The organism is Marinomonas pontica (assembly GCF_036322735.1).
GTDB classification, from domain to species: Bacteria; Pseudomonadota; Gammaproteobacteria; order Pseudomonadales; family Marinomonadaceae; genus Marinomonas; species Marinomonas pontica.
In genome coordinates, this window is sequence record NZ_AP027271.1 from 3,455,343 (window position 1) to 3,513,013 (window position 57,671).

The window sequence follows — 57,671 nt, forward strand, 5'->3', positions numbered from 1 at the left end:
ACCGCCACATTCGCACCAAGACACGTCGCTAACCACAGCTTCACTTCCCACATAGACACAGGTGTTTGATCGGTCACAATCACATGAGCTGGCAGTGTTTTTTTACTCAGCGCGCAATGTGCCAATAGCACCAGAGCAGAAACCACATCATCACGATGGATACGATTCGTCCAGCTGTTCGCTTCCCATGCCTTTCCGCTTAATACCGTTTCGAGCAGCCGAAAGCGACCCGCTCCATAAATGCCAGAGCAGCGAACGGCCACACTGGCAAAAGCCGACGCCAACAGTCGCTCTGTGTCGAGCAATACCTCAGCGGTTACCGATGATGGCTGAGCTGGCGTTGATTCGTCGATCCACTCCCCTTGGCTTTGACCATAGACACTGGTGCTGGAGACAAAAAACACAGTGGGTGGCTGATCGGTATTTTTGTATCGACGGACTAATACTTGCGCCGTGTCAAAGTACGCGGCACGGTAAGCCACTTCATTGCGCCCATTTGGCGTCATGATTAAGAACACCACATCCGCCTCAGGAAGCATGCTGTCATCCATCTCAAGCAAATCCCCTGTGATGCCTTCCACACCATGGGGAAACACAGACTGCGTGCGACGTATGCCCGTTACATGATGACCTTGTGACACCAACTCACTGGCCAAGTCCGACCCTAAATCACCACACCCTGCGATAAGAATGTTTGCCATGCGCGTTCTCCCGACAACCTAGTACAGAAATATTCGTAACGAGTATACTTTATCAAAATATGTATTATCATAGTTATTAACAATGAATCGACCACGTCAGAGGGTGTGCTATGACATTAACGGAATTGAAATACATTGTAATGCTAGCAGAAGAAAAGCATTTCGGTCGCGCTGCCGATCGCTGTTATGTGTCACAACCAACGCTTAGCGTTGCCGTTAAAAAGCTTGAAGAAGAGCTTGGTGCAGCGATTTTTGAACGCAGCAAAAGCTCCGTTTACATCACCCCACTAGGCGAGCAAATCATCACCCAAGCCAAGCGAGTGTTGGATCAGGCCAACATGATCAAAGAACTGGCCAGCTCTGGAAAAAACCAACTAAAAGGCCCGCTTCGTGTCGGAGCCATTTATACCATTGCGCCGTATTTGTTCCCGTTTATGATTCCTGCGCTGCACAATGCCACATCAGAGATGCCCTTAGTCATCGAAGAAGACCTCACTGAAAACTTGCGTCCTAAGCTGCGTAACGGCGAGTTAGACGCCATTATCGTCGCCTTGCCATTTCGTGAGCCTGACGTCGTCACACAGCCGATTTATGAAGAAGAATTTGTGGTTTTGATGCCCAAAAAACACCCTTGGACAGCATTAAAAAGCATAGAGACCGATCAACTTTCTACCGACAATCTGTTGCTACTTGGCAAAGGTCACTGCTTTAGTGAACAAGTATTAGAAGCGTGCCCGATTGTCAGCGACAGCGAGTTCAATGAAGGACGCACCATTGTTAACGGCAGTTCATTGGAAACCATTCGCTACATGGTGGCGTCAGGGTTGGGAGTGACGGTGTTACCAAAATCCGCCGTGACCAATATCAATCATGATCTTTTGGAAGTTCGCCCATTCACTGCACCTGCTCCTAAACGCACCGTGGCATTGGCGTGGCGCGCCAGCTTCCCTCGACCAAAAGCAATCGAAGTGGTCAGCCAATCCATTCGTGAAGCTTGCAAGCATCTGGATTTATAAGCCAACAGCATGATGGATGGATTAGATACTCAGGATGTGCGCGAGCTAAAAGGCGTCGGCGATGCCATGGCAGAGAAGCTCGCCAAGCTGCATCTCCACACCGTACAAGACTTGCTGTTTCATTTGCCGATCCGGTACCAAGACAGAACGCGCGTGGTGCCGATCGGCTTGCTGCGGTTTGGTGACGAGGCTGTTATTGAAGGCCAGATTACAGGCAGCGAAATAAAAATGGGCAAACGCCGCAGTTTGCTGTGTCGGATTAAGGATCATACCGGCACCCTGTGCTTACGCTTCTTTCATTTTTCCGCCGCGCAAAAGAAACAGCTGGAAGCCGGCAAACGCGTGCGCTGCTTTGGTGAGATTCGCCGCGGCAGCACAGGGTTCGAAATCTATCACCCAGAATACAAAGTCATTGGCGAGGACGAAACACAGGAGGAGACAGCACAACTCACGCCCATCTATCCCCTGACCGAAGGTTTAACGCAAACCAAGATTCGCCAACTGTGTGAACAAGCGCTAGCGCGTTTAACGCCTTACAATTTACAAGAATGGCTACCCGATGAAATCCGCACGCAATTCAGCCTGCCGCCACTGAGTGATGCCATCCATTTTCTGCATCACCCGTCGAGAGAAGCCAACCTCGAATTGCTGCGATCAGGCAGCCATCCTGCGCAATACCGGTTGTCTTTCGAAGAACTGATGGCGCATCAGCTTTCCTTAATAGGCAAACGCATGAAAGCCAAACAAGATGCCGCAATTAAGGTTCAAACCGCAGGTGAATTAAGCCAACGACTGTTGCAACAATTGCCCTTCTCGCCCACCAATGCGCAAAGCCGAGTGTTTCAAGAGATTCTCACAGACCTAGGCGCAGGTCATCCGATGTTGCGCTTAGTACAAGGAGATGTTGGCTCAGGGAAAACCTTGGTTGCCGCTTTAGCTGCTGCGTCCGTCGTACAGGCAGGCTATCAAGTGGCTATCATGGCTCCCACCGAAATACTGGCAGAGCAGCATTACAATAACTTTCGTCAGTGGTTCAAACCCTTGGGGCTTAACGTCGCGTGGATGATTGGAAAACTCAAAGGCAAAGTGCGAGAAAAAGAGCTCGCCGACATCGCTTCAGGTGCCGCGCACATTGTGGTCGGCACTCACGCACTGTTTCAGGATACGGTTGAATTTGACCGTTTGGCGCTGGCGATTATTGATGAACAACATCGCTTTGGCGTACACCAACGCATGGCCTTACGAGAAAAAGGCATGAAACATGGCTTTCAGCCTCATCAGCTCATCATGACCGCCACTCCCATTCCTCGTACCCTAGCCATGTCAGCGTATGCGGATTTAGATTGTTCCATCATTGATGAGCTTCCACCTGGACGAACGCCAGTCAACACCATCGTGGTATCGGATCAGCGTCGCCAAGAGGTCATTGATCGAGTAAAGAGCGCCTGTGAAGAAGGCAAACAAGCCTATTGGGTTTGTACCTTGATTGAAGAATCCGAAGCCCTGCAATGCCAAGCCGCTGAAGACACGGCGATTTTGCTACAAGAACAATTGGGCAATTTGTCCATTGGCTTGGTACACGGTCGACTCAAAGCACAAGAAAAAGCCGACATCATGGCCAAATTCAAAGCAGGCGAGATTCAATTGCTGGTCGCGACCACTGTGATTGAAGTGGGTGTCGACGTGCCTAATTCCAGCTTAATGGTCATCGAAAACCCAGAACGACTCGGGCTGGCGCAACTCCATCAGCTGCGTGGACGCGTTGGGCGAGGTCAAGCCGCCAGCCATTGTGTGTTGCTTTATAAAGCGCCACTGGGACAACAAGGTAAAGAGCGACTGTCTACCATGAGAGAAACCAGTGACGGCTTTAAAATCGCAGAAAAAGACCTCGAATTACGCGGGCCAGGGGAATTACTCGGTACACGACAAACCGGCCTATGGGAATTCAAAGTAGCGGATTTACAACGTGATAAGAACTTGCTGGATGATGTTCAAAAGGCCGCTAGCCTGCTACACAGCCGATACCCTGACAGAGTATCGCCGTTATTGTCGAGGTGGCTTCCCAACCACGACCAATACCTTAATGTGTAACCGCTCGCTAAAAAAATGGGGGAACTAGGGAATATTGACCACGGTGGTGCTTTTCACTTCTTCCATTGCGACATAAGTACGAGATTCACGAACGTGCGGCAATGTTAACAACGTCTCACCAAGCAAAAGACGATACGAATCCATATTCGATACGCGCGCTTTTAACAGATATTCAAAGTCCCCAGCAATGAGATGGCACTCTAGTATTTCTGGAATTTCAGTCACAGCGGCTTTGAATTCATTGAAGCCTTCAGGGGATGTTGTTTTAAGGCGAATCTCAACAAACACAAGCAATCCAGCGTCTACTTTTTTGGGATTAACGAGCGCGCAATAACCGGTAATGTAACCGTTACGCTCCAAACGACGCACACGCTCTAAACAAGGCGTGGCACTCAGTCCAACGCGACTCGCCAACTCCACATTTGATAAGCGACCATTGATTTGCAGCTCACGAAGAATTTTTTTGTCTAAGCGATCAAGGGGTTTTGCTGAGTTATCCATCTGGTATGGATCTCCTTACATGCCTTCAAGTAATGTCCAAGTCTACCATGCAGATTGCAAATTATGGAAAGTGCTTTATTCAATATATTGCGTAAGGTTATTCAAATAAAGCACAACAAAATTCATCGGCGCACCAAAAGAATGCATAAATTTAACTTTTAGCAATAAATACTTACAAAAAAGTTAAAAGCGCCCTGTTTGCGTGCATCGATAGAATTTCAGATGCTTTGAAACCCTCATGAACTCTGACATTCAGAAGAAATGCATTCCGTTTTTTTTAATGAGCTCATTGTGCTTTTTCAACAAAAAAAGTGTAATAAATGCGCATTTCCTATCATAGAGATGAGATTTTATCCTTGACTACACTTCAAAAGAGTAATTCTATAGGGGGATGTGGCGATCTTTTAGAGGAATCGTCTGCATATACCCTACAACAAGAATAATTACATGTTGGCATCAAATTTGCTTAGACAATAAATACTGAGATTACAATTCTGAACTGTAAAATTCAGCAAGATAACAACATATATAAAACGCCTGGGAGGCTCAATACAATGAAATCGAATGTTACTAAATTACTTTCGACTGCCGCGATCGCTGCAACTATCAGTGCTGGCGCAGCTGCTGCAACGTTAGATGACGTGAAAGCTAAAGGTTTTGTTCAATGTGGTGTTAGTACTGGTGTTCCAGGCTTCTCAAATGCAGACGATAAAGGTAACTGGTCAGGCATCGACGTTGACGCATGTCGTGCTACTGCTGCCGCTATCTTTGGCGACGGCCAAAAAGTAAAATTCACCCCTCTTTCAGCGAAAGAACGTTTCACAGCACTACAGTCTGGTGAAATCGATGTTCTTGCTCGTAACACAACGTGGACTTACACGCGTGATGCGTCTCTAGGTCTAGACTTCACCGCGGTTAACTTCTACGACGGTCAAGGCTTCATGGTTCGTAAAGATTTGGGTGTTAACTCAGCATTAGAACTTGCTGGTGCAACAGTGTGTACTGAGCAGGGTACTACGACTGAATTGAACATGGCGGACTTCTTCCGTAAGAACAAAATGTCTTACGTTCCTGTTGTCGTACAAAAAGCTGACGAAGCGTTAGCGGCTTATGACTCTGGTCGTTGTGATGTATACACTACAGATAAATCTGGTCTAGCGGCTCACCGTACAAAACTAGCCGATCCATCTGCACACGTGATCTTGCCAGAAACTATTTCTAAAGAACCATTAGGTCCTGTCGTTCGTCACGGCGACAACCAGTGGAAAGACATCGTAACTTGGGCCATGTTCGTTCAAGTTAACGCGGAAGAAATGAACATCACGTCTAAAAACGTGGCTAAGATCAAGAGCGAAACAACAGACCCAGGCATCAAACGTCTACTAGGTGTTGAAGGCGATATGGGTGCTCAGCTAGGTCTACCAGCAGATTGGGCTTATAACGTTATCGCTCAAGTAGGTAACTACGGTGAAGTGTTCGAACGTAACGTTGGTCCATCTACTCCTGTAGATCTTCCACGTGGTCTGAATGCACTATGGACTGAAGCGGGCGGCATCATGTATGCGCCACCAGTTCGTTAATACCTAAAGCGACCTACCTGCTTGGGTATTTGCTCAGCGGCTACATAACAGCCGCTGAGTTTCTCCCCCCTTTCTTACACATCTGACGAGCATTTAATTGCCTGAACCAAGATGAGCGAAAATACTAATCCTAGTAATAACAGCCTTTTGAATGATGCTGGCACTCGTGCCATGATCTTTCAAATTGTGCTGCTGGCTATGGTGGTTTTTGCGGGTTACTACCTATTTAGCAACCTACAAGCCAACTTAGACAACCGAGGAATTTCTACAGGTTTTGCCTTTTTCAATGAACCTGCTGGCTTTCCAATCCTTATTCACCTTATTGAATACACTGAAGCCAATACTTACGGACGCGCGTTTGTTGTTGCCCTCATCAATACGTTTGTTATTTCCTTATTGGGGATAATTTTGTCCACCGTGATTGGCATCGTCATGGGCTTGGCACGATTATCAAAAAACTGGTTAGTGGCACGTTTGGCTACGGTTTATATTGAAACCTTGCGTAACATTCCATTGCTGCTGCAAATGTTCTTTTGGTATTTTGCGGTTCTTGCGGCACTGCCAGCGCCACGTGACAGTTACGAATTTGCTGACTTTTTACTGAACAAACGTGGTATTTACTCTCCGAATCCAATCACTCAAGATGGATTTGGTTTGGTTATTTTTGGCTTTTTCCTTTCAATCGCCGCCGCGGTTGGCCTTATTATTTGGGCTAAAAAGCGTCAAACTAGAACCGGTTTGTGGTTCCCAGCGTATTGGTCTTCTCTTGGCTTGATTGTAGGGATCACATTCCTATTCTTGGCCATCGCAGGATTTCCAATTGAGTTTGATCTACCACAGAAAAGTCGTTTTAACGTAACCGGCGGAATGGTGTTACCACCAGAATTTGTCGCCGTATTGGTGGCGCTATCTACCTATACTGGTGCGTTTATCGCTGAAATCGTTCGTGCAGGCATATTGTCTGTAAACTGGGGACAAACCGAAGCGGCTCGCTCTTTGGGATTGCGTGACAATCTTACTCAGCGACTCATCGTTTTACCTCAAGCTTTACGTGTCATTATTCCACCTCTGACCAGTCAGTACTTGAACTTAGCGAAGAACTCCTCTTTGGGCGCCGCCATTGCTTACCCAGAGTTAGTTGCGGTGGTAATGGGCACAACGCTTAACCAGACAGGTCAGGCGATTGAAACCATTGGTCTTTGTATGTTGGTGTATGGTTCATTAAGTCTATCGATTTCGGTATTCATGAACTGGTACAACAACAAAATGTCATTAGTAGAGCGCTAGGAGGTAAATCATGACTATTATATTTAAACCGTCCCCTAGCCTTCCACCACCAGTGACGTCTGTTGGGGCTGTCGCGTGGGTTCGTCAAAATCTATTTTCGTCCCCGCTGAATATCTTTCTCACGTTCTTTAGCGCTTATGTTATCTATTTGTTGCTGCCTCCAGTTATACAATGGGCATTCATAGATGCAACGTGGGAAGGGACTTCTAAGGCATCTTGTACGGCTGGTGGCGCATGTTGGGCCTTTATAGCCGTCTATTTCGATCAGTTTATGTATGGTTTATACCCAGAAGCTGAAACGTGGCGCATCAATTTAGCGGTCATTATGCTGGTATTGATGGTCGGTGCGTTTGCTATCAAGGCAGTCAATAAACTGTACCTTTCTATCGCGATTATCGTGGTGTATCCGATCGTGGCTTACTTTTTGTTTGCTGGCGGTGTGTTCGGCCTAGAAAAAGTAGAAACCTCTTTGTGGGGTGGTCTTTTCCTTACCGTACTGCTCGGTGTGATCGGTATTGTGGCGTCGTTCCCATTAGGGATTGTGCTCGCGCTTGGTCGACGTTCTGAGATGCCCATTGCAAAGTCTGTGTGTGTGGTCTTTATCGAAACCATTCGTGCGGTACCGTTAATCACCATCTTGTTCATGGCGTCCGTAATGATTCCATTGTTCTTGCCGGAAGGCCTGAATTTCAACAAGTTGTTGCGTGTACTGATTGGTATCACGCTATTCTCTGCCGCTTACATGGCCGAAGTAGTACGTGGTGGTTTACAAGCCATTCCAAAAGGACAATATGAAGCCGCTGATGCCATGGGATTAACCTATTGGCAGTCGATGATTCTTGTGATTTTGCCACAAGCTCTAAAGCTGGTTATTCCGGGTATCGTGAACTCCTTCATTGCTTTGTTCAAAGACACAACCCTAGTATACATCGTTGGTATGTTTGACTTCTTAGGTCGAATCCAAGCCGCTAACCATGACTCAAACTGGCTAGGGACAACGGTTGAAGGTTATGCTTTTGCAGGCTTTATCTATTGGGCTATCTGCTTTGGTATGTCACGTTATAGTATGGCTCTCGAGCGTAAGTTAGAAACTGGGCACAAGCGAAATTAGTTAAGAATTTGAGGTCTTTATTATGACAGATACAAATATGGCTCGTGCCCAACTAGCGCAGGGCGAAGAAGCAATCATCGAATTTAACGATGTAAACAAATGGTACGGCGATTTTCATGTACTAAAGAACATAAATTTCAGCATCAAAAAAGGCGAGCGCATTGTTGTGTGTGGTCCTTCTGGTTCTGGTAAATCCACCATGACGCGTTGTATCAACCGTCTTGAAGAGCACCAAAAAGGCACGATCTTGGTCGATGGTGTTGAGATGAACAACAACTTGAAAAACATCGAAGCGATCCGTAAAGACGTGGGCATGGTGTTTCAACACTTTAACTTGTTCCCTCACCTAACCATTTTAGAAAACCTGACATTGGCGCCAATTTGGGTTCGTAAAACGCCTAAAAAGCAAGCGGAAGAAATGGCGATGCATTACTTGGAACGCGTAAAAATCGCTAACCAAGCATTGAAATATCCAGGCCAGTTATCTGGTGGTCAACAGCAACGTGTGGCGATCGCTCGTGGTTTGTGCATGCAGCCTCGCATCATGCTGTTTGATGAGCCAACTTCTGCACTTGACCCTGAAATGATCAAAGAAGTATTGGACGTCATGGTTCAGCTAGCGGAAGAAGGCATGACCATGGTGTGTGTAACACACGAAATGGGCTTTGCTAAAACCGTCGCTGACCGCGTTGTGTTCATGGATGCCGGTGAGATTGTCGAGGCTAACGAGCCTCACGAGTTCTTCGAAAATCCTCAACACGACCGTACTCAGATGTTCTTAAGCCAAATTTTGAATCACTAATCACTTAGTATTCAGAACTGAAACTTAAAATCTGTTATATTCTCAAAGCCCCTTATTGGGGCTTTTTTTATCGTCGTCATTCATTACAGGAAATATCATGGAAGCCTCCATTAACCTTCAGCCAGCTCAAAAACTTCGTGTGGTGCATTTAGCCGACCACACAGGTCGTTTGCAGGTTATTTTTCCTGAAAGCAATATGCTAGATATCTCAGCGGTGTCTCGTATCACCAAACGTCGCTTTGAGCCTGTAAACCACTACCATGTTTCTGGCGACCCATTAATCAAGCCGAACAGCGTGAACACTCTGCTCGAAGCCAGCATGTTGAAAGAATCTGTCTTTTCAATTCGCACCAAGGTCGGTGGACAATATCGCAACATCACCTCCGCCGAATTGGAAAATATGTTCTCCGGTCCTTTGAACCGATTCGAAAACATCTCGATTAACGCTCAACTCATTAAGCCTTCCGTAGAAAATCACGAAGACGACGAAGAACAAATTTTAGAAGCACTCGGGCGTTTTCAATCCATTCGATTGAAACAGCGCATCGAAGAAACCCTAGAAATCCCGCCATTGCCCGCGTCTTCACACCGCATTATTCGCCTGTCGACCGATAAATCCGCTGGCACGGACGAGCTGTGCGAAGTGATTGCATTAGATCCAAGCTTAGCCGCGCAAGTCATTAGCTGGGCATCGTCGCCCTATTACGGCGCTCCGGGTTCTATTGAATCGGTCGAAGACGCTATTATTCGTGTTCTCGGTTTTGACATGGTGATGAACCTCGCGCTAGGCCTGTCTATGGGCAACGCGTTCCAAGCACCAGAAGATGGCCCTCGACATTACGAAGATTTTTGGCTGGATTCTGTCTCCAATGCTGTGTTGATGGAGGCGTTGGTTAAATCTATGCCCGTTCAGGATCGACCAAAGCTAGGCCACGCTTACCTTGCAGGCTTGCTTCATAACTTTGGTTATTTGGCCATTAGCACCATTTTACCGCCGCATTTTTCGATTTTGTCTCGCTATCAAGAAGCCAATGCTCACTTGCCTTCCGACGTCATTGAGATGCAGATTCTGCATTTCACCAAAGAACAACTTGGGTCTTGGCTGCTGCGTTACTGGAGCTTACCAGACAATATTTGGATGGCCATTCGCTACAGCAAAAAACCACATTATTATGGAGAACACGCCATGCTAGCCAAGCTGCTGTATGTCTCCTATCAATTGCGCCATAACGGTACAATTGAGCCGTCCGTCTTATTAGAAATAGGGTTATCGCTTGAAGAAGCTGAGTCCTGCCGAGATCAGATTTACCAAAAATCAGCAGAGCTGCACAAAATGGTCGCCCTAATCAACAAAATGAACGCATAACCTTTCGTATGACAGTGAAGAAAAAAGCGGTCATGAACGCGTCTGCCGCCCAGCAATTCGACTATCGCTGGGCACCGGTACATCGTGTTAACAAAGTAAAGGTTACGCAGAATTTATGGCCTTGGCTTATTACTCATGATTCTCTCACCGCTCGCCTTAAATGCCTTGGCACACTCACTGTCGAGGTCTTAGAAGACTCATGGGGAACACCAACAGCGAGAGAGAAAAAGCGCCTTAAACTGCGCCCAAGAGAAGCCGCCAGAATTCGTACCGTGTTGCTAAAAGTCGATGGCATCCCTCTGATCTACGCCCGATCCATTATTCCTGCTCAGTCTTTAAAAGGTCATTGGCGCCAAGTCAAACACCTGCAAGACAAGCCTTTGGGCGGCTATCTATTTCAGCATCGCGCCTTGATTCGCAGTGGCATTGAAATAACACAACTGCCAAAATCCATGTTCCCTCATCAACCGCAAGCCGTCTGGGCTCGGCGCTCCGTGTTTCACCAATTTGGACCAGGAATTTTGGTCAATGAAGCATTTTTTGATGAACTCAACCACGTAAAACCTTTGTCTGGATTCTTATGAACAAGCTGCAAGATTACGCCGAACTAACCCGCTTTAACCGTCCAATTGGCTCATTTTTATTAATGTGGCCAACACTGTGGGCTTTATGGCTGGCGGCCGATGGCATGCCACAATGGCATTTGGTGATTATCTTTATCTTAGGCGTTTTCAGCATGCGCTCAGCAGGTTGCGTCATTAACGATTACGCCGACAGAAAAGTTGATGGCTTTGTAGATCGCACTAAAAATCGACCATTACCATCGGGGCGAGTGTCTGAAAAAGAGGCGCTTTTACTGTTTGGTGTACTGTCGATATTAAGCTTTGTCTTGGTATTGTTTACCGACCTACAAACCATTTTGCTGTCATTTGTCGGCTTGGGGCTTGCTGCTCTGTACCCATTCATGAAACGATACACCCATCTGCCTCAGCTTTTTCTGGGTTTGGCTTTTTCTTGGGCCATTCCAATGGCTTACAGTGCACAAGGTGGCGCACTTACCGACCCAGAGCTGTGGATGCTGTTTGTAGCAAACTGTTTTTGGACAATCGCCTACGACACTTATTACGCGATGACCGATCGCCCTGACGACCTAAAAATCGGCATCAAATCAACCGCCATCCTCTTTGGACGCTACGATTTGTTCATCATTGTGTGTTTACAGGGATTCACCTTGTCTTTATTGACATGGATAGGTGTGTTAGCCGAACTCCATTGGCTATACTTTGTGTCTCTCGTAATGTGTATTGGGCTTTTTTATCAACAGTTTAAACAAGCTAAGGACCGCGATCGCCAAGCTTGCTTCCGCTCCTTTTTAGACAATAACCGGATTGGTTACTGTGTCTTTATAGGCTTGGTTTTAAGCTATTTTATGTAATATATGGCAAAGTTGTGACAGTTTAACTAAATTGTCACATTAGGTCGCTTTAATGAAACCGTTCCTGAGATGAGGATAAATCCTGTGACCGGTAAAAAAGTATTAATTATTGACGACGAGTCTTCCATACGCGAAATGATCGCCATTGCACTTGAAATGGCGGGTTACGAGTATCTGGAAGCAGAAAACATTCAGCAAGCCCATGAAATTATTGTGGATCACCGTCCTGACCTAATCCTTGTTGATTGGATGATGCCAGGTGGCAGTGGCATAGAGCTCACTCGCCGACTCAAAAAAGACACCACGACGGCAGAAATTCCGGTCATTATACTGACCGCGAAAAGTGAAGAAGACAACAAGATCCAAGGACTAGAAGTTGGCGCTGACGACTATATTACCAAGCCTTTTTCACCTCGTGAGTTGGTTGCTCGACTCAAAGCTGTGCTACGCCGCGCAACGCCTCAAGGGGTTGATGAACCAATTGAAATAGAAGGATTGGTCTTGGATCCGATTAGCCAACGCGTCACCATTGGCAGTCGTCCTTTGGAGATGGGACCTACCGAATACCGTTTACTCAAATTTTTGATGACTCACCAAGAGCGCGCGTATTCTAGGGCTCAGTTATTAGATCAAGTATGGGGTGGAAACGTCTACGTTGAAGAACGTACCGTTGATGTCCATATTCGTCGTTTACGCAAAGCCATAGGCAGTACGCACGATTTCTTGATACAAACCGTACGAGGAACAGGCTACCGCTTCTCAGCAAAAAGGTCCGTATGAAAACAGTTTGGCGAAACACCATCATTACTTGGTTAGCAGGTCTTGCGGCCTGCATTGTTATTGGCTTTATTATCGGACAAGTCTTAGGTGTTTTGCTGCTGTACGTTTTGGGCTCTTTGTATTGGCAGCTGTATCAACTGTATCAATTCCATAACTGGTTACGTCATTCAGGTCGCGCAGCGCCCCCAGAAACACGCGGAATTTGGGGCGAAGTGTTTGATGCGGTTTACCGTCTGCAGAAAAAACAGCGCAAATCCAAGCGCCGAATGCGCCAAGCGTTAACCCGTATCGAAAGCTCCACAACCGCCTTGAAAGAAGGCGTAATCATGGCGGATAACCAAGGCAATTTAGAATGGTGGAACAACTCCGCTGGGCATTTTCTTGGCTTGGTTCGCCACGCTGATCGCGGACAAGTCATTACCAATATCGTCCGCAACCCAGACTTTTTCCGCTATTTCAGCCAAAAGCGTTTTGGTGAACCCTTGGTCATCAAATCGCCCGCCAAAGATGGCGTGTATTTGGAAATCCAAACCACCTTATACGATAAAAATGACCACCTTATCTTTGTACGTGATGTGACGCGCTTGCACCTACTGGAGCAAATGCGCAAAGACTTTGTGGCCAACGCATCTCACGAATTAAAAACGCCGCTGACCGTGATCAAAGGGTATTTAGAAACCCTAGATATGTTCAAAGACAGCCTGCCAAAAAGCATGCAAAAAGGCATCGTGAATATGTCAGAACAATCTGAGCGTATGGAGCAGCTGATTGAAGATTTGCTGTTGTTGTCACGCTTAGAAAGCAATGATAAGCGCGAAGAAAACCAGTGGCACAAGGTCACAGACATTATTCAAGCCATCACCAATGCCATGGGGCCAATTCTGACCGACTCGCATACGCTACAGCTTCATATCCCTGAAGAAGCACGGCTATATGGCTCCTACAAAGAGCTGTACAGCGCATTTTCTAATTTGATCGTCAACGCCGTAAAGTATTCGCCCGATGGCGGTAACATCACGGTGAAATGGGAATCCAGCGAATTTAATGGGGTATTTTCAGTTCAGGATACCGGTATTGGCATCGACCCAAGGTACATCCCTAGACTGACAGAACGCTTCTTTAGAGTCGACAAAGGTCGAGGCTCAAAAACGGGCGGTACGGGACTCGGGCTAGCGATTGTGAAGCATGTTCTTTTGCACCATGAAGCCAAACTGCAAATACGCAGCCAGCCAGGTTTTGGCAGCACATTCTCTTGTCACTTTCCCGCGAGTCGGACACGCAATGACGCCATGACCGCCATCGCCTTTCAAAGCGACAATACCCAGAACCAAACAGACGACTCACTCAACATATCAAACTAAACTCTTGCCCTGCCTTCGGTCCGCTCAAAGGCAGGGCAATGACAATCTACTCACAATCACGCCATTACAAACTGTCGAACAACTGAGCGATAAACGCTTCTTTCTCGCTGTCTTGGTCTATCAAACCCAGCACTACGGTTAAAAAAGTCGAGTCTGGCTTTTTCTCAGTCGTTGCCACAGATTGAATAAAGTAGTTTAAACGATTCACCGTACCGTCGAATTCCAAATCCAAAACCGCTTGACCCAATACTTGCGGCACCACGTCATCACTTTTAATGAACATGGTCGCTTCGGTTTTACTAAACTGAACAATCATGCAGCGAAACTGTTTGCCTTCAAAGCGAACCAAAGTGGGCACTTTAACGTCTTTTACCGACACCGCGGGGGCATCTGGGTTGGTAAACTTCGTGGCCTGCACAGGGCTTGCCTTACCCGCGCCCATTAAGACATCTAACGATGCCGCGCTTACGCCGCCAGGAGAAATAGATTCACGCGGTTTTTGCGACGACAACTTACGCTCAATGCCATGTTTTTTCGCAGCAGACACCACCTTATTGATCAACTGCTCACTGGAAAACGGCTTACCCAAATAATCCGTCACACCAGACTGAACCGCTTCGACCACATGACTTTTATCACCACGGCTGGTGATCATCACAAAAGGCACATCTTCCTTTTTGTATTTTGGCTGCTCGCGGCACCATTTAAGCAATTCAACCCCCGTCATTTCGGGCATTTCCCAATCACAAAGCACAATATCAAACTGTGTTTTGTTCAACATTTGCTGAGCTTTGCGACCATTCACCGCTTCATCAATCTCGACCGCGGGAAATTGCTTACGCAAAGTCCGTCGTATCAAATCTCGAGTAAAAGAAGCATCATCTACAACCAATATTTTTAATGACATCACAACATTCCTTTCGAGCGATCTAACAAGGCAGAAAAATCCCCATGTTGTGATCTAAAAACCGTAATCCACAATAACGTAGCGGCCACGACCGCAATCGGCATCACAAATAAATTAAAGAACGGGATCGTCAAGCACACCATCACAATGCCACCAAATGTCCAGCACAATAACGGTTTCGCACGTAACGCCATTCTCATGTCGTGAAACTTTACCTTGTTGTTATCAAACGCATAATCCATGTATTGCAACGACAACATCCATGCGGAAAACAGCAACAACAACACCGGAGCAATGACATTCACCAACGGTATAAAAGACAACAGCAGCAGCAAGACAAAACGCGGCAAGAAATACAAAATTTTCTGACACTCACGCTGCAAACTGCGCCCCACAATAGCGGCCAACGCACCAGCGGACAGTGTTTCGTCAAAGACTTTCCCCGTCTCTTTTTCCTCTACTTTTTCCGCCAAAAACGCCATAAACGGCGCGGCCAAAATGTTCACCCCGACCGAAAAACTGTAGAACAAAAGCACACTGATAATGGCGCCAAAAATGAGGTAAAACAGCCAATTCAAAAACGAAACCCACTCTGGTAAATACCCCATCGCAGAATCCATCAACGTCTGAAAATAGCTAAACGCCACCATATAAAGCAGACCCATTAGCACAAAATTGGCCAATAAAGGCACCAGAATAAACAATCGTAACTCTTTTGAAAAAACCAATGGAAACGCTTTTAAAAAGGCCCCAGCTGCTTTAAATGGGTGAGTGATCACAATAACGTATGTCCTTTTTCAACTAAATTTTACCAAGAAACCCAGAGTACCATGCTGGCTTTCACGGCTCCACAACGCTCTTATCAATAATGGCAATCCTTTCTATCTTCATGCTTTGCGTTGATTTACCTCGTCCATGTAACCCCCCTTTCAACAACCTGACATTTATTAGACGCATGGGGCGATACGCAATTTCGATTGTGACCTTTAGTGAATTGGTGAACTATGAAAATGTAAGGCGAATACCCACCTGTGCGGATATCGCGCCTCATTATAAAAAAGAGCACACAGAACAACTCACATTAGGAATACACATAAAATGAAAAAAACACTACTCGCCAGCGCGATTCTGGCAACCTCATTGATCGCCATGCAAACACACGCCGCCAACGTTCCAGCGGGCGTAGAATTAGCCGCTAAACAAGAACTTGTTCGTGGCGGCGGCGCAGAGCCCGCAACACTTGATCCACAAAAAATGGAAGGCACGCCCGGCTCTATCCGTTCCAAGGATTTGTTCGAAGGTTTGTACAACCAAGATGGCGACGGCAACCAAATCCCAGGCGTAGCCACAAGCTACGATGTCAACGCCGACAACACACAATACACATTTCACCTTCGCAAAGACGCAAAATGGTCTAACGGCGACCCAGTGACAGCCGAAGACTTTGTTTACGCCTTCACGCGCGCGGTTGACCCTGCATTGGCCTCGCCTTACGCGTGGTTCATGGAAATCCCATCCATCGTCAACGCAACAAAAATCATTGCCGGTGACGCTGCGCCTTCAACCCTTGGCGTAAAAGCGCTCGACGCTTACACATTTCAAGTCTCACTTGAACGCCCTGTGCCTTACTTTGTAAAAATGACCTCGCATCAAACTATGTTCCCTGTGCCGAAGAAGGTAGTTGAGAAATGGGGCGATGATTGGACGAAACCAGAACACATGGTATCGAACGGCGCGTACAAAATGGACGAGTGGATCGTCAACGAAAAAATGGTCTTCACTCGCAACAAGCACTACTGGAACGACGCAAAAACCATCATCAACAAAGTCACTTACTTGCCGATTGAATCGCCAAACGCCGAGCTAAAACGTTTCCAAGCAGGTCAAATGGATCTAAGTTATGAGATCCCGAATGACCACTTTAAACAACTAATGCGTGATATTCCGGATCAAGTTGTCGTAACGCCAAAACTGGGTACTTATTACTACCAGTACAACACAACCAAAGCGCCATACAACGACGTTCGCGTGCGCAAAGCCTTGTCTTACGCCATTGACCGAGACGTGATTACTAAGTTTGTAACGGGAACAGGTGAACTTCCTGCGTACTCTTTCACGCCAGAAGTCGTCAACGACTTTTCACCTGCTACCCCAGAATACGCGACATGGACCCAAAAAGAGCGTAATGAAAAAGCCAAAGAACTGTTAGAAGAAGCGGGCTTCACGAAAAGTAACCCTCTGTCTTTCAGCTTGCTTTACAACACCAACGAAAACCACAAGAAAATCGCCATTGCGATCGCATCAATGTGGAAGAAAACCTTGGGCGTGAACGTCACATTGGAAAACCAAGAGTGGAAAACCTACCTAGAAACGAAAAAACATCAGCAATTTGATGTCGCGCGTGCTGGCTGGATCGGTGACTACAACGAAGCGTCTACCATGCTGGATCTTTTAACCACCACTCACGGTAATAACGACGGTAAATACAGCAACACGGAATACGACAAGCTATTGCACGATGCGCGCACCATGCAGCACCCTGCGGCGAACTACAACAAAGCAGAAGAAATCGCCATCGAGCAAGACATGGCCGTTGCGCCTATTTACCAATACACCGAAAAACGTTTGGTAAAAAGCTACCTAGGCGGCTACATGCCAAACCCAGAAGACAACGTTTACGTGCGCGATATGTACATCATCAAACACTAACGATCTGCTCTTGAAAAACAGGCTCAGCGGTTCTCCGCTGAGCCTCTCTTGAACTTCCTACAGGTTCCTAACATTAGCCGCTAAACACGCGTCTAATCCGGTAATTTTTATGCTGACATTTATTTCAAAACGCATTTTAGAAGCCATCCCAACCTTGTTGATTTTAATCACGGTGTCTTTTTTCTTAATGCACTCTGCGCCTGGCAGTCCATTTTCCAGCGAGCGCACCCTGCCACCCGAAGTGTTGGCCAACATTAACGCCAAATACCATTTGGACGAACCCGTCATTAATCAGTATTTCTATTACCTTGGCGGTTTGTTACAGGGCGATTTAGGCCCCTCTTTTCGCTATAAAGATTTCACCATTAACGAGCTGATCGCGCAGAGCTTTCCCGTGTCGGCAGAGATCGGCATTTGGTCCTTTCTTGTTGCGCTGTTGATCGGTGTCGGTTGTGGTGTTATCGCGGCATTGCGCCAAAACTCATGGTGGGATTACAGCGTCATGGGCTTTGCCAACCTAGGCATTGTGTTACCTAACTTTGTATTAGCTCCTTTGTGTATCCTATTTTTCTCCATTTATAACCATTGGCTACCTCCGGGTGGTTGGAATGGTGGCGCGTGGCCTTACTTGGTGATGCCGGTCATTGCCATGTCCACCAGCTACATTGCTCAAATCGCGCGTATCACACGGGGCAGCATGATTGAAACCATGCACTCCAACTTCATTCGTACCGCGCGCGCTAAAGGCTTGCCGAAATACCGCATCATTTTTCAACACGCCTTGCGCCCTGCCATGCTGCCCGTTATTTCCTACCTTGGGCCAGCGTTTGTCGGCATTGTTACTGGCTCGGTGATTGTGGATGTGTATTTTGGTACCGGCGGTATCGGTCAGCACTTTATCAATGGCGCATTGAATCGTGACTATTCCATGGTGATGGGTGTGACGATTTTGGTCGGCACATTGACGATTTTGTTCAATGCCGTCGTCGATATTTTATACGCCGTTATTGATCCGAAAATTCGCTACTAAGGCCACACAATTATGATGACTACAAAAGACAAGGTTCAGGCCGTCGAGCAGTTCGCCGAAAAAGTGGTGGAAGTCGAAGGCCGCAGTTTATGGCAAGACGCTCGCCGTCGTTTTTTTTCAAACCATGCCGCCGTGACCAGCTTGATTGTGCTGGCCATTATTGCGGCCATTGCGTTAGTGGGGCCTTTTTTCAGCCAATGGAATTACGACGATATCGACTGGGAAGCGCTGTCCGACATCGCTGTATTGGGACGTCCCAACATTGAAAACGGTCACTACTTTGGTACCGACACATTAGGCCGCGATATTTTTGTTCGTACTATGCAAGGCGGGCAAATTTCCTTACTGGTCGGCATCATGGGCAGCGCCGTGGCGATTGTCATTGGCACACTTTACGGTGCCGCCTCCGGTTACATTGGTGGACGCGTTGACAGCGTGATGATGCGTTTCTTAGAAATTCTGAACTCTTTCCCTTTCATGTTCTTCGTGATCATTTTGATGACCTTATTTGGTCGTCATATCTTTTTGATCTTTGTCGCCATTGGCGCGATTTCGTGGCTCGACATGGCGCGGATCGTTCGTGGTCAGACCTTAAGCCTGAAAAACAAAGAATACATCGAAGCCGCTTACGCTTGCGGTGTGTCGACGCCGAAAATCATCTTGCGCCACATTGTGCCAAACGTACTCGGTATCGTTGTCGTTTACGCCACCTTGTTGGTACCAAACATGATCTTGCTAGAGTCTTTTATTAGCTTCTTAGGGCTGGGCGTTCAAGAACCCATGACCAGCTGGGGCGCGTTGATTTCTGAAGGCGCGCAGAACATGGAGATTGCCATCTGGCAATTGGCTTGGCCGCTTGGTTTCCTAGTCGTGACACTGTTTTGTTTTAACTTCCTCGGCGATGGCTTACGCGATGCGCTTGATCCAAAAGACCGCTAAGGAGGCCTTATGAACTTATCAACCAAAAAAACGTTATTAGAAGTCAATAACCTAAAAGTGAACTTCAGAACACCCGATGGGTTTGTGACCGCGGTGAACGACCTCAATTTCACCCTAGCACAAGGGGAAACCCTCGGCATCGTAGGCGAGTCTGGCTCAGGCAAAAGCCAAACCGCATTTGCTCTTATGGGCTTATTGGCGGGCAATGGCGTGATTGAAGGGGAAGCGCGCTTTAACGAGCAAAACATTCTGACCCTGAATGAAAAAGCCATGAACCGCATTCGCTCCAAAGAAATCGCGATGATTTTCCAAGATCCAATGACCTCATTGAATCCCTACATGAAAGTCGGCAAGCAGCTGATGGAAGTTTTGATATTGCACAAAGGCATGAGCAAAGCCGAAGCCTTTGAAGCCTCGGTGAAGATGCTCGACGCGGTAAAAATGCCCGAAGCGCGCAAACGCATGAACATGTATCCACACGAATTTTCTGGCGGCATGAGACAGCGTGTGATGATTGCGATGGCGTTATTGTGCCAGCCTAAACTCTTGATCGCCGATGAGCCAACCACCGCCCTAGACGTCACCGTACAGGCTCAAATTCTGACCTTGCTGAACGAATTAAAAGACGATTTCAATACTTCCATCATTATGATCACTCATGACTTGGGCGTGGTCGCCGGTTTATGCGATAAGGTTCTCGTGATGTACGCAGGCCAGACCATGGAATACGGCAGCGCCGAAGACGTGTTCTATCGTCCTACGCATCCGTACACACAAGGCTTGCTTAAAGCCATTCCTCGTCTAGATGCCAATGACGAGTACCTTTCAACGATTCCGGGCAACCCACCTAACTTACTGCATTTGCCAACGGGCTGCCCATTTCAAGCACGTTGTGAATTTGCTCAAGATCGCTGTGGAGAAAGCATGCCGTCACTGCAAGAGTTCGCACCGGGTCAACTACGAGCGTGTCATAAATCCGTTGATGGGTGGGTCGCCTAATGAATACTGCAAACAGCAAGGTATTAATGGAAGTGAACAATCTAAAAGTTCACTTCAACATCAAATCAGACAACGCGTGGCCTTGGGAAAAAGGCCAAGCACTCAAAGCCGTGGATGGCGTTAATCTAACCATTTACGCTGGCGAAACGCTTGGGGTGGTGGGTGAATCCGGTTGTGGTAAATCCACACTGGCACGCGCTTTATTGCGTCTTGTGCCCATTACGGAAGGCAACGTGGTTTGGCTTGGACAAGACCTGACGGATCTTGATAAAAAACAAATGCGCAGCAAACGCCAAGCGCTGCAAATGATCTTCCAAGATCCCTTGGCGTCCCTGGATCCTCGTATGACTGTGGGCGATATCATCGCAGAACCGCTTAGAACCTTTCGTCCAGAATTATCAAAAGAAGCGGTAAAAGCCGAGGTTCGCGCCATCATGGATCGCGTGGGTTTATTGCCAAACGTGATCAACCGCTACCCGCATGAATTTTCTGGTGGTCAGTGTCAGCGTATCGGCATTGCGCGCGCGTTAATCCTCAAGCCGAAGTTAGTGGTGTGTGACGAACCCGTATCGGCGTTGGACGTGTCCATCCAAGCTCAGGTCGTAAACTTGTTGAAAGAGTTGCAGGCGGAAATGGGCTTGTCGTTGGTGTTTATTGCCCATGATTTGAGTGTGGTAAAACACATTTCAGATCGCGTTTTGGTGATGTATTTGGGCAATGCGGTGGAATTAGCCAGCAAGCAATCGCTGTACGATCATCCTCGCCACCCTTACACCAAAGCCTTACTGTCTGCAGTGCCTGTGCCAGATCCTAAAATCGAACGCGGTAAGAAAATCGAGCTTTTAGCTGGCGATTTACCTTCCCCCATTAGCCCGCCTTCAGGCTGTGTGTTCCGCACGCGCTGTCCTCATGCAAACGAAGGTTGTGCCCAGCAAAAACCCATTTTGCAAGCCGTCTCTAGCGAGCACCAAGCCGCTTGCTCACGTTTGGCTGACATTCCCTAATAAGCGGGTTTGGTCTTTCTTGTACGCCGCACTGAGACTTCTCAGCGCGGCGTATTCGTATCCTAACTGTAATGTTCTGTTATCTGCGCTTAGTATTCGCCCACAAACCTCTCATTTTTGTCTATCATTGACTCTCTTTTTCTGAAGGGTGTTAGGGATCCACTATGCGTTTACTTTTCTCTTTTTTGTTACTGATTTTGGCCAATAATACAGTGGCGGCGGACATGGCCGACACGCCAACAGGTCGCGTTATTTTGACCGTGTCTGGCGCCATTAACACCAAACTCAACGCCACATTTGATTTAGCCATGCTGGATGCCTTGCCTCAATATACCATCACCACTCACACCCCTTGGACGCAAGGACTGCACACCTATCGTGGCTTTTCTGCGGTTGATTTACTCGACCACTTAGGCAGCACAGGCACCTTGTTGCAAATCACCGCACTCAACCAATATATGACCGAAGTTCCCCTGAGCGACTTTCTCGACAATGGAGCGATTTTCGCGACGCGCCAAGATGGCAGAGAAATCAGTGTGCGCAATCTTGGGCCCATCATGGTGATCTACCCTTTTGACGAACGCGAAGAGCTCAAGTCAGAGCGAATTTATGGGCGCTCCATTTGGCAAGTGTCCCACATCAAATCGATCGTCTTAACGGAGTAATCCATGCGCCTGTTTCAGAAAAAGATGTGGCTCTCTGTTTTTAAGCAATGGCTGTTATACGGTTTTATTGTCCTAGTTATTGTCATCACGCTGGCGGTCTTTAGCATCATTACCCACACCAGTGACAGCTCGAAAAACAACAGCCGCCGCGTGTTTGAAAGTGCGCTGTGGAATGCCCTTCAGCTGCAATTGCAGTCCTATCGTTTTCTGAACTATTTAATCGAGCTAGACCAGACAGCGACGTCACTCAACGGTGACGCTTTCTTTGAATATGACCTGCTGATGAGCCGCGTTGACCTGCTAAGAGAAGGCGATGTGGCGACCTTGGTACGGAACTTTGAAAGCGGCCGTACGACGCGATTACTCAATATCATTAATGGCGAACTCGAATTACTGAGTTTTCAGCTGTCAAAAATCGAAGGCGGCGACTTTGCGTATCTGCCCACCTTGGTGGAAAGAATCAAAAGCATCGATACGCAGATCAATGAATTTGTCACCTTGGTCAACAAGGGAAGCAATAACTACATATCATCTCAACACCAAAAGCTGCAAAAGAACTTAGACGACATTCAGCTGTTGTCGATCATGTTGCTCGCTTGCTTGTTTTGTCTGTGCTTTTTTATCATCAAAGGAGTCTCCGAACTCAAGCGCGTTGTTAGGCGAAATAACGCTCTCAACGTCAATATTCAAGCGGTACACGAAGACAAAGCCCGTACCTTGGCGTTCGTTAACCAAGAAACACGTAGGCCTATCCACGCGATTTTGGGAGCGGCCAGCGCACTCAACAATCCCACTCCCCCCAATAACACCGCCGCGCTGTCAAAACACATAGAAGAATCAGGGCATCAACTACTGCAAATCATCGAGATGCTCTCGGATTTGTCTCTGATTGATGCCCAAAAACTCACGCTGACGCAAACCACAGAGCGACTGCAACCGCACATCGAAAATTGTCTCACGCAATTTGATGGTCATATGGCTCGCAAAGGACTGCAAAGTATGGTGTATGTTGACCCAGCCCTGCCGCCTTACATCAGTGTCGACTTCATGAGAATCAAAGAGATCTTGGTCGCGCTGGTCAAAAACGCCATTGCTCATACCTCGTCCGGCAGCATCAGCTTACAAGTTCGACCTTCGGCCTCCGCTGCGCCGTCTTTGCCACTGCCGTCTGGCATAAGCGAAATCCGCGTGTTGCAAATCGCCCTGAGAGACACAGGCCAAGGCATGCCCGATGAATTACAGCAAAGCCTAAGAGCCAACCCTACCCTCCCTATGCAAAAAGAAGGGCCTCTGCCAAGCACCGTCGGTTTGGATTTGGCACTGTGCCACAAACTGGTGTACCTCATGCAAGGCGAAATGCATTTCTCCTGCGCGCCGCAAAAAGGCTGTGAATTTTGGGTAGACATCCCCTTCTATGTACCAGAAAAGCAGCCAGAAGACGCAAAGCAAAACGCCTTAATGTGGCCTGAAAACACGCAAATATTGCTCATAGAAACCGACCCACAGCTTGCCAAAATCATCAGTTTGCAGCTGACGGCGTTGCAGCTTGACGTCATTCTAGCCAAAGACGGAAGCCTGCAAGACAACCACAACAGCGATCTTATTATTGTGGGTAACAGCCCAAAATTTGAACGCGATGGTCACGACGCCTTACAGCAATGGAAAAGCCGAGCTTGCCCGGTATTGAGCTACAATCCACAGGCTATAAACCACCCAGAGTCATCGGTAAAAGCGCTGCATTTTCCATTGACGCAAAGCCAACTAGAGCGGTTAATTACCAGCCTTTTAACCGATCTAAAAAAACGATCAAAAAACCAATAAAAAATAATCCGTAAAAATACGCCACTATAGGTGAGTAAACATGATTGATCATGAGCATTTAGAGTCCCTAACCCAACTGATTGGAAAAGACACCATGGACCAAATACGGTTGGAGTTCATTGACGACAGCCATGAAAAAATGACACAGCTGTTGCAGGCGTGGGAAGAGCGTAATTACGACGCATTAAGAGACATCAGCCACTCGCTCAAATCAGCCAGCTTAAACATGGCATTACGACGGTTCGCCGAACAATGCCAACAGATTGAAATGGCGTCGATTCAGCACGATGGACAAGCCATTCAACCCATCATCCATCAACTTCCCGCCCTTCATCAAGCGTCTCTCAATGCGCTGGCAGACCTTTTTACCTAACCTTGATCAACGAACTTAGATCGTCCAAGCAAAATCGGTGGCGTCCATAAACGTCGCCACCAAGCTTTCTAGTCCCGCTTGATCCGTCTCAGAGAAACGATTCACCCGTGGGCTGTCCATATCAAACACCGCCACCAGCTTGCCATCCATGACGAGGGGAATAACCACTTCACTGGCTGACGCCGCATCACAGGCAATGTGCCCATCAAAGGCATGAACGTCTTCAATACGTTGAGTTTGTAACGTCTCTGCTGCTTTGCCACACACGCCACGACCAAAGGGAATGCGAGTGCAAGCCACTTTGCCAACGTATGGCCCAAGCACCAATTCTTCGCCACGAGCAAAATAAAAACCGGACCAGTTTAAGTCCGTTACCGTTTGCATCACAAACGCAGAGAATTGAGCGGCATTACAAATGAAATCGCGCTCACCACTGAGTAACGCGGCCAATTGGGTATTAAGCGCTTGGTAAGACTCTTCAAGTGAGCCAGTAGACTGGGGTTCTATAGTAAACATCGGTTTTTGCACCTAATAAAACAAAAAAGCGATGATAACAAAGACAGGAAAAGACGAGGAGGAAATTATGGGGACGCTGTTTCTTGGTCGCTTACTCGCCACCAAGAAACAGCGTCGGTATTTACTTAGCTTTTGGTACCAACTTCACCCGCCAGATCGTTCACGTTCACATGACGTACATCGACGCCTTTCACCATGAAGATCAAATGCTGACAAGTATGGCGCGCGTGATCGCCGATACGCTCTAACGAACGCAACACCCAAATCACGTTGATCACACGAGAAATACTGCGTGGATCTTCCATCATGTACGTCACCAAAGAACGCATCGCTGTGTTGTATTCTTGGTCTACCGCACGGTCTTGTTTCGCGACTTTGATCGCGGCATCGATGTCTAAACGAGCGTAAGCGTCCAAAGAATCGTGAATCATGCGAGTCACCATTTGACCAATTCGGTTGATCTCAACGTAACCACGCGGAGACTCACCTTCGTTGATCAAGTTCAACGTCAAGTTCGCAATCTTTTTCGCTTCATCGCCCATACGCTCTAGCTCGCTTACGGCTTTGCTGATCGACAAAATCATGCGCAAATCCGACGCAGCAGGTTGGCGCTTTGCCAAGATACGACGGCATTCTTCGTCGATCAAACCGTCCAGCTGATTGACCGTAGCGTCTTGGTTTTTCACGTCTTCTGCCAAAGAACCATTGGCGTCCAATAACGCTTGTACCGCGTCCTGAACTTGGTTCTCAACCACACCACCCATTGTCAAAAAATGCTGGCGGAGCAGTTCTAATTCGTTGTTGAACTGCTGAGAAATATGATCCGTTGTTAATTCTTTCATAGTGCGTCCCCCGCCTAGCCGTAGCGGCCCGTGATGTAGTCTTCTGTTTGTTGTTTGCTTGGATTCGTGAACAAGGTGTTCGTGTCACCAAACTCAACCAAATCACCCATATACATAAACGCTGTGTAATCAGACACACGCGCCGCTTGTTGCATGTTGTGCGTCACAATGGCGATGGTGAAATCGTTTTTCAGCTCGTGAATCAGCTCTTCAATTTTCAACGTGGAAATAGGGTCCAACGCCGATGCAGGCTCATCCAACAACAATACTTCAGGTTTTACCGCGACAGTACGCGCAATAACCAAACGCTGCTGCTGACCACCAGACATGCCTAACGCACTCTCGTGCAAACGGTCTTTTACTTCGTCCCACAACGCCGCAGAACGCAATGCCCACTCAACCGTTTCGTCTAAAAGACGCTTTTTATTGATACCTTGAATACGAAGGCCGTACGCCACGTTTTCATAGATGCTTTTTGGGAATGGGTTCGGCTTTTGGAATACCATGCCCACGCGACGACGTAGCTCAGCCACGTCGGTTCCTTTGGCGTAAATGTTGTTGTCATGAAGGTTGATCTCACCCGTAATGCGGCAGCTATCAACCAAATCGTTCATACGGTTAAAGCAACGCAACAGAGTCGATTTACCACAGCCAGAAGGCCCGATAAATGCCGTTACTTTTTTCTCAGGGATGATCATATTCACCCCTTTCAATGCTTCTTTCTCACCGTAGTATAGGTGCAAATCGTTTACGGATAAGCAAACCGCTTCGTCTTCAATGCGCAATGCCTGTTGGCTACGCTGCATTGCTGAAATATCAATAGAGTGTGTTTTAACGTCGCTCATAATCGTCTCTTCCCCGCTGCTTACATTTCCAGCGATTTGTATTTTTCACGTAAATGGTTTCGGATCGTTACTGCTGATAAGTTTAACAAAGCAATAACCAACACAAGTAAAAACGCTGTTGCATAGACCAATGGTCGTGCGGCTTCTACGTTGGGACTTTGGAAGCCCACGTCGTAAATATGGAAGCCTAAGTGCATGAACTTCTGATCCAAATGGATATAAGGGTAGTTGCCATCTAATGGCAAAGAAGGTGCTAATTTCACCACACCCACCAACATCAATGGTGCCACTTCACCCGCAGCACGAGCTACCGCCAAGATGACCCCTGTCATGATCGCAGGACTGGCCATCGGCAACACAACACGCCATAAGGTTTCGGCTTTCGTTGCGCCCAACGCCAAGCTGCCTTCACGCACATTTCGAGGAATACGTGACAAACCTTCTTCGGTTGCCACAATCACCACAGGCACGGTCAATAGCGCCAGAGTGATAGATGCCCACATCAAACCACCCGTACCAAATGTCGGCGACGGCAAGGCTTCAGGAAAGAACGCTTGGTCGATGCCAGAACCTAAGAAGTAAATAAAGAATCCCAAACCAAACACACCGTATACGATGGAAGGCACGCCCGCTAAGTTGTTTACCGCGATACGAATAACGCGTGTCACCCAACCTTGCGCCGCGTATTCACGCAGATAAACCGCGGCCACCACACCAAATGGCGTCACCAAAACCGTCATCAACAAGACCATCATTACCGTACCGAAAATGGCAGGGAACACGCCGCCTTCTGTATTGGCTTCACGAGGTTCGTCAGACAAGAACTCCCACAACTTAGTGAAGTAGAAACTCATTTTCTGACCCACGTTCATCGCGTTCGCACGGTAAGCATGAACAATCTTAGCCACGGGCATTTCATGCTCCGTTCCGTCCATCACCTGAACCACGAAAGTATCGCGGTTAATTTGTGAATACAGATTGATCAAGCTTTGTTGCAAGCCTTTGTACTCTTCGTCGTATTGGCTACGCTCGACCGCCAAGTCTGCTTCTGCCGCTGGCGTTAGCTTGCCTTCTAGCTCAAGGCGACGCTGCTTCAATCGAATACGCTCTAGCGCGTAGTTGATCTTACCAATGTCTGTCTTTTCGATTTCATGGATTTCATCAAAAATCGTAGCCGCACGCGCAATGCTCTTTTCAAACACAGCCCATGTCGCTAACGCCGACTCAGTTGGCGTTATATCGCTGGTTTCAGATGCGACTTTTCCGTCTTCCTTCACCGCTTTTAAGTAACCGTACAAGTTACCCCATTCACGGCGTTCTGCTGTAAACAGCATCTCTGGTCGTTTCGTTTCTGTCAGATATTCATCGATCACCCAGCGAAAATCCGAACCATAAACGTCACGGTTACCGGTTTTCATCAGAGTACGCTGCATTAACTGATGGTTGTCAGGAATATCAATGCCCGCTTCACGCAATTGCGCCGCTGGCACTTCCACACTTTCAACACGCTCAGCCACGATGTTGTATTCCGATTCACCTGGAAGCGCGTAATGAGATTCCACCACATCCGCAGGCCAAAAATGCCCTAAACCACGAACGGCGATCAGCAGCAATAAACCCACTACCATGATGACGGAAATCGCCACGGCGCCCGCGTTTAGCCACACCCATGGGTCACCCGCTTTCACCCATTCAGATACGGACTTTTTCTTCATTTTCATTTCAGTACTCATTATAGCGACCCGTATTTTTTGCGTAGGTGCTGACGCACGGTTTCAGCGATTGTGTTCACCACAAAGGTGAAGATAAAGAGCACAAACGCCGCTAAGAACAAGATTCGGTAATGTGAGCTGCCCACTTCAGATTCCGGTACTTCTACCGCCAAGTTGGCCGCTAGCGTCCGCATACCTTCGAAGATATTGGCGTCCATGATTGGCGTGTTGCCCGTTGCCATCAATACGATCATGGTTTCACCCACGGCACGACCCATACCGATCATCACCGCAGAGAAAATACCTGGGCTCGCTGTTGGTAATACCACGCGAGTCATGGTTTGCCAGTAAGTCGCCCCCAATGCCAATGACCCTTGAGTTAAGGCTTTTGGCACGCTGAAGATGGCGTCTTCCGTGATAGAGAAGATGGTTGGGATAACCGCAAAGCCCATGGCAAAACCCACTACCAATGCGTTACGTTGGTCGAACGTGATACCAAGGTCATTGGTGATCCAGCCGCGAATGTTACCGCCGAAGAAATTCAGCTCAATGATTGGGCTCATCGCCAAACACAACCACGCCAAGAACACGATCACCGGAATCAACAACAGTGGCTGCCAGCCTTCTGGCACCAACCAACGTAAATTCTGAGGCAAACGCGACCAGCAATACGCAAACACGAGAATACCGACAGGCAGCACAACAAACACACTAAAGGTCGCGGCTAGGTTTTCTTCCAAGAAAGGCGCAAAGAACAAACCGGCTAAGAAGCCCAAAATAACGGTTGGCAAGGCTTCCATTAACTCGATCACTGGCTTGATCTTACGACGCAACGCAGGCGCCATGAAATACGCCGTGTAAATCGCACCACAAATCGCCAATGGCACCGCCATCAACATCGCGTAGAAAGCGGCTTTTAGCGTACCAAACGCCAATGGCATCAAGCTGTATTTCGGCTCGAAGTCGTTGTTCGCCGCAGAAGACTGCCAGGTGTACGTCGGCTCTTGGTAACCTTCGTACCACACCTTGCCCCACAAAGAAGACCAAGACACTTCTGGGTGCTCGTTATCAACGTGGAAAAAGTGCAGCCCCTTGTCGTCTTCCAACAACAGGCCATTAGCACGAGGAGAGAAACTGATCAGTCGAGCGTTGTTGTCGCTCAGCTTTTCGTTAATAACTTGGCGCGTAGACGTGGCGTTGTAAATCGCCACCAAGCCACGCTCATCCAAGGTCGCAAAGCCTTTACGGCGTTGCTCCATCGCTAAATCAACAATCGCGATAGGCTGCTTAACGTCACGAATAAAGGTCAGTTTTTCTTCATTCTCTTCATTACGCACATTGAACCACTGGCTCACATGACCGGACGAATCGGCCACCATAATCGATGACTTACCCAATAAATAGCTCATTGAAACAAGCTTAGTGTTTGGGTCTTTAAACAAGGACATCGCGTCTTTCAGCGCAATGTTATCGAAGTCGCGAAGGTCGAATTCGCTCAACGCACCAGAACGTGTTGCCACGTACAAATAGCGCTGGTCGCCACTCAGCAGCATGCTCGCGACATCCGCCACAAAAGGCAATGACTCGCTTTGCTCGCTTAGTTCCACTTCTTCGGTGATGAAGTTCACTTCTTTAGAGACTTTCGTGATGGCGCTTTTTGTGTCACCAATTGCCGCCATGGTCAGGCTGTCGCTGCCATCACGGACGGTGAGTTTTTTAATCGCAAAATCCGCCACATCGATCGCGTCTTCACCGTAAGGGTATTCCACGACTGGGGTGATTTTACGTTTGCCATCAGGGTAGGAAATTTTGTAATCGTGTTTCACGATGAGCGCTTTGCCGTCTTCGTAACCAAACGCCACTAAACGACTGGTATCCGATTCAACCGCAAACGCGGTGACTTTTTCAGAACGAAGGTTTTTAACCCTGTTGATCACACTGCCGTCAGCAACAGAAAAGAAGACAATACTGCCATTACTCGTCACTCGCATGCCAACTTCGGATTGCTCTTCGGTTGTCAAATAAAGGCTCTTTCCTTGATCCTCTGCAGGCAAGGCATAACTTGCCTCAGCATCAATGCTGGCGCTAGAAAATAAAGGCGCCACTTCATATAGTAAGTAGAAGCAAATAAGCAGCACAGCCAAAATAACACTGCTGCCTCCCACGGCAATACCCATTCCAGCCATACGGTCTTTCAGGGCGCGAATTTTTCGATGACGCTTTAAAGCTGGCGTATTGAAATCCAGTTCAGGCATCTGATGGTCAGTTGATTTAGTCATCCGCATTCATCTTTGTTGTGTGACGTTTTTATGTGACAGTAGTGTGACAGCCTACGAAGAAAGCAAAGTAGGAGAGCGTTTCGGCCCTCCTACTTTTAGCATCTACTTCGTAGCTCGCTACAGCGTTACTTAGTTAATACCTAGATCTTTAAGGTACTTACTCGCAACTTTCGCTGGAAGAGGAACATAACCGTCTTTTACGACAACCTCTTGACCCATTTTAGAAAGTACCATTTTAACGAATTCACGTTGTAGTGGTTCAAGCGGCTTGTTAGGCGCTTTGTTTACGTAAACGTAAAGGAAACGAGACAATGGGTATTTACCTGTTGCTGCGTTTTCAATCGTTGCGTCGATGAACTCGCCGCCTTCTTTCTTAGTTAGTGGTACAGCACGTACAGAAGACGTTTTGTAACCAATACCAGAGTAACCAATACCGTTAAGAGATGTAGATACAGACTGTACTACAGACGCAGAACCTGGCTGCTCGTTTACAGAGTTTTTGAAGTCGCCTTTGTAAAGTGCGTGCTCTTTGAAGTAACCGTAAGTACCAGATACAGAGTTACGACCAAACAACTGAACGTCACGATTCGCCCAAGCGCCAGTCAAACCCGCTTTGCCCCAGTTAGTGATGTCTTCGCTGTGTCCACCTTTACGAGTAGAAGAGAAGATCGCATCCACTTCTGGAAGAGACATACCTTTGATTGGGTTATCTTTGTGTACGAAAACCGCTAGAGCATCGATAGCCACTGGAATTGCTGTTGGCTTGTAGCCGTATTTTTTCTCAAACGCTGCGATTTCTTTGTCTTTCATTGTACGAGACATAGGACCGAAGTTTGATGTGCCTTCAGTCAATGCTGGTGGCGCAGTAGAAGAACCAGCCGCTTGGATCTGGATGTTCACGTTAGGGTAAAGACGTTTGAAGTCTTCTGCCCAAAGTGTCATCAAGTTTGCTAATGTGTCAGAGCCAACACTTGAAATATTGCCAGAAACGCCACTTGCTTTGCTGTAAGACATCAAATTTGAGTCAACATCGGCAAAAGCGTTAACAGAAACGCCTACCGCTGCTGTCATCGCTAAACCTGCAACTAGTTTTTTCATCACATAAACCTCAGTGGTTGTAGTCAAATATTTATGAGCAACTGCCCATAGCTCGTTCGATGTTTTGTACTATAGGAAAAGCGTGTGACAAAAATGTTACATCGTGAAATATTTCAAAAAAATTTTAATGTCCGATAAATAATCCCTAACGCGTGTTTCCCATAGCCTGCAATATTCCCAAGCGTAGCGTTATCCAATAGACTAACCATCCGGATTTTGACGCTGGTTTTTTGCCGTGCGAAGCATCCGATAATAATGATTAAAAAACTGTGGGTACTTTAATGTTTAACAAACTGGTCTCTTCGGCTGAGGCAATTTCCCAATACTTGGGAAGATGCATTGCTTGGCTCACGTTGGTGATGATGCTACTTACCTGTCTCATCGTCCTGCTACGTTATGGTTTTGATAATGGTTCGATTGCATTGCAAGAGTCTGTGCTGTACTTGCATGCCATGGTCTTTATGTTGGGCGCGGCCTATACCTTTAAAGACGACGAGCATGTCCGTGTCGATGTTTTTTACCGTGATTTCTCAGTGACGAAAAAAGCCTGGGTTAATATCATCGGTGGCATTTTCTTTTTACTGCCGTTCACGCTGTATACCGCCTATTTAAGCCTAGATTACGTTAGCGCTTCTTGGCGCGTATTGGAAACGTCTCCAGAACCGGGTGGTTTGCCTTTCGTCTATCTGCTCAAAACTCTGATCCCTATTATGATGGCGAGTCTCATCATTCAAGGTACGGCCGATATTTTGAAGAATATTGGCGTGGTAACTGCGGCTCGCTCCCCTATTAATAAACAGGCTAAAGGACAAAACTAATGGCTGAATTTATTCCTTTATGGCTGTTTGCTGGCGTGTGTGTCTGCTTGCTGTTTGGTTACCCTGTGGCATTTTCTTTGGGTGGCACGGCACTTATTTTCGCCGCGGTCGGTTCTTTTTTTGGCACCTTTGACAGCGTTTTCTTAGAAGCCTTACCCAACCGCTTGTTCGGTATTATTGGTAACGAAACCCTCATCGCGGTACCGCTATTCGTCTTGATGGGCGTGTTGCTCGAGAAATCAAAGCTGGCTGAGAAGTTGCTCGATTCCATGGCGATGCTGTTTGGAACCTTGCGTGGTGGTTTGGGTATTTCGGTGATTTTGGTGGGTATGTTGTTGGCGGCCAGTACGGGTATTGTGGGCGCAACCGTTGTCACCATGGGCATGATTTCGTTGCCAACCATGTTACGCCGCGGTTATGACCCTGCGCTGGCAACCGGTACTATTTGTGCAACCGGAACCTTAGGCCAAATTATTCCGCCTTCCATCGCCTTGGTTTTACTGGGCGACGTCATGTCCAACGCTTACCAAAAAGCGCAATTGGAAATGGGCATATTCTCACCAAAAACCATTTCTGTGGGGGATTTGTTTGTTGGTGCGTTAATTCCTGGCTTAATCCTCGTTGGCTTGTACATTCTTTACGTCATCATGGTCGCTTGGTTGCAGCCGCACAAAGCGCCCGCGGTTCCTCGTGAAGAGTTGCGCAATGGTTCTACTGAGCCATTGGCGATTCAGTTGATCAAAGGTCTTTTACCACCTTTAATCCTTATCTTTGCGGTATTGGGCTCTATCCTTAGCGGGATTGCAACGCCAACGGAAGCGGCCGGTGTGGGTGCATTAGGCGCAGCGATTTTGGCGTTGGCAAGCGGTAAATTAAGCTTCCCTACCCTAAAAGACGCCGTCTATTCGACCACCAAGGTCACTTGCATGGTCTTCATGATTCTCATCGGTGCGTCGCTGTTTTCCTTGGTATTCCGTGGCTTTGGCGGCGAAGAGCTGATTCAAGACTTCTTCTCGCAACTGCCTGGCGGTGTAGTGGGTGCCATGATTGTGGTGATGTTGCTGATGTTCTTCCTTGGCTTCATCCTCGACTTCATTGAAATCACCTTTGTGGTTGTTCCCATTGTTGCCCCAGTTTTATTGGCCATGGGTCTAGACCCTGTTTGGTTAGGTATTATGATGGCGATTAACTTACAAACGTCCTTCTTAACACCGCCATTTGGCTTTGCGCTCTTCTATTTACGCGGAGTGGCGCCGCCAGAAATTAAAACCCAGTCCATCTATAAAGGTGTGCTGCCGTTTATCTTGATTCAGATCTTTGTATTATTGATGTTGGCTGTTTGGCCAGATCTGGCGACATGGCTCCCTGAGCAAGTCTATGCAGACTGATCTAAGGCATAACTTTTGAAATAACAAAAACAGAACTCATTAAGTTAGGACAAAAACATGAAAGCAATGCAAATGAAAGACTACGGCCCCGCCAGTGACTTGTCGCTGGCGGATGCGCCAACACCTAAGATTAATAACGACCAGATACTCGTTAAAGTCGGTGCTGCAGGCGTCAACCCAGTGGACACTTACATTCGCTCTGGTACCAATAATTACTCTGCCAATTTCCCGCATACGCCGGGTTCTGATGGCGCTGGAACCGTGGTTGAACTGGGTGCGAACGTCACTGGGTTTGAAGTCGGTCAGCGGGTGTATTTCAGTCGCAACCTAACAGGGTCTTCAGCGGAATTTACCGCGTGTGCGGCAACGCACACTTACCCTCTTGCGGATGCATTGTCTTTTGAAGAAGGCGCTTGTGTTGGTATTCCCTACACCACGGCGCATCGTGCCTTGTTTGGTCGTGCCAACGGTAAAGCGGGCGATAAAGTCTTAGTCCATGGCGCAACTGGCGCCGTCGGCATTGCCACTGTCCAGCTTGCTTTGGCCGCAGGTATGGACGTGGTGGCCAGTTCAGGTACTAAGGAAGGTGCGGAATTACTGCGTCAGCAAGGTGTGAAAACCGTCATTATGCACAATGAAGCCGACCATCTGGCACCCTATCAATCCCTAGAAACCGGTTTTGATATCGTGATTGAAATGTTGGCTAACCATAACCTAGATCAAGACCTAAAAGCCTTGGCTTTCGGTGGCTGCGTGGCTGTCGTTGGAAATCGTGGCACGGTTGAAATCAACCCTCGCGACTTAATGGCGCGCGATGCGTCCGTTGTCGGTGTCGCATTAGCGAATGTGAAGCCAGCGGAATTGGCGTTGATTGCGAAAGCCTTGCGCCCTTTGTTTGAAAAAGGCGTACTCAAGCCGGTGATTCGCCAAAGTTACCCACTGACTGAATTGGCGCAAGCCCATGAAGACGTCCTGAAATCTGGGGCGCTAGGCAACTTAGTCATAGCCATTGGCGAGTAGCCAAATCACACAAACACAGCGCGTCGTTGAATTTTGCAGAAAAAGCGCGCTGTGTTTCTTTTCTCTCCACAAGCCCTCCTCATTTCGCTGCCAAGACGATAAAAACACGCTAAAATCCAGCATCTCCAAAAAAATACGCTACTAAAGCCGCATTAAGGCCGCTATACTTTCACACTTAATGTATTTAATAGGCTTATTTTGACTCAGTCTGATTCCGACGTTTTTAGCCTGCCAACCGAAGCAGATACCCACGATCACGATTTTCACCAACTGGTGATTGTGCTTGATGGCAACACTGATTTCGACGTAGAAGGCAAAGGCAAACAACTGCATACTGGCGAAGGGTGTATTCTTCCGTCAGAGAACAGTCATGCGTTCGCGGGTCTGGGTGAAAATCGCATTATGGTGGTTAACCTTCCCATTCCACCGCAAAAAAGCATCACAGATGAAGAATACGAAGTCGTATCACGCTTGTTCGATCAAGCCGCCTACTTCCAACTGAATCCTCGTTTGCAAATACTGGCATCGGCGCTGTCTGGCGAGTTACAGCAATACCCAAATGACGCCATTTTAGCCAGAGCCTGTGGCAACACACTGCTCAGTGCTATTCGCCACCAGATCAACAACAAAGACGTTCGCGCCCGCGGTAATCACCTCGACATCGACAAGCTTGACCAATTTATTGAGTTAAACCTATCGCGCCGTGTCCACATTGATCAGTTGGCTAATTTCTGCTTTTTGAGCGTCAGCCAATTCCACGAGCGCTTTAAAGACCGTACCGGCATGACGCCGCATCAATACCTCATGCGCAAGCGTTTGGAGCGAGCTCAAAGTTTGCTGACCGAAGGATTCCCGCCCATTCAAGTCGCCGAAATGTGTGGATTTTCTAGCCAAAGTGCGATGACCAACGTGTTTTCTCAAACACTGGGCATCACACCATTAAAATATCAGAAGCAATTCACTAACCGCTAAACCAGTCCCCACCTTAGTTTTCATGCTCCAATAATACGCATTGAGCACACTTCGACCGGATCTTGCACAACAATAAACCACCCCGCAATTTATTCTAGAAAAGTCGGACTTTCTTATAAAAAAAAACGATTTTTTCGAAAGACAATTTAACCCCTCTGTCACTAAAGTGTCAGCATTATCCAGACATGCATTTTTTTGATTAAGCAGAACGAAAAGTAATCAAAAAAAAGCGTAATGCTCTATAACAATATGCGGCCTTAATAAAGAGCCGAACGGCTTTTTAGGTTAACGCGGGAGAATCCAACCATGTTTAAAGCGATTGAGGTGTTACAACCTAACTTCATTCAGCGTCCACTTAACGAATTGTGGCAGCTCATTTCCCCTCTTTACAATTTGGATGAAGAAAAGTGGTTGAATGAATTATTGCCGTTGGCAAAACCAACTGAAGGCGAATTGGAAAGCCAAACAAATGCCGCAGCCGACCTAATTGCAGCCGTTCGTAAAGACGACGACAGCATGTCAATGATTGACGCTTTGCTACTGGAATACAGCCTAGACACCAAAGAAGGCATTTTGCTGATGTGTTTGGCCGAAGCGCTCATGCGCGTGCCAGACAAAGAAACCGCTGATGCGTTTATCAAAGACCGTTTGAGCGTCGCCGACTGGGCCTCTCACGCGAAAAACTCTGACTCTTTCTTCGTTAATGCGTCTACTTGGGGCTTATTGTTGACGGGCAAAATAGTCACTATGGACGAGAAAAAAGACGGTACGCCAGCGAACTTGGTGAACCGCATGGTAAACCGTGTTTCTGAGCCGGTGATTCGTAAAGCGATGAACCAAGCGATGAAAATCATGGGACACCAGTTTGTACTAGGTCGCAGCATTGAAGAAGCTCTATCTCGTGGTAAAAGCTACCGCGACAAAGGTTATACCTACTCTTTCGACATGTTGGGCGAAGCCGCGTTAACCGCCGCCGATGCAGACAAATACCTAAAATCTTACATGCAGGCCGTTGAGTCTGTGGGTAAAGATACTTACAACCAAAAACACCGCCCAACGATCTCCATCAAACTGTCAGCCCTTCACCCACGTTACGAAGTGGGTTGTGAAGAGCGCGTGATGACGGAATTGTTCGACAGCGTAAAAGGCTTGATCATCAAAGCGCGCTCGTTGAACGTCGGTATTACCATCGATGCAGAAGAAGCCGATCGCCTAGAGCTTTCTTTGCATTTGTTTGAAAAATTGTTCCGCGACGAATGTACTAAAGGTTGGGGCTTATTCGGCCTTGTGGTTCAAGCTTACTCAAAACGTGCTCTGCCGGTTTTGGTGTGGTTGGCGGCCTTATCCAAAGAACAAGGCGATCGCATTCCTGTACGTCTTGTAAAAGGCGCTTACTGGGATTCTGAAATCAAACTGTGCCAACAACGTGGCATCAACGGTTACCCAGTGTACACACGTAAAGAATCCACTGACGTGTCTTACTTGGCGTGTGCGAACTTCTTGCTAAGCGAACACACTCGCGCACACATCTTCCCGCAATTTGCCAGCCACAACGCACACACCATTGCGACCATCAGCTGTTTGGCAACGCAATTGGGCGCGACAACACAAGAATTCGAATTCCAACGTCTGCACGGCATGGGTGACGCGCTTTACAACCGTCTAATCAAAGGTAGCGATATTTGCGTGCGCATCTACGCACCAGTCGGCAGTCATAAAGACTTGCTTCCTTACTTGGTTCGCCGTCTGCTAGAAAACGGCGCCAACAGCTCATTCGTTCACCGTTTGATCGATGCAAGTTACCCAATTTCTGACTTGATCAACCATCCTGTCACCACATTGGAAAGCCGCAAGTCATTGGCTAACCCGCACATTAACTTGCCAGCAAATTTGTTTGACGACCGTAAAAACTCGTTTGGCCCGAACATTGAAATCGATTCTGATTGGACGCCTTTCAAAGCCAAAATCGACGCTTTCATGGGTCAAGATACGCAATGGCGTGCTTTCCCTATTGTGGGTGGCGAAAAAGTCACAACAGGGCAAACGCACTCTATTAAAAGCCCTTACGATCACAGCCAAACCGCTGGTCAAATCGACTGGGCAGACGCCGCGACCGTTACCAAGGCCATTGATCTTGCTGAAGCCGCTTTCCCTGCTTGGTCTGCGCGTCCAGCCACAGAGCGTGCGGATTGCCTAGACAAAATGGCTGACTTGATGGAGGAAAACTACGCAGAATTGATGGCACTTTGCCACCGTGAAGCGGGTAAAACCATTCAAGACAGCATCGATGAAGTACGTGAAGCCGTGGATTTCTGCCGCTACTACGCGCAACAAGCCCGTAGCCACTTTGCTAACCCAACGCACTACAAAGATTTCTTGGGTCAAGACAAACAAGCCAAGCTAAACGGCCGCGGCGTGTTCACGTGTATCAGTCCATGGAACTTCCCATTGGCCATCTTTACAGGCCAAGTCGTTGCTGCTCTAGTCGTGGGCAACACTGTTGTGGCGAAGCCGGCTGAGCAAACCAGCTTGATCGCTTTCCGCGCTATTGAAATGCTACACCAAGCTGGCGTTCCAACTGACGTACTTCACTTGTTACCAGGTGACGGCGCGACAGTTGGTGCTCCACTTACTAGCGACAAACGCATTGCTGGCCTTGCCTTCACAGGTTCCACTGGCACAGCACAATTGATCAACCGCACGCTAGCGGCTCGTGGCGTTGCGCCCGTACCAGTCATTGCGGAAACCGGTGGTCAAAACGCCATGCTGGTGGATTCTACGTCTTTGCCAGAGCAAGTCGTTCGTGATGCGGTACGTTCAGCGTTTGCTTCTGCAGGTCAGCGTTGTTCTGCACTGCGTGTATTGTTCGTACAAGCCGACATCGCTGATCGCGTTATTCCGATGATCAAAGGCGCCATGGCGGAACAAAGCGTTGGCTTGCCTTACCTACACAGCACCGATGTAGGTCCAGTGATCGATAAAAAAGCGCAAAAAATGCTGCTAGATCACATCGAGCACATGACGAAAGAAAGCAAATTGATCGCCCAAGCGGAATTACCAGATTTCGCCAAAAACGGTACTTTCGTTGCACCAACCGCGTTTGAGATCAGCAGCATAGATCAGCTAACAGATGAGAAATTTGGCCCTATCCTTCACGTTGTACGCTACAAAGCACGCGACTTGGATAAGATCATCGACACCATCAATAACTCAGGCTTTGGTTTGACTATGGGCGTTCACAGCCGTAACGAAACCACTTGTGCTCGTATCGCAAGTCGCGCTCGTGTTGGTAACCTATATATCAACCGCGACCAAGTCGGTGCAGTAGTTGGTGTTCAGCCTTTCGGCGGACAAGGTTTATCCGGCACAGGACCAAAAGCTGGCGGTCCACATTACCTTCAACGCTTCGCTATTGAGCAAGACCTTTAAGGGGAGACATTACTATGACAATCGTACAACCTATCCAAATTCAGGTCGCTCAGAAAGTCTTCGAAGCATGGGACAAACTTGGCGTAAATGGCCGCGCAGAAAAACTGAAAAAAGCCCTAAACGCCTTCCCTGAAGCACAACGAAAAATGGCCGCTTGGCAAATCGACAACGCGAAGCAATCCATTGCTGAAACGCGCGTCATGCCGGGGCCAACTGGCGAGCGCAACGAACTGTCTAACCAAGGCCGTGGCGTGTTTCTTTGCATGTCTTCGCTTGAAGGCGATATGGCGAAAGTGGGACTAGTTGGCCAAGTGTTTGCTGCGCTTATTGCCGGTAACCCCGTGATTACTGTGGGACTGGCTGGCCAAGAAATCATGGACATGATTTCCCCAGTTGTCGCAGAAGGTGTTGTGCAAAACATTGCGGAATCCGCGCAAGATTCTTTGATCGAAGCCAACCACCTTGCTGGTATCGCGACGCTGTGCGACCCTGCGCAAGCCCAACAGCTAAGCCAACGTCTTGCAGCGAAAAGCGGCCTAATCTGCCAATTGGTTGAAGAAACCGACGCGGAAAATTTAAGCGTGATAGCGAAACCACACTACGTACTACGCTTTGTCACTGAACGCACCGTGTCTAACAACACCACGGCAATCGGCGGCAACGCAACACTGCTTGAATTAGGCAGCATGAACGACTAAGCCTCGTTCTAATAGCAATACCTATAAAAAAACAGCCCTTCTTGGAAACAAGAAGGGCTGTTTTTTTTATCTATAACACGACTAAATTAAGAATTACTCAAGCTCACGAGCATTGATGTAAGCGCGTTCAGACACTTCATGCCATGCTCTTACTTTCGCACCAAACTCTTTGAATGAGTCATACACTTTTTGGCTCATTGGATCGGCTGCTGCCACTTCTTCCAATGTTTCTGTAGACGCTTTTTTCAATGCAGACAAGACATCATCAGGGAAAGGTTTTAACGTCACGTTATGTTCGTTAATAAGCGTTTGCAGTGCGGAGTTGTTCAATGCTGTGAACTCATCCAACATCTCGGCGTTCGCTTGGCGTGTCGCTGCACGTACGATCAACTGTAGGTCTTTTGGCAAAGCCTCAAACGCTTCTTTGTTGTACAGCGCTTCCATCGTTGAACCTGGCTCGTGCCAACCTGGGTAGTAATAGAACTTCGCCGCTTTGTACAAACCAAACGCTAGGTCGTTATAAGGTCCAACCCACTCGGTTGCGTCAATCGCGCCAGTTTGCAAGGAAGTAAAGATCTCACCACCTGGCAAGTTAATTGGCGTACCGCCCACTTTCTTCAATACTTCGCCACCAAGGCCTGGAATACGCATTTTTAGACCTTGGAAGTCTTCCAACGAGTTGATTTCTTTATTGAACCAGCCGCCCATTTGCACACCAGTGTTACCTGCTGCCATTGGGATTAGGTTAAAGGGTGCGTAAATTTCTTCCCATAGTTTCAAACCGCCGCCATGGTGAATCCAAGAGTTGATTTCTTGTGCCGTGAAGCCAAATGGTACCGCGGTAAAGAACTGCGCAGCTGGCGCTTTGCCTTTCCAATAATAGGCTGCACCATGACCCATTTGTGCTGTGCCACGAGACACCGCATCAAACACTTCCAACGCAGGAACCAATTCGCCTGCCGCATACACTTTGACATTAATGCGGCCATTGGACATTTCGTTGATGCTTTTGGCTAGGTTTTCAGCCCCCGTACCCAAACCTGGAAAGTTTTTTGGCCAAGTCGTGACCATTTTCCAGTTAATGACTTCGGCTTTCTTTTCTACTTTTGCGGTTTCTTTTTCTTCTGATCCACCACATGCCACCAAAGTGGCTGCCGTCAAACCGACTAAGGCCAGTTTGCCCCACGTTTTTATTTTTATCATTTGCTATCCCTCAGGAGACTGATTGCGTTTATTGTTATTGGACTTAGCTTTAAAACTCAAGCAACCCTAATTGCCTTTGCGTCAACGCCCTATAATAAGGATTGAAATTGACCCTTTAGTCACATTTTATGCACTAAGTGTACTGAATAGTATGAATTGCTGTGCGGGCGCTCAAGCCCTTTTTGATATTTATTTACAAATGGTCAGAATAGTCATTTAAAGACAAACAAAAAGAAGCCCTGTTATCCGTCGATAACAGGGCTTCTTGGAATCGCAGGCTTTGTACTCTAAGACATCAGTCTATTGCGCGAGCATTGATGAACGCACGTTCAGAAATGTCATGCCACTGGTTAACTGAGTTCAAAAATGCCGTGAAAGAATCGTACACTTTTTGGCTCATCGGATCGTTTGCCGCCACTTCTTTAAGTGTTTCATCAGACGCCACTCGCAGTGCTTCTAGCAAATCTTTCGGGAACTTTTTCAACACCACGTGGTGATCATTCACTAACGTCGTCAAAGCCGCATCGTTTCGAGCGGTAAATTCGCTCAACATATCCAAATTGGCTTGCTGAGCGGCAGTACGAACAATCTCTTGCAAATCCGTCGGCAAGGCATTAAATGCGTCTTTGTTCACTAACGCTTCAACGGCAGAACCCGGCTCTTGCCAACCTGGGTAATAGTAGTATTTTGCGGCTTTGTACAAACCAAACGCTAAGTCGTTATAAGGTCCCACCCACTCAGTCGCATCAATCGTTCCCGTCTGCAACGCTGTGAATATTTCGCTGCCGGGTAAGTTAATGGTTACCGCACCAACTTTCTTCAGCACCTCACCACCTAACCCTGGCATACGCATTTTCAAACCTTGGAAATCCGCCAGAGAATTGATCTCTTTATTAAACCAGCCGCCCATTTGTGCGCCCGTGTTACCTGCCGCCATGGGGATGATATTAAAGGGAGCGTACACTTCTTCCCACAGCTTCAAACCACCACCATAGTCGAGCCACGCGTTGAATTCTTGTGCCGTCATACCAAAAGGCACAGAAGAAAAGAACTGCACCGCAGGCGCTTTGCCTTTCCAATAATACGCCGTGCTGTGTCCCATTTCTGCCGTGCCGCGAGAGACCGCATCAAACACTTCCAGAGCAGGAACCAATTCGCCCGCCGCATAGACTTTGACATCCAAACGTCCATTCGACATTTTCGTAATGTTTTTCGCTAATTCGTCCGCAGAGGTTCCCAAGCCCGGGAAATTCTTTGGCCACGTTGTGACCATTTTCCAGTGAATGGTCTCCGCTTTCTTTTCAACTTTTGCCGCGTCTTCCGTCTTCTCTGAACCGCCACACGCGACCAAAGTCAAAGCAAACAAACCAGCGAACGCCAATTTGCCCAATACCATTAAATTACGCATTATTTTCCCTCAGGGAGCCAGTTACTTAATATTTTGAATCTGTCTGTGACATGAGAAAGCGACGCCCAACATCACTCACCATTGAAGATTTGATCAACAACCAACGCATATCAAAATATCGCCCGTTATTGTGTTTTTATTATAGGATCAGACAGAAAAACGCCCTTTTGATGTAAAAAACATCAAAAGGGCGAAAGATAATAAGAACTGGAGGAATTTTGCTCAACCCTTTTTTGCGATTTATCGAGACGAATTTACTTCGCAGAAAAATTAGGGACATAACCCCACGACATACGCTGACCACTTTCGGCTGATTGCTCCGCCAAACACAACAGATAAATCAGCTGACAAGCCTGCTCCATCGAAACCGGAGCCTCACCTTTACCAAGAATCGCATCACGTAATTGCCCGTAAAACGCGGCATACTCGCCATGCGTTGCGGCTTCTTGGACACAATCGATGTTATCTTGCGAATGCGCCACAAAACGCGTGATCTTTTGCTCAGCGGCTCGTGAAGGGAAATCGGCTTCCCAAGGCATTTGCCCTGCTCGTAGCGCCTCTTCCTGTGGGTCTAACCCCACACATTGCCAACTTCCTTTAGTAAATCTTGCGTTGAAGCGGCGCATTTCACCGGCCTCAAACGGCGTCGAGGCCAAACGCACACGTTTGTCGTCGTAACCAAACTCCACTTCAAACCAATCATGGGTTTGACTACCGTCGCGTAGCTTATCAATACTCGCATGCAACCACTTCGGCGGCCCAAATAAACTCAATGCCTGATCTAAAATATGCGGCCCTAAATCCCAAAAAATCCCCGTACCAACACCCGGCTCTTCGCGCCAACGGGCTTGTGCCGTCGGACGAAAACGATCAAAGCGAGAATCCAAATGCTTCAACTCACCCAACTCACCGCTTTCAATTAATGTTTTAAGACGCAAAAAATCGCCATCAAAACGACGATTCTGGTAAACACAAAACACCAAGCCTTTTTGCTTCGCAAGCGTACAAAGAGCCTCTATTTGATCGAGACTAGTCACTGAAGGCTTTTCCAACAACACATGCTTGCCATTTGATAACGCCGCTTTGGCTTGCTCAAAATGCAACGCATTTGGCGTCGTAATTACCACTAGATCCACATCCGGCGCAGCAAATACAGACTCCGCAGACGACACCACAGACACATCAGGCAACACCGCCCTCACCTCATCCGCCTTTGAACTGCAAACATACGACATCGTCATGTCAGGATCATTCATCACAAACGGCGCATGAAACACCCGCCCCGACAAACCAAAACCAATCAAACCAACGCGAATCGCCATGTCACACTCCTTATTAGCTAAATACTTACAACTCTAAATAGTTTACATCTAATCGAAAAAATTTGCTGCAATTAAAAAAAATTACTGAGTTACAATCGGAAAAACGAGAGAAATAGCGAAGTACACAAATGGCTAAACCGCTGGGGAACAGACAACGAACTTGAAGCTCTATTGCTGCCGATACGCTTTGCTGCGCAACAAGCGCAAAGGAAAATACTCAGCGTTCTTTTAGCAAGGCAACCTTAAATTATCTCGCTGTCTGATTTGCGCTGACGCGCTGAGCTTGCGAAGCAGGCGCAAGCAAATCAAACAACGAGATAACACATCAGATAGACCTAAAGCACTTCCAGCTTAGCAAACGACAACACCAACCATTTGGTGCCTTCGTCATCGAAGTTGACCTGTACTCGTGCTTGTGGGCCTTGGCCTTCGTAGTTGATTACCAAACCTTCACCAAACACCGGATGATTCACTCGATCCCCCATATTCACGGTAACTTCTGGCGCTTTGTAACTGTTTAACACACTGCTGTTTTGCAGTTTGTTCTTTTCAAAGTTGTAATCAGGGCGCTGCAAAGACACTGGACGGCTGACTTGAGAGCGAAGACGCACTTCTTCCAAACATTCCGGTGGCAACTCTTTGATAAAGCGTGATGGACTGTTAAAGGATTCGCTACCAAACAAACGACGAGATTCCGCGTACGTGATGTAAAGCTTCTCCATCGCACGCGTAATGCCCACATAGCAAAGGCGACGCTCTTCTTCAAGTCGACCTGGTTCTTCGAAAGACATCTTGCTTGGAAAAACGTTTTCTTCCACGCCGGTTAAGAACACCAATGGGAACTCTAGACCTTTCGCCGAATGCAGTGTCATCAGTTGTACTGCGTCTTGGTATTCGTCCGCTTGCGCATCGCCCGCATCCAATACCGCTTTGTCCAAGAAGGCCATCAACGGCGAGCTAAACTCTTCGTCTTCATCGCTCCAACTGAACCCACCTGCCGCACCCACCAACTCTTTCAAGTTTTCGATCCGTGCTTCGCCCTTCTCGCCTTTCTCTTTTTCGTGGAAAGGAATCAAACCCGCTTCTTCAATAATCTGCTCGAAAATATCATTCAGGTTCAAATCAGGCTGTTGAACGGTCGTACTCAAGCCTTCAATAAGGTGTAAAAATGCCTTGATAGCATTGGTTGCACGAGCCGTCATCAATGACTGGCGCACGACCTCCTGTGCGGCTTGCCACATGGAACAGCCATTATCACGGGCGATTTCACGCAAGGTTCCGATGCTACGTTCGCCAATACCGCGAGGTGGTACGTTGATGACTCGTTCCATGGCGCCATCGTCATTTGGATCCAGTGCCAAACGCGCATAAGCCAAGGCGTTTTTGATCTCAAGACGATCGTAGAATCTGTGCCCACCATAAATCCGATAAGCAATCTGTTCCCTAACTAAGCATTCCTCGATCACTCGCGACTGGGCATTGGAGCGATACAGAATTGCCATGTCCGTCAGTGAAGTGCCTTTGTCGCGCCATTGTTTGATAATGCCAAGAATGAAGCGCGCTTCGTCCTGTTCATTAAACCCGGCATAGAGTGAAATAGGATCGCCTTCACCACTGTCCGTCCAAAGCTCTTTCCCCAAGCGGTCGTCGTTGTGTTTGATCAAGCCGTTGGCCGCATTCAGGATATGGCCCGTTGAGCGGTAGTTTTGCTCCAAACGGATGGTGCCAACGTCTTTAAAATCTTTGGTGAAATTTTGGATATTTTCAATTTTCGCACCACGCCAGCCGTAAATGGACTGGTCGTCGTCACCCACGGCCGTTATCGTGCCTTCGCTGCCCACCATGATGCGTAACCACGCGTATTGAATGGTGTTGGTATCTTGAAACTCGTCCACCAGCACATGGCGAAAACGGTCTTGATAATGGCGTAACAAGGCAGGCGTGCTGAGCATCAGTTCGTGTGCTCGCAATAACAATTCACCAAAATCCAGTAAACCGCCACGCTCACAAGCTTCTTCGTAGTGGTAATACAATTCGCGCATGCCTTTAGAGAAAGGGTCATGGCTGTCTGGCACATGAGCCGCACGGCGACCTTCGTCTTTTTGCGCGTTGATAAACCAAGACACTTGTTTAGGTGGCCAGCGAGTATCGTCGATATTCAGTTCGCGCATGATGCGTTTTATGAGTCGCAACTGGTCGTCACTGTCCATTATCTGGAAATTTTCTTTCAACCCCGCATCACGCCAATGAGCACGCAATAAGCGATGCGCTAAACCGTGGAAAGTCCCCACCCACATGCCTTGTGGAGGAACGCCCACGAGCTGTTCGATACGCCCTTGCATCTCACGTGCCGCTTTATTGGTAAAAGTTACCGCCATTAGGCTATAAGGTGATAATTCGTAAGCGTGCATCAACCACGCAATGCGGTGCACCAAGACTCGGGTTTTCCCCGACCCAGCGCCAGCCAATACCAGACTGTTTTGTAGCGGTGCGGCCACCGCTTCACGCTGTTTGTCATTGAGTGAATCGAGGATAAAAGAAACGTCCATTGCATTCCGCCATGATTAATTAATAAATTTGTCACAAAAAACACGTAAAAATAGGTTGATTTTTAATCTATTTGAGTTTTTTATTAGCTTGAAAATGAGTTGTCTGTCTATTTTGACTTTTTTTAACTGTCGATGACAGTGATCTATGCACTCAATGTCATCGAACGTCCAAAAGGGTATAACGATGAGCGATTTTGCGGAAACATTAACTGAAGTAAAAACCGACATAATGCATGCATCCATTAGCTTGGAAAATGAATCAAAAGAACGAAATCAAAAGGAAGATGCTGCGCGTATGTTAAAAGCCCGACGTGCAATTGAACAGCACTTAGAACAAAAACGTTTGAACCAAGACATTTCAAACGGCTGGGACGATTAATTTCATCTCATTAAGCTGACACAGTCAGGTACGCGGCAAGACCTAACATTTGGTTAGGTCTAGAGGTTTTTGTCACACCAAAAAACGCCATTGGATTGGCTAAACGATGAACGCTCTGCGTAATTTGCTACATTTTTCTCATCGACTTATCCATTTCCCTCATCCTACACAGTAATTCCGTCCCCATTTCCCTCAGCTTATAGCGGTTACTCACGTCTTGGAGTACCATATAGCCTGATTTTTATATCTTCTAATCCATAATAAAAAAAGAAAATAACCCTCTTGGGGAGTTACTATGTTTGAACATATCCAAGCTGCTCCTGCAGACCCAATTCTTGGCCTGAATGACGCTTACAAAAAAGATTCCAATCCCAATAAAATTAACTTGGGCGTTGGTGTATACAAAGACGAGCAAGGTAATACGCCTATTTTAAAGGCGGTAAAACAAGCCGAGGAACGCTTGTTGACTCAAGAAACAACCAAAAGTTACCTAAGCATCGAAGGCGCCCCCGCTTATCGATCTGCCGTGCAAACGCTTTTATTTGGTAAAGACCACCCCATCATTACCAAGCAGCTTGCTCAAACAGCCCATACCCCTGGCGGCACTGGCGCATTACGCGTCGCAGCAGAATTCATTAAAAAGCACTTACCAGAAGCCACTATTTGGGTCAGTAACCCAACATGGGCAAACCACCAATCGGTTTTTCAATCGGTTGGTTTGGAAGTGGGCAGTTATGCGTATTACAACGCAGACAATAAATCGTTGGACTTTGAAGCCCTGCTTGCGAGCTTGTCTCAAGTTCCTGAAGGTGATGTAGTGTTGTTCCACGGTTGTTGCCACAACCCAACGGGCATCGACCCTACACCAGAGCAATGGTACCAACTTGCTAAGTTGTGCAGTAAACAAGGCTTCTTGCCGTTGTTTGACTTCGCTTATCAAGGTTTTGGTCAGGGCCTGCAAGAAGACGCTCAAGGCTTACGCACCTTCTTAGAACACGTGCCGGAAATGCTGATCGCCAGTTCATTCTCAAAGAACTTCGGTTTGTACAACGAACGTGTTGGTGCACTGACGATTCTTTGTGAAACCGCTGAACAAGCGGAAACGGCGTTCACTCAAATCAAACGCTGCATTCGCACCAACTATTCCAATCCACCATCTCACGGCTCGGCGGTGGTTGCCGAGATTCTGAATGACCCAGAATTGTTTGCACTGTGGGAAAGTGAAGTCAAAGCCATGCGTACTCGCATTCACGAAATGCGCAGCTTGTTTGTGAACACATTACGTATCAAAGGCGTAAGCCAAGATTTCTCGTTTATTTCACAACAGCAAGGCATGTTCTCTTTTTCTGGTTTAACGCCCGATCAAGTGGCTCAGCTGCGTAAAGAGTTCGGCATTTACATTGTTGGCTCAGGACGTATCAGCGTAGCGGGTATGACGCACGACAACATGGAACCTTTGTGTGACGCGATTGCGAATATCTTGAAAGGCTAAGAGCAAATAAGCTCACGTCAATAAACGGCTTCAACCTCTTGGTTAAGCCGTTTTTTTATGGGCACAGTTCAACTTGGTTGTGTTCTGACTAAAAAGACTGCTACTTTAAGCCCGTCGTTTTTACCACACAGAGACCATTTCATGACTGCTACACTACTTTATTGCTATGACCCAATGTGCAGCTGGTGTTGGGGATTTCGCCCGACTTGGACAAAACTACAAAAAGCCTTACAGCCTTTGATCGACTCTGACCAATTGTCGATTCAACCCATGCTAGGCGGCCTAGCGGTTGATTCAGATACCCCCATGGCAAAAGAAATGAAAGCCAAGCTTGAAGCGACATGGAAGAACATCCAGTCCACATTAGGTACGGAGTTTAATTTCGACTTCTGGCAAAACAATACACCACGCCGTTCAACTTACCCCGCCTGTCGAGCGTGCTACGTCGCAAGAGACATGGGGCTAGAAGATGAGATGTACCATGCGATTCAAGAAGCCTATTACGTAAAGGCCAAGAATCCATCGGATCTTGATACATTAACCGAATGCGCAGAACACATAGGCATGAATGCAGAAGGTTTTAATAAAGCCATGCAACACGTCAAACACAAGCAGCTTATCGAGCAAGAAATACTTCAAGCAAGGCAATTAGGGTTAAACTCATTTCCCTCTTTAGCACTACTAAAAGGCGACACGCTCATCTCGATTCCACTTGATTATAAAGACCCTGCAAGCATGGTAACGGCCATAAAAAAGGCGCTTTCATAGCGCCTTTTTTATGTCTATAGACCTTCTAATCAAGTAGAAACAGTCTCGTTATCTTACCCAGATGTAATTTTTGAATACTCGAAATAACGCAGCCGCAGACACCACATACAACAATGGCAACGCAAGCTTATAATCATTGCCATCTACGAAGATCATGATGCAGGCAATGACCAGCAAGGTCAGCGTGAACAAATGAACATAAGCGCAAATGCCAGCTTTCCACTTCGCCGTCACCATCACACCCGCGACGCCCAACACAACCCCTAAAGAGCCGCCTATTAACACATCCGCTGGCCAATGAACGCCGATCAAAACTCGACTCAAACCCACCAAGACAGCCAACGTCATAATAGACACTTTAAAGTACAGGTTCTGCACATAGCAAAAGCAAATCGTGGCCAGCAAGAACGCCGTCATACTGTGACCAGAGGGGAAGCTGCGCGACTTATACGCCCGCCCAAGTAAGTTAAATGCCTCAGGATCAAGCACCGCTGGCGGACGAGGCATCGCGAAATAATCTTTCAATAAATTCACAACAATCGCGGATACGATCGTCGTAAACAAAACCGTCCAATGAAAACGTATATGACGACATGAAAAAAGCAGCACCAACGCCAATAAAAACACACCGTCACCAAACACGGTGAGGTTCTCCAGCAAGGTAGGATAAATATAAGAAGATAAGTGGTTTATTTCTAAGAAGGCAAATTGATAACCTCCCATAGAATACCCAATGCCTGCCAAACTGGCTAAAACAATGGCAATCACTAATAAAATCTGGATGTTAGATTGCGACACGACAGTCGGTGTCGACCGAGCTTCTTCTAATAAAGACTTATAGTTATTGCAAATATTGGTTGAAGAGCAGCGCATAAAATCCATCTCAATTGGGAATATCTAATATGAAAATAACAGTTAGCGTTTAATTTTAACCATATTCTATGCACATTGCGTGAAAAATATATAAAAATTCATGACAAACATACCAATAATGGACATATGACCTTAATTTTTGGGGAATGTATTCTGCGCCTTCTCAATGACACGGATTCGCCATGATCCTAAATACGTCTACGATTAGTGTTAAATTGTTACAATCGGGCTTGCGTGATAAAGTGACTTCGCGGTGCAAATAAGCATCTATCATGTAACCTAGAATTGATATTTAACCATTAACGCCTTGCACTTTTCGGCACGAAGCCGCCGTAGGATCAACAGGAAACAACTCGCCCATGAAGCGCCAACACTCTGGTTTTTCTCGCTTTTTCAAAAGCACACCAAAAACATCAACCTTCATTATTTTCATCACCTTACTGAACATCGCCCTCTACAACTGGCCATTGTTTTCTTTTTCATTGAAAAACTTAGATGGCATCACTCTCAACAGTTTGCATACGCTGCTGGCGGTGTTCGCGGTGATTTACTTAGAGACGGCGTTGATTCTGTACCTGTTGTTTTTGATATCAAGACGCCTTGGTAAAGCGGTTTGTGTGGTGTTGGCGTTAGCGAATTCGCTGGCGGTCTACTTTGTTGTGACCTACAACGTCATTTTAGACAGAACCATGATGGGCAATATCTTCAACACACAATATTCGGAATCTGAGCAATTTCTAAGCCCAACACTGCTGGTGTACTTTGTACTTCTGGGCGTCATTCCGGCCTATTTGATCATGCGATCTTCGATTCAAAAGACGTCTAGAATCCGCCTAGCGTTGCATCTTGTGCTTACTATTGTCGTGATTTCTACTTTTTTATGGCAATCGCAAAGCAAATGGCTTTGGGTAGACGACCATGCCAAACAGCTGGGCGGTATGACCATGCCTTGGTCATACGTCGGCAATGCCGCGCGTTTCCAATACAGCAAGTCTCAGGAAAATATTGTTCAAACACCACTGCCTGATGCGACTTTCCTATCCAATAATAAAACCGTTGTGGTATTGGTGATTGGTGAATCGGCACGCGCACAGAATTTTTCGTTGTATGGTTACGATAGACCCACCAATCCATTGCTCGCCGCATCGGACGTCATTACGTTGAAAAACGCCACATCTTGCGCCAGCTATACTACCGCCGCCGTAAAATGCATTCTCTCGCACCACACTCCAAGCGGCGTATTTACTGAAAATTTTGAGCCGTTACCCAGTTACCTACAACGCCAAGGAATTGATGTTATTTGGCGCACCAAGAACTGGGGTGAGCCACCAATTAAGGTGTCTAGCTACCTAAGTTCAGGGGATCTAAAGCAGAATTGTGAAGGCAATGAATGCGGCTATGATGGTGTTTTACTCAGCCATTTGGCTGAACAAATCGCCGCATCGGATAAGCAAAAAGTGTTTGTGGTATTGCATCAAACAGGCAGTCACGGCCCCTCTTATTACAGCAAATATCCTAAAGAATTTGAGGTGTTTAAGCCTGTCTGTCGATCCGTTGAACTGAGCAAGTGCACACAAGCAGAGCTGATTAACGCGTACGACAATACCATTTTGTACAACGATCATTTCTTGGATCAATTACGCCAAACACTGGCGGGCATAAAAGACACATCAAGTGCCTTTTTGTATGTATCTGATCACGGAGAATCACTTGGAGAAGGTGGTATTTATTTACATGGAACGCCCTATTCTATTGCGCCAGAACAACAATTGCATGTGCCCTTCCTTGTCTGGATGTCGCCGTCTTTTATCGACCAACAACACATTAACGTCGATACGTTAAAAAGCAGAGAAAGCAGCACACAAGCCAATGTGTTCCACAGCGTTATGGGGGCATTCGACATGCGCAGTGAAATTTATAACAAAGATTTAGACATGTTCGGCGCAGCAAGCCAACCTTAAAACACATTTCGTACACGACAATAAAAAGGGCCGTCAATCTGGCCCTTTTTATTGCTTCGATCACTGGCATCACTCAGTATCGACTTAATGCGCAGATACTGAGAACCTAATGAATCAACCAAAATCGTGGTTGATCAAGTCCAACATCGGGTTATATAAGGGCTCGGTCGTTGCGTTTCGCGACGTCTTATCTTCTTTTTTAAGCGATGTTGGCTCACTTTTAAGGGGGGGTGGCTCACTGGTTTCTGTCGTCGCTAAATCACTTTCCACCGCTGCCACTGAATCTTCATGTGTTGCAGATTGATCAGGTTCGATAGGTTCAACGACTTCATCTTTTGCAACCGCCTTATCTTGCAAAACGATTTCCTCTTCTGGCTGAGTTTTTTTGCCTATGGCCAAATGCTCTGCTAACGCGTTGGCCAAAGGTTCCACATCGTCCAAGGTGACATTGATCGCAAGCCAATGGTGTGCGTCGGCTTCCTGACTCAATAGCGAACCGGGCACAATCGCATGACGAGAGCTGGCCAACAGCGCAGTAATGCTGCTCACTGGCAAAGGAGTCGACAAATACATCCACAAAGACATACCGCCTTTACTGGCAGCAAAACTGACCTGCTCCCCAAGACGAGTTTCCAAATGCGCTTTGATTCGTTCTGAATTCGCCCAAACATCTCTGGCACGCTTGGTTAATGAGCGCTTACTGTTTGATTGTAAAGCGTCACTAAGTGCTGCTTGCTGAACATCACTAAGTGACATATCGGCGGCTAAAAACGCCCCATCTAACAACGCCTGATGTCGACCAGGCAAACACCAACTGGCTGAACGGCCTGCGCCTTTGGACTCCACACCACCGATATACACAATATGATCCGACGAATCCAATGACTTATAAGTCATGACAGAGCCCGCTCGGTACGCCAAATGCGAGCACAAATCCCACTCAATCACTGGCAGTTTGGTTTCTTCAATAATCGCCAACCAACGACGCAAGCTTAGATTGCTAATCAATTGACCGGCAGGAAAAGCAAACTGCCCCGGCAAGACAATCAAGCGAATGGATTCATCACGCAGACAACGAATCGCCAAATCCAAATCAACGCCCCGCTCTCCCGCTTTTAGCGTGATAACTTGCCGCCCTAAACTTTGCAGCGTCGTGGTGATTCTAGGGTCACAAGGCGTCAGCACTAACACGCTGTCACCCTGTTGTGTCAGTGTTTGCACACTCTGGGTAAACATAGCCAACGGCGAATGACCCAGCCAGAGTTGCGACGCATGGGTCTTGATACCCAACTCTTTTAAATACCCACTAACGGCTTCACGAACTGCCAAATGCCCTTTACCAAGCACAGGAGCATGACTTTCATCCAAACGTCCAGACGGACTCAGAAAGACATCACTTTGATCCACCAAAGCCGCTCGATGCGCAAGACACGCCCAAGCAGGTTTGGTGCCGTCATTGGCCAATTCTTGCAATACGTCACCCGCCAACAGCAAAGCAGGTTTGGTCTCACTACGATGACAAACAAAGTAACCCGACTTGGGGCGAGATTCGATCCAACCGTCTTCACTCAATAAATCATAGCCATGAATGACCGTATTTAAGCTCAGGCCCAACTGTTTCGATAAAGCTCGTAAGGAAGGCATCTTGTCGCCGGGCGCGATGGCCTCCTGCGACATTTGATCCAAAAACCAATCCACCACACCTTTGTATAAAAAATCCGCCACCGCTTTGTACCTTTTCTAGTTTGTCATCTAGTATCTGTAATCAATCATTATAGTTGTCTTAAAAAAACGCAAGTAAAAGCCCAATAATTCCCGCTTTTAAGAGAAGTTAAGGTACAATTTCACCCATTTATGGCCTATTTTAGGCTTTTTGTTCGAATCCAAAGTAGAGTATCCATGGCTTTTGATCCTTTATCTATTCGCTCTTCTTTTCCAATTTTGAATCAAATGGCCCATGGTCATCCGCTTGTGTACCTAGATAATGCCGCGACCACTCAAAAGCCTTTGTGCGTTTTAGATGCGATTCAAGACTATTACCGCAACACCAATGCGAACGTACATCGTGGCGCGCACTTTCTCAGCGACAAAGCCACCAGTCAGTTTGAAGTTGCTCGCCAGACCGTGGCTCGATTTATTCGTGCGCCACAAGACAGTCATGTGATTTGGACAAAAGGCACAACAGAAGCCATTAACATGCTGGCTTATGGGTTAGAGCACTTACTAGAAAAAGACGATGAAATTCTGATTACCAGTTTGGAGCACCATGCGAATCTGGTGCCTTGGCAACAATTGGCAAATCGAACCGGCGCTGTTTTGCGTATTTTACCGATGGAAGTCGATGGTCAATGGAAAGCAGAATACGAACCCTACTTTACGCAAAAAACACGAATCTTCGCAGCCACTCACATATCTAACGCCATTGGCGTCAGTACGCCACTAAAAACCATGTTAAACCTAGCCAAACAACAAGGTGCGATAACCTTGGTGGATGGCGCGCAAGCGGTGGCGCATTATTCTGTGGATGTAGAAGAGCTAGATTGCGACTTCTATGTTTTTTCTGGGCACAAGATGTATGGCCCAACGGGCATTGGTGTTTTATATGGAAAAACGCCTGCATTAGAGGCCTTATCGCCTTATCAAACGGGCGGAGAAATGGTGCGAAAAGTGTCTTATCAAACAACAGAATTCAACGATTTACCTTATCGATTAGAAGCTGGAACACCAAATATCGAAGGCGCGATTGGCTTGGTGGCGGCCTGTGATTTCATAGAAGAACAAGATCGAAAGGCGTTATTGGATTGGGAACAATCCCTCGCCGCTCATGTTTATAAACGACTTTTTCATAACGAAAACATTAAGATTCATTCGCCTGAAAACAACACAACCTTGGTTTCCTTATCTGTACCCAATATTCATATTCTAGATTTAAACGCTTACCTAGATAGCCAAGGAGTCGGCGTTAGATCTGGATCGCACTGTGCCCAACCTTTAATGACAACACTTGGTATCGAAGGCACATTACGCGCTTCTTTTGCTTGTTATAATACGATGGAAGAAGCTGATCGCTTCTGTGATGTATTAATAGAAGCCATCGACTTATTGGGCGAGGATTGAGTTTCCCATGGCAAATTACCTAGAAATCAAACAACAGCTTCAAGCTTGTCGTAGCAAAGAAGAGACCTTTAAAGCGCTTGTCACCTTAAGCAAAACTTTATCTAGACTCTCAGCCGAAGAGAAAACAGAACAACACAAGGTAAAAGGTTGCGAGAGCGCGGTTTGGCTCATCATCGAAGAAATAGACGGCATTCGCCACTTTCACGCCGACAGCGACGCCAAACTCATGCGTGGCGTGTTGGTCGCCATTCTAAGTTTAGTGGAAGGAAAAACCTCTGATGACATCCAATCTATGGATTTAAAAACAGAGCTTACTGAACTCAATCTCTCCAGTTATCTAACCAGCTCTAGAACCAATGGCGTGTTGGGGATTTTGGATAAAATACAGGCTTAACTTTTCTCAAATTCCGGCATATCAGGCACAACACTTTTAATCGTCTGAATGAAGTTATGCAATGAGTCATGCTGTTTTATGTTTGTCGGGTAGGCAATGCCATAAGGGTAATAAACAGCAGGTTCAAAACTTCGAGTTAACACCCCTCTTCCGCTCCAAGCTCTTGCTGCAAAAGGCTCTAAAACACCAACAGATAATCCTGACGCGATAATCGCATAAGCCGTATGAGAGGTATCGATATGAATGCTTTGATGAACCTTATCTTTTACAGACTCTAAAGCATGATCCAGTTTATTCCAGTACCCGGGATAAGTATCAATAACGGAAAGCACCGTTTCGCCAATCAAATCCTCCGCACGAATACTGCTTCTTTCTTTCAATGGATGATCAGCATGCATAGCAAAAACAAAACGTGCATTACCAATAAATTCTCGTTCAATTCCTGCTAACTGAGGCAATTCCAAACCAACAGCTAAATCTATAGAGTTTGTCTGAAGCTTCATCACGATTTCAGACATAGGCAAGGTTAAAATACTCACCCGCTCTGCTGGATAGAACTTTTTATGTTCCTTTAAAACCAGAGGCAGCAAGGAGCTTGATATTGCGGAAGTACAGGCAATTTTTAATTCACTCGGAGTTCTATTGCGAATCCGATCCGCCACGGATTCCAGCTTTTGTATGCCTAAAAAGCTCTCTTCCACGGAACGAAAAAATTCCGCCGCTTCAAGCGTTGGGTATAAACGTCCTTTGCGTCGATCAAACAAGGTAAAACCCAGCGAACTTTCCAAATCACTTAACAAACGACTCACAGCGGGTTGAGATATATACATTTTTTCCGCAGCCGCAGACGTTGTGCCCTGCAACATAGTGTATCGAAACGCTTCAATCTGCCGAAACTTCATAACACCCCATAATGTTTAGTTATAAGCTATACATAAATATAAGTAGATATAATGACATTAAGTTTTCATTATAGGAATAAGCAAAGAAAAAGAATCGTTACCTTAGGCGTATACATTCCTCATCTTTGTCAAAGGAACAAACCCAATTCGTTAACCTAAAACTATATTATAAAGGGACGATTTACCGTGCTAGATAACTCAAGCTCGACCATTCTCGCTGTCAAAAATTTATCTGTTGAATTCGGTCCATCCCGAGTTATCGACGATTTAAGCTTCAGCGTACATCAAGGTAAAACACTCGCCATCGTAGGAGAATCTGGCTCAGGTAAGTCGATTACTTCACAATCTATCATGCGTCTGGCAGAGACCTCTGGTGCTCAATATCCGTCAGGCCAAATTCTTTTCTCGACTGAAGAAGGTGAAACAGATCTTCTGTCTTTGTCGCAGGATGAAATGCGCCGCATTCGTGGTAAAGACATTGCGATGATCTTCCAAGAGCCAATGACATCGCTCAATCCTGTTTTTACGATTGGCGACCAACTGTCTGAATCGCTTTCTCTTCATAAAAAGCTGAGTAAAAAAGAAGCCTTAGAAGAAAGCAGCAAACTACTCAAAATGGTACGTTTGCCTGATGCTGAAGACATGCTGAAACGCTATCCTCATCAGCTTTCTGGCGGTATGAGACAGAGAGTCATGATTGCGATGGCATTAGCTTGTCGCCCTAAAATCCTGATTGCTGATGAGCCAACCACAGCGCTGGATGTAACGATTCAAGCGCAAATATTAACCATACTGAGCGACTTACAAAAAGAGCTCAATATGGCGGTGATTTTCATTACCCATGATATGGGCGTTGTGGCAGAAATCGCAGACGACGTTGTAGTGATGCTAAAAGGACAAAAAGTGGAAGAAGGCCCAGTTAAAGACATCTTTACTAGCCCTCAACACCCTTATACTCAAGCTTTATTATCCGCTGTACCAAAACTAGGCAGCATGACAGGAGAAGCTTTTCCAAAGCGCTTTCCAATTAATTCAATTGAAGATGGCCAACTGCGCTTAGTTGGTGAAGAAAAAGCACAAAACACCGCACGATATAACGAAAAGCCCCTTCTTTCCGTTAAAAACCTTGTTACTCGCTTTGATACCAAAAAGGACTTCTGGGGGCGCGTGACTCACCGCGTACACGCCGTAGAAAAAGTCAGCTTTGA

Annotated in this window: 49 protein-coding genes (2 of these 49 cut by a window edge); 32 read left to right on the forward strand and 17 right to left on the reverse strand. The window is 47.0% G+C overall.

Annotated features, from left to right (window positions below):
* Positions 1–701 carry the 5' portion of an NAD-dependent epimerase/dehydratase family protein gene (locus AABA11_RS16265; RefSeq protein WP_265727467.1) on the reverse strand. 145 nt of this gene lie to the left of the window's left edge, so only the first 701 of its 846 coding nucleotides appear in the window; its start codon is at positions 699–701; the stop codon falls past the left edge of the window.
* Between the two features lie 110 nt (positions 702–811).
* Between AABA11_RS16265 and AABA11_RS16270 the strand changes: the two genes are divergently transcribed.
* Positions 812–1,717 (forward strand): hydrogen peroxide-inducible genes activator, encoded by a 906-nt coding sequence (locus tag AABA11_RS16270; RefSeq protein ID WP_265727466.1) that lies wholly within the window; start codon positions 812–814, stop codon positions 1,715–1,717.
* Positions 1,718–1,726: 9 nt separating this feature from the next.
* On the forward strand, positions 1,727–3,808 hold the full coding sequence (gene recG, locus AABA11_RS16275) for an ATP-dependent DNA helicase RecG (RefSeq protein ID WP_338269509.1): 2,082 nt from the start codon (positions 1,727–1,729) through the stop codon (positions 3,806–3,808).
* A 24-nt stretch (positions 3,809–3,832) separates the two neighbouring features.
* On the opposite strand, the gene lrp is transcribed toward recG, so the two are convergent.
* On the reverse strand, positions 3,833–4,309 hold the full coding sequence (lrp, locus tag AABA11_RS16280; RefSeq protein WP_265727465.1) for a leucine-responsive transcriptional regulator Lrp: 477 nt from the start codon (positions 4,307–4,309) through the stop codon (positions 3,833–3,835).
* A gap of 554 nt (positions 4,310–4,863) precedes the next feature.
* Between lrp and AABA11_RS16285 the strand changes: the two genes are divergently transcribed.
* The 9 genes from AABA11_RS16285 to phoR all read left to right on the forward strand — a co-directional run bounded on the left by AABA11_RS16285 (position 4,864) and on the right by phoR (position 14,031).
* Positions 4,864–5,889: an amino acid ABC transporter substrate-binding protein gene (locus tag AABA11_RS16285; protein ID WP_265727464.1), complete on the forward strand. Its 1,026-nt coding sequence runs from the start codon at positions 4,864–4,866 to the stop codon at positions 5,887–5,889.
* A 111-nt stretch (positions 5,890–6,000) separates the two neighbouring features.
* Positions 6,001–7,176: an amino acid ABC transporter permease gene (locus tag AABA11_RS16290; RefSeq protein WP_265727463.1), complete on the forward strand. Its 1,176-nt coding sequence runs from the start codon at positions 6,001–6,003 to the stop codon at positions 7,174–7,176.
* A gap of 10 nt (positions 7,177–7,186) precedes the next feature.
* The gene (locus AABA11_RS16295) at positions 7,187–8,287 is read left to right on the forward strand and encodes an amino acid ABC transporter permease (protein WP_265727462.1); all 1,101 of its coding nucleotides are present in this window, start codon (positions 7,187–7,189) and stop codon (positions 8,285–8,287) included.
* 22 nt (positions 8,288–8,309) lie between these two features.
* The gene (locus AABA11_RS16300; protein ID WP_322783802.1) at positions 8,310–9,089 is read left to right on the forward strand and encodes an amino acid ABC transporter ATP-binding protein; all 780 of its coding nucleotides are present in this window, start codon (positions 8,310–8,312) and stop codon (positions 9,087–9,089) included.
* A 97-nt stretch (positions 9,090–9,186) separates the two neighbouring features.
* Complete coding sequence (locus tag AABA11_RS16305) at positions 9,187–10,455, forward strand: HDOD domain-containing protein (RefSeq protein WP_265727461.1); 1,269 nt, start codon at positions 9,187–9,189, stop codon at positions 10,453–10,455.
* 8 nt (positions 10,456–10,463) lie between these two features.
* Complete coding sequence (locus AABA11_RS16310) at positions 10,464–11,039, forward strand: chorismate--pyruvate lyase family protein (RefSeq protein WP_265727460.1); 576 nt, start codon at positions 10,464–10,466, stop codon at positions 11,037–11,039.
* A complete protein-coding gene (gene ubiA, locus AABA11_RS16315; protein WP_338269516.1) occupies positions 11,036–11,890 on the forward strand; it encodes a 4-hydroxybenzoate octaprenyltransferase in 855 nt (284 codons plus the stop codon). The genes AABA11_RS16310 and ubiA overlap by 4 nt, the downstream gene beginning before the upstream one ends.
* Positions 11,891–11,974: 84 nt before the next feature.
* Positions 11,975–12,670, forward strand: coding sequence for a phosphate regulon transcriptional regulator PhoB (gene phoB, locus AABA11_RS16320; RefSeq protein WP_338269518.1), 696 nt, complete (start codon positions 11,975–11,977; stop codon positions 12,668–12,670).
* On the forward strand, positions 12,667–14,031 hold the full coding sequence (gene phoR / locus AABA11_RS16325; protein WP_338269520.1) for a phosphate regulon sensor histidine kinase PhoR: 1,365 nt from the start codon (positions 12,667–12,669) through the stop codon (positions 14,029–14,031). The genes phoB and phoR overlap by 4 nt, the downstream gene beginning before the upstream one ends.
* Positions 14,032–14,095: 64 nt before the next feature.
* Here phoR and AABA11_RS16330 read toward each other — a convergent pair whose 3' ends face one another.
* Positions 14,096–14,938, reverse strand: a complete 843-nt coding sequence (locus AABA11_RS16330; RefSeq protein ID WP_338269523.1) for a response regulator — start codon at positions 14,936–14,938, stop codon at positions 14,096–14,098.
* A complete protein-coding gene (gene cysZ, locus AABA11_RS16335; protein ID WP_265727404.1) occupies positions 14,938–15,717 on the reverse strand; it encodes a sulfate transporter CysZ in 780 nt (259 codons plus the stop codon). The genes AABA11_RS16330 and cysZ overlap by 1 nt, the downstream gene beginning before the upstream one ends.
* A 319-nt stretch (positions 15,718–16,036) precedes the next feature.
* Between cysZ and AABA11_RS16340 the strand changes: the two genes are divergently transcribed.
* The 8 genes from AABA11_RS16340 (at position 16,037) to AABA11_RS16375 (ending at position 24,478) form a co-directional block, all read left to right on the forward strand.
* Positions 16,037–17,647: a peptide ABC transporter substrate-binding protein gene (locus AABA11_RS16340; RefSeq protein WP_338269525.1), complete on the forward strand. Its 1,611-nt coding sequence runs from the start codon at positions 16,037–16,039 to the stop codon at positions 17,645–17,647.
* A gap of 109 nt (positions 17,648–17,756) precedes the next feature.
* The gene (gene oppB, locus AABA11_RS16345; RefSeq protein WP_338269527.1) at positions 17,757–18,677 is read left to right on the forward strand and encodes an oligopeptide ABC transporter permease OppB; all 921 of its coding nucleotides are present in this window, start codon (positions 17,757–17,759) and stop codon (positions 18,675–18,677) included.
* Positions 18,678–18,689: 12 nt separating this feature from the next.
* Entirely contained in the window at positions 18,690–19,616 is a 927-nt protein-coding gene (gene oppC / locus AABA11_RS16350) for an oligopeptide ABC transporter permease OppC (RefSeq protein ID WP_265727407.1), read from the forward strand.
* 9 nt (positions 19,617–19,625) lie between these two features.
* Positions 19,626–20,615 carry an ABC transporter ATP-binding protein gene (gene oppD / locus AABA11_RS16355; RefSeq protein WP_338269530.1) on the forward strand — a complete coding sequence of 330 codons (990 nt, stop codon included), beginning with the start codon at positions 19,626–19,628 and terminating at the stop codon, positions 20,613–20,615.
* The gene (oppF, locus tag AABA11_RS16360) at positions 20,615–21,619 is read left to right on the forward strand and encodes a murein tripeptide/oligopeptide ABC transporter ATP binding protein OppF (protein ID WP_338269532.1); all 1,005 of its coding nucleotides are present in this window, start codon (positions 20,615–20,617) and stop codon (positions 21,617–21,619) included. Before oppD ends, oppF begins: the two co-directional genes overlap by 1 nt.
* A gap of 164 nt (positions 21,620–21,783) precedes the next feature.
* A complete protein-coding gene (locus tag AABA11_RS16365; RefSeq protein WP_265727410.1) occupies positions 21,784–22,284 on the forward strand; it encodes a putative pterin-binding protein in 501 nt (166 codons plus the stop codon).
* Positions 22,285–22,287: 3 nt separating this feature from the next.
* Positions 22,288–24,105 (forward strand): sensor histidine kinase, encoded by a 1,818-nt coding sequence (locus AABA11_RS16370; protein ID WP_338269534.1) that lies wholly within the window; start codon positions 22,288–22,290, stop codon positions 24,103–24,105.
* Positions 24,106–24,145: 40 nt separating this feature from the next.
* Positions 24,146–24,478, forward strand: coding sequence for an Hpt domain-containing protein (locus AABA11_RS16375; RefSeq protein ID WP_265727412.1), 333 nt, complete (start codon positions 24,146–24,148; stop codon positions 24,476–24,478).
* 15 nt (positions 24,479–24,493) lie between these two features.
* Here AABA11_RS16375 and AABA11_RS16380 read toward each other — a convergent pair whose 3' ends face one another.
* From AABA11_RS16380 to AABA11_RS16405, 6 genes are all read right to left on the reverse strand, one after another.
* Entirely contained in the window at positions 24,494–24,994 is a 501-nt protein-coding gene (locus tag AABA11_RS16380) for a GAF domain-containing protein (protein ID WP_265727413.1), read from the reverse strand.
* A 125-nt stretch (positions 24,995–25,119) separates the two neighbouring features.
* Positions 25,120–25,836 (reverse strand): phosphate signaling complex protein PhoU, encoded by a 717-nt coding sequence (gene phoU / locus AABA11_RS16385; RefSeq protein ID WP_265727414.1) that lies wholly within the window; start codon positions 25,834–25,836, stop codon positions 25,120–25,122.
* Between the two features lie 14 nt (positions 25,837–25,850).
* On the reverse strand, positions 25,851–26,681 hold the full coding sequence (pstB, locus tag AABA11_RS16390) for a phosphate ABC transporter ATP-binding protein PstB (protein WP_338269538.1): 831 nt from the start codon (positions 26,679–26,681) through the stop codon (positions 25,851–25,853).
* Positions 26,682–26,701: 20 nt separating this feature from the next.
* The gene (pstA, locus tag AABA11_RS16395) at positions 26,702–28,402 is read right to left on the reverse strand and encodes a phosphate ABC transporter permease PstA (RefSeq protein ID WP_265727415.1); all 1,701 of its coding nucleotides are present in this window, start codon (positions 28,400–28,402) and stop codon (positions 26,702–26,704) included.
* Between the two features lie 11 nt (positions 28,403–28,413).
* Positions 28,414–30,672, reverse strand: coding sequence for an ABC transporter permease subunit (locus tag AABA11_RS16400; RefSeq protein ID WP_265727416.1), 2,259 nt, complete (start codon positions 30,670–30,672; stop codon positions 28,414–28,416).
* 129 nt (positions 30,673–30,801) lie between these two features.
* Positions 30,802–31,770, reverse strand: a complete 969-nt coding sequence (locus AABA11_RS16405) for a PstS family phosphate ABC transporter substrate-binding protein (protein ID WP_265727417.1) — start codon at positions 31,768–31,770, stop codon at positions 30,802–30,804.
* Between the two features lie 281 nt (positions 31,771–32,051).
* Here AABA11_RS16405 and AABA11_RS16410 point away from each other — a divergent pair, with 281 nt between their 5' ends.
* The 6 genes from AABA11_RS16410 (at position 32,052) to AABA11_RS16435 (ending at position 40,095) form a co-directional block, all read left to right on the forward strand.
* A complete protein-coding gene (locus AABA11_RS16410; protein WP_265727418.1) occupies positions 32,052–32,588 on the forward strand; it encodes a TRAP transporter small permease subunit in 537 nt (178 codons plus the stop codon).
* Positions 32,588–33,976: a TRAP transporter large permease gene (locus tag AABA11_RS16415; RefSeq protein WP_265727419.1), complete on the forward strand. Its 1,389-nt coding sequence runs from the start codon at positions 32,588–32,590 to the stop codon at positions 33,974–33,976. Before AABA11_RS16410 ends, AABA11_RS16415 begins: the two co-directional genes overlap by 1 nt.
* A 57-nt stretch (positions 33,977–34,033) precedes the next feature.
* Complete coding sequence (locus tag AABA11_RS16420) at positions 34,034–34,996, forward strand: NADPH:quinone reductase (protein WP_338269545.1); 963 nt, start codon at positions 34,034–34,036, stop codon at positions 34,994–34,996.
* A 198-nt stretch (positions 34,997–35,194) separates the two neighbouring features.
* Positions 35,195–35,968: a helix-turn-helix domain-containing protein gene (locus tag AABA11_RS16425; protein ID WP_265727422.1), complete on the forward strand. Its 774-nt coding sequence runs from the start codon at positions 35,195–35,197 to the stop codon at positions 35,966–35,968.
* A 306-nt stretch (positions 35,969–36,274) separates the two neighbouring features.
* Positions 36,275–39,397 carry a bifunctional proline dehydrogenase/L-glutamate gamma-semialdehyde dehydrogenase PutA gene (gene putA, locus AABA11_RS16430; protein ID WP_265727423.1) on the forward strand — a complete coding sequence of 1,041 codons (3,123 nt, stop codon included), beginning with the start codon at positions 36,275–36,277 and terminating at the stop codon, positions 39,395–39,397.
* A gap of 14 nt (positions 39,398–39,411) precedes the next feature.
* The gene (locus AABA11_RS16435; protein WP_265727424.1) at positions 39,412–40,095 is read left to right on the forward strand and encodes a 1-pyrroline-5-carboxylate dehydrogenase; all 684 of its coding nucleotides are present in this window, start codon (positions 39,412–39,414) and stop codon (positions 40,093–40,095) included.
* Positions 40,096–40,188: 93 nt separating this feature from the next.
* Here AABA11_RS16435 and AABA11_RS16440 read toward each other — a convergent pair whose 3' ends face one another.
* The 4 genes from AABA11_RS16440 to uvrD all read right to left on the reverse strand — a co-directional run bounded on the left by AABA11_RS16440 (position 40,189) and on the right by uvrD (position 46,577).
* Positions 40,189–41,298, reverse strand: coding sequence for a TRAP transporter substrate-binding protein (locus tag AABA11_RS16440; protein ID WP_265727425.1), 1,110 nt, complete (start codon positions 41,296–41,298; stop codon positions 40,189–40,191).
* 295 nt (positions 41,299–41,593) lie between these two features.
* Positions 41,594–42,706: a TRAP transporter substrate-binding protein gene (locus tag AABA11_RS16445; RefSeq protein ID WP_265727426.1), complete on the reverse strand. Its 1,113-nt coding sequence runs from the start codon at positions 42,704–42,706 to the stop codon at positions 41,594–41,596.
* A gap of 254 nt (positions 42,707–42,960) precedes the next feature.
* Positions 42,961–44,028 carry a Gfo/Idh/MocA family oxidoreductase gene (locus tag AABA11_RS16450; protein WP_338269549.1) on the reverse strand — a complete coding sequence of 356 codons (1,068 nt, stop codon included), beginning with the start codon at positions 44,026–44,028 and terminating at the stop codon, positions 42,961–42,963.
* Between the two features lie 335 nt (positions 44,029–44,363).
* Positions 44,364–46,577 (reverse strand): DNA helicase II, encoded by a 2,214-nt coding sequence (uvrD, locus tag AABA11_RS16455; RefSeq protein WP_338269551.1) that lies wholly within the window; start codon positions 46,575–46,577, stop codon positions 44,364–44,366.
* A 184-nt stretch (positions 46,578–46,761) separates the two neighbouring features.
* Here uvrD and AABA11_RS16460 point away from each other — a divergent pair, with 184 nt between their 5' ends.
* From AABA11_RS16460 to AABA11_RS16470, 3 genes are all read left to right on the forward strand, one after another.
* The gene (locus AABA11_RS16460) at positions 46,762–46,956 is read left to right on the forward strand and encodes a PA3496 family putative envelope integrity protein (protein WP_265727429.1); all 195 of its coding nucleotides are present in this window, start codon (positions 46,762–46,764) and stop codon (positions 46,954–46,956) included.
* 295 nt (positions 46,957–47,251) lie between these two features.
* A complete protein-coding gene (locus AABA11_RS16465) occupies positions 47,252–48,448 on the forward strand; it encodes an amino acid aminotransferase (protein ID WP_265727430.1) in 1,197 nt (398 codons plus the stop codon).
* Between the two features lie 141 nt (positions 48,449–48,589).
* Positions 48,590–49,216, forward strand: coding sequence for a DsbA family protein (locus tag AABA11_RS16470; protein ID WP_338269554.1), 627 nt, complete (start codon positions 48,590–48,592; stop codon positions 49,214–49,216).
* A 48-nt stretch (positions 49,217–49,264) separates the two neighbouring features.
* Here AABA11_RS16470 and AABA11_RS16475 read toward each other — a convergent pair whose 3' ends face one another.
* Positions 49,265–50,089 (reverse strand): phosphatase PAP2 family protein, encoded by an 825-nt coding sequence (locus AABA11_RS16475; protein WP_265727432.1) that lies wholly within the window; start codon positions 50,087–50,089, stop codon positions 49,265–49,267.
* Between the two features lie 359 nt (positions 50,090–50,448).
* Between AABA11_RS16475 and eptA the strand changes: the two genes are divergently transcribed.
* Positions 50,449–52,050, forward strand: a complete 1,602-nt coding sequence (eptA, locus tag AABA11_RS16480; protein WP_338269557.1) for a phosphoethanolamine--lipid A transferase EptA — start codon at positions 50,449–50,451, stop codon at positions 52,048–52,050.
* 114 nt (positions 52,051–52,164) lie between these two features.
* Here the strand turns inward: eptA and AABA11_RS16485 are convergent, their stop codons facing one another.
* On the reverse strand, positions 52,165–53,775 hold the full coding sequence (locus tag AABA11_RS16485; RefSeq protein WP_338269559.1) for a GntR family transcriptional regulator: 1,611 nt from the start codon (positions 53,773–53,775) through the stop codon (positions 52,165–52,167).
* 174 nt (positions 53,776–53,949) lie between these two features.
* Between AABA11_RS16485 and AABA11_RS16490 the strand changes: the two genes are divergently transcribed.
* On the forward strand, positions 53,950–55,167 hold the full coding sequence (locus AABA11_RS16490; protein WP_338269561.1) for an aminotransferase class V-fold PLP-dependent enzyme: 1,218 nt from the start codon (positions 53,950–53,952) through the stop codon (positions 55,165–55,167).
* Between the two features lie 7 nt (positions 55,168–55,174).
* Positions 55,175–55,561, forward strand: a complete 387-nt coding sequence (locus tag AABA11_RS16495; protein ID WP_338269563.1) for a SufE family protein — start codon at positions 55,175–55,177, stop codon at positions 55,559–55,561.
* Here the strand turns inward: AABA11_RS16495 and AABA11_RS16500 are convergent.
* Positions 55,558–56,463, reverse strand: a complete 906-nt coding sequence (locus AABA11_RS16500) for a LysR family transcriptional regulator (RefSeq protein ID WP_338269565.1) — start codon at positions 56,461–56,463, stop codon at positions 55,558–55,560. The genes AABA11_RS16495 and AABA11_RS16500 overlap by 4 nt on opposite strands.
* A 186-nt stretch (positions 56,464–56,649) precedes the next feature.
* Between AABA11_RS16500 and AABA11_RS16505 the strand changes: the two genes are divergently transcribed.
* On the forward strand, positions 56,650–57,671 hold the 5' portion of the coding sequence (locus tag AABA11_RS16505) for an ABC transporter ATP-binding protein (RefSeq protein WP_338269567.1). The gene runs 811 nt beyond the window's last position; the window shows 1,022 of its 1,833 coding nt (coding positions 1–1,022); the start codon lies at positions 56,650–56,652; its stop codon lies beyond the right edge, outside the window.

What these genes read in the sequence shown, in the direction of transcription:
- lrp (WP_265727465.1), bottom strand. Translation starts at nt 4,309, where the DNA reads ATGGATAACTCAGCAAAACCCCTTGATCGCTTAGACAAAAAAATTCTT.
- AABA11_RS16475 (WP_265727432.1), bottom strand. Translation starts at nt 50,089, where the DNA reads ATGCGCTGCTCTTCAACCAATATTTGCAATAACTATAAGTCTTTATTA.
- oppD (WP_338269530.1), top strand. Translation starts at nt 19,626, where the DNA reads ATGAACTTATCAACCAAAAAAACGTTATTAGAAGTCAATAACCTAAAA.
- AABA11_RS16310 (WP_265727460.1), top strand. Translation starts at nt 10,464, where the DNA reads ATGACAGTGAAGAAAAAAGCGGTCATGAACGCGTCTGCCGCCCAGCAA.
- oppB (WP_338269527.1), top strand. Translation starts at nt 17,757, where the DNA reads ATGCTGACATTTATTTCAAAACGCATTTTAGAAGCCATCCCAACCTTG.
- AABA11_RS16405 (WP_265727417.1), bottom strand. Translation starts at nt 31,770, where the DNA reads ATGAAAAAACTAGTTGCAGGTTTAGCGATGACAGCAGCGGTAGGCGTT.
- AABA11_RS16295 (WP_265727462.1), top strand. Translation starts at nt 7,187, where the DNA reads ATGACTATTATATTTAAACCGTCCCCTAGCCTTCCACCACCAGTGACG.
- ubiA (WP_338269516.1), top strand. Translation starts at nt 11,036, where the DNA reads ATGAACAAGCTGCAAGATTACGCCGAACTAACCCGCTTTAACCGTCCA.
- AABA11_RS16330 (WP_338269523.1), bottom strand. Translation starts at nt 14,938, where the DNA reads ATGTCATTAAAAATATTGGTTGTAGATGATGCTTCTTTTACTCGAGAT.
- uvrD (WP_338269551.1), bottom strand. Translation starts at nt 46,577, where the DNA reads ATGGACGTTTCTTTTATCCTCGATTCACTCAATGACAAACAGCGTGAA.
- AABA11_RS16300 (WP_322783802.1), top strand. Translation starts at nt 8,310, where the DNA reads ATGACAGATACAAATATGGCTCGTGCCCAACTAGCGCAGGGCGAAGAA.
- AABA11_RS16450 (WP_338269549.1), bottom strand. Translation starts at nt 44,028, where the DNA reads ATGGCGATTCGCGTTGGTTTGATTGGTTTTGGTTTGTCGGGGCGGGTG.
- AABA11_RS16420 (WP_338269545.1), top strand. Translation starts at nt 34,034, where the DNA reads ATGAAAGCAATGCAAATGAAAGACTACGGCCCCGCCAGTGACTTGTCG.
- AABA11_RS16460 (WP_265727429.1), top strand. Translation starts at nt 46,762, where the DNA reads ATGAGCGATTTTGCGGAAACATTAACTGAAGTAAAAACCGACATAATG.
- AABA11_RS16500 (WP_338269565.1), bottom strand. Translation starts at nt 56,463, where the DNA reads ATGAAGTTTCGGCAGATTGAAGCGTTTCGATACACTATGTTGCAGGGC.
- AABA11_RS16465 (WP_265727430.1), top strand. Translation starts at nt 47,252, where the DNA reads ATGTTTGAACATATCCAAGCTGCTCCTGCAGACCCAATTCTTGGCCTG.
- AABA11_RS16445 (WP_265727426.1), bottom strand. Translation starts at nt 42,706, where the DNA reads ATGCGTAATTTAATGGTATTGGGCAAATTGGCGTTCGCTGGTTTGTTT.
- AABA11_RS16410 (WP_265727418.1), top strand. Translation starts at nt 32,052, where the DNA reads ATGTTTAACAAACTGGTCTCTTCGGCTGAGGCAATTTCCCAATACTTG.
- pstA (WP_265727415.1), bottom strand. Translation starts at nt 28,402, where the DNA reads ATGAAAATGAAGAAAAAGTCCGTATCTGAATGGGTGAAAGCGGGTGAC.
- pstB (WP_338269538.1), bottom strand. Translation starts at nt 26,681, where the DNA reads ATGAGCGACGTTAAAACACACTCTATTGATATTTCAGCAATGCAGCGT.
- AABA11_RS16490 (WP_338269561.1), top strand. Translation starts at nt 53,950, where the DNA reads ATGGCTTTTGATCCTTTATCTATTCGCTCTTCTTTTCCAATTTTGAAT.
- eptA (WP_338269557.1), top strand. Translation starts at nt 50,449, where the DNA reads ATGAAGCGCCAACACTCTGGTTTTTCTCGCTTTTTCAAAAGCACACCA.
- AABA11_RS16440 (WP_265727425.1), bottom strand. Translation starts at nt 41,298, where the DNA reads ATGATAAAAATAAAAACGTGGGGCAAACTGGCCTTAGTCGGTTTGACG.
- oppC (WP_265727407.1), top strand. Translation starts at nt 18,690, where the DNA reads ATGATGACTACAAAAGACAAGGTTCAGGCCGTCGAGCAGTTCGCCGAA.
- phoR (WP_338269520.1), top strand. Translation starts at nt 12,667, where the DNA reads ATGAAAACAGTTTGGCGAAACACCATCATTACTTGGTTAGCAGGTCTT.
- AABA11_RS16285 (WP_265727464.1), top strand. Translation starts at nt 4,864, where the DNA reads ATGAAATCGAATGTTACTAAATTACTTTCGACTGCCGCGATCGCTGCA.
- AABA11_RS16365 (WP_265727410.1), top strand. Translation starts at nt 21,784, where the DNA reads ATGCGTTTACTTTTCTCTTTTTTGTTACTGATTTTGGCCAATAATACA.
- AABA11_RS16415 (WP_265727419.1), top strand. Translation starts at nt 32,588, where the DNA reads ATGGCTGAATTTATTCCTTTATGGCTGTTTGCTGGCGTGTGTGTCTGC.
- recG (WP_338269509.1), top strand. Translation starts at nt 1,727, where the DNA reads ATGATGGATGGATTAGATACTCAGGATGTGCGCGAGCTAAAAGGCGTC.
- AABA11_RS16495 (WP_338269563.1), top strand. Translation starts at nt 55,175, where the DNA reads ATGGCAAATTACCTAGAAATCAAACAACAGCTTCAAGCTTGTCGTAGC.
- AABA11_RS16290 (WP_265727463.1), top strand. Translation starts at nt 6,001, where the DNA reads ATGAGCGAAAATACTAATCCTAGTAATAACAGCCTTTTGAATGATGCT.
- AABA11_RS16470 (WP_338269554.1), top strand. Translation starts at nt 48,590, where the DNA reads ATGACTGCTACACTACTTTATTGCTATGACCCAATGTGCAGCTGGTGT.
- oppF (WP_338269532.1), top strand. Translation starts at nt 20,615, where the DNA reads ATGAATACTGCAAACAGCAAGGTATTAATGGAAGTGAACAATCTAAAA.
- putA (WP_265727423.1), top strand. Translation starts at nt 36,275, where the DNA reads ATGTTTAAAGCGATTGAGGTGTTACAACCTAACTTCATTCAGCGTCCA.
- AABA11_RS16400 (WP_265727416.1), bottom strand. Translation starts at nt 30,672, where the DNA reads ATGACTAAATCAACTGACCATCAGATGCCTGAACTGGATTTCAATACG.
- AABA11_RS16340 (WP_338269525.1), top strand. Translation starts at nt 16,037, where the DNA reads ATGAAAAAAACACTACTCGCCAGCGCGATTCTGGCAACCTCATTGATC.
- phoU (WP_265727414.1), bottom strand. Translation starts at nt 25,836, where the DNA reads ATGAAAGAATTAACAACGGATCATATTTCTCAGCAGTTCAACAACGAA.
- AABA11_RS16375 (WP_265727412.1), top strand. Translation starts at nt 24,146, where the DNA reads ATGATTGATCATGAGCATTTAGAGTCCCTAACCCAACTGATTGGAAAA.
- AABA11_RS16380 (WP_265727413.1), bottom strand. Translation starts at nt 24,994, where the DNA reads ATGTTTACTATAGAACCCCAGTCTACTGGCTCACTTGAAGAGTCTTAC.
- AABA11_RS16370 (WP_338269534.1), top strand. Translation starts at nt 22,288, where the DNA reads ATGCGCCTGTTTCAGAAAAAGATGTGGCTCTCTGTTTTTAAGCAATGG.
- AABA11_RS16435 (WP_265727424.1), top strand. Translation starts at nt 39,412, where the DNA reads ATGACAATCGTACAACCTATCCAAATTCAGGTCGCTCAGAAAGTCTTC.
- AABA11_RS16270 (WP_265727466.1), top strand. Translation starts at nt 812, where the DNA reads ATGACATTAACGGAATTGAAATACATTGTAATGCTAGCAGAAGAAAAG.
- AABA11_RS16305 (WP_265727461.1), top strand. Translation starts at nt 9,187, where the DNA reads ATGGAAGCCTCCATTAACCTTCAGCCAGCTCAAAAACTTCGTGTGGTG.